The organism is Clostridioides sp. ZZV14-6345, from assembly GCF_020657775.1.
Taxonomy (GTDB): domain Bacteria; phylum Bacillota; class Clostridia; order Peptostreptococcales; family Peptostreptococcaceae; genus Clostridioides; species Clostridioides difficile_D.
Genome location: NZ_JAGWCX010000014.1, coordinates 1 through 57671, shown reverse-complemented (window position 1 = coordinate 57671; position 57671 = coordinate 1). Strand labels below are relative to the sequence as shown.

The 57671-nt window shown below is 28.9% G+C and carries 53 protein-coding genes and 1 other annotated feature (1 of these 54 running past the window's edge); of the genes, 48 read left to right on the top strand and 5 right to left on the bottom strand.

The genetic code is table 11. From position 1 onward, the window contains the following. The 14 genes from topA to KGF39_RS05535 form a co-directional block, all read left to right on the top strand. On the top strand, positions 1 to 1162 hold the 3' portion of the coding sequence (gene topA / locus KGF39_RS05600; RefSeq protein ID WP_227821511.1) for a type I DNA topoisomerase. Its footprint begins 926 nt before the window's first position; the window shows 1162 of its 2088 coding nt (coding positions 927–2088); its start codon lies beyond the left edge, outside the window; the stop codon is at positions 1160 to 1162. A gap of 164 nt (positions 1163 to 1326) precedes the next feature. Further along, positions 1327 to 2112 carry a GTP-sensing pleiotropic transcriptional regulator CodY gene (codY, locus tag KGF39_RS05595; RefSeq protein WP_227821510.1) on the top strand — a complete coding sequence of 262 codons (786 nt, stop codon included), beginning with the start codon at positions 1327 to 1329 and terminating at the stop codon, positions 2110 to 2112. Positions 2113 to 2219: 107 nt separating this feature from the next. Then, positions 2220 to 3485: a replication-associated recombination protein A gene (locus tag KGF39_RS05590; RefSeq protein WP_227821509.1), complete on the top strand. Its 1266-nt coding sequence runs from the start codon at positions 2220 to 2222 to the stop codon at positions 3483 to 3485. Positions 3486 to 3515: 30 nt separating this feature from the next. Next, positions 3516 to 4286 (top strand): GNAT family N-acetyltransferase, encoded by a 771-nt coding sequence (locus KGF39_RS05585; RefSeq protein ID WP_227821508.1) that lies wholly within the window; start codon positions 3516 to 3518, stop codon positions 4284 to 4286. Between the two features lie 108 nt (positions 4287 to 4394). Next, on the top strand, positions 4395 to 4841 hold the full coding sequence (locus KGF39_RS05580) for an RrF2 family transcriptional regulator (protein WP_003419409.1): 447 nt from the start codon (positions 4395 to 4397) through the stop codon (positions 4839 to 4841). A 17-nt stretch (positions 4842 to 4858) separates the two neighbouring features. Continuing rightward, a complete protein-coding gene (gene nifS / locus KGF39_RS05575) occupies positions 4859 to 6052 on the top strand; it encodes a cysteine desulfurase NifS (protein WP_227821507.1) in 1194 nt (397 codons plus the stop codon). 52 nt (positions 6053 to 6104) lie between these two features. Continuing rightward, the gene (gene nifU, locus KGF39_RS05570; RefSeq protein WP_054273279.1) at positions 6105 to 6545 is read left to right on the top strand and encodes a Fe-S cluster assembly scaffold protein NifU; all 441 of its coding nucleotides are present in this window, start codon (positions 6105 to 6107) and stop codon (positions 6543 to 6545) included. Positions 6546 to 6828: 283 nt separating this feature from the next. Next, positions 6829 to 7908 (top strand): tRNA 2-thiouridine(34) synthase MnmA, encoded by a 1080-nt coding sequence (gene mnmA / locus KGF39_RS05565; protein WP_227821506.1) that lies wholly within the window; start codon positions 6829 to 6831, stop codon positions 7906 to 7908. A gap of 142 nt (positions 7909 to 8050) precedes the next feature. After that, positions 8051 to 8290: a binding site (T-box leader), on the top strand. A 67-nt stretch (positions 8291 to 8357) separates the two neighbouring features. Beyond that, positions 8358 to 10997: an alanine--tRNA ligase gene (gene alaS, locus KGF39_RS05560; protein WP_227821505.1), complete on the top strand. Its 2640-nt coding sequence runs from the start codon at positions 8358 to 8360 to the stop codon at positions 10995 to 10997. A gap of 24 nt (positions 10998 to 11021) precedes the next feature. Continuing rightward, positions 11022 to 11279, top strand: a complete 258-nt coding sequence (locus KGF39_RS05555) for an IreB family regulatory phosphoprotein (RefSeq protein ID WP_054273282.1) — start codon at positions 11022 to 11024, stop codon at positions 11277 to 11279. A gap of 9 nt (positions 11280 to 11288) precedes the next feature. Continuing rightward, the gene (locus tag KGF39_RS05550) at positions 11289 to 13460 is read left to right on the top strand and encodes a hypothetical protein (RefSeq protein ID WP_227821504.1); all 2172 of its coding nucleotides are present in this window, start codon (positions 11289 to 11291) and stop codon (positions 13458 to 13460) included. A gap of 151 nt (positions 13461 to 13611) precedes the next feature. Continuing rightward, the gene (gene ruvX / locus KGF39_RS05545) at positions 13612 to 14037 is read left to right on the top strand and encodes a Holliday junction resolvase RuvX (protein WP_054273284.1); all 426 of its coding nucleotides are present in this window, start codon (positions 13612 to 13614) and stop codon (positions 14035 to 14037) included. 77 nt (positions 14038 to 14114) lie between these two features. After that, positions 14115 to 14402 (top strand): DUF1292 domain-containing protein, encoded by a 288-nt coding sequence (locus tag KGF39_RS05540; protein ID WP_009889069.1) that lies wholly within the window; start codon positions 14115 to 14117, stop codon positions 14400 to 14402. 283 nt (positions 14403 to 14685) lie between these two features. Then, complete coding sequence (locus KGF39_RS05535; protein WP_227821503.1) at positions 14686 to 15144, top strand: Fur family transcriptional regulator; 459 nt, start codon at positions 14686 to 14688, stop codon at positions 15142 to 15144. Between the two features lie 116 nt (positions 15145 to 15260). Here KGF39_RS05535 and KGF39_RS05530 read toward each other — a convergent pair whose 3' ends face one another. Further along, positions 15261 to 15998 (bottom strand): metal-dependent hydrolase, encoded by a 738-nt coding sequence (locus tag KGF39_RS05530; protein ID WP_054273286.1) that lies wholly within the window; start codon positions 15996 to 15998, stop codon positions 15261 to 15263. A 216-nt stretch (positions 15999 to 16214) separates the two neighbouring features. Between KGF39_RS05530 and KGF39_RS05525 the strand changes: the two genes are divergently transcribed. The 3 genes from KGF39_RS05525 (at position 16215) to KGF39_RS05515 (ending at position 19514) form a co-directional block, all read left to right on the top strand. Further along, positions 16215 to 17891 carry a ribonuclease J gene (locus KGF39_RS05525; RefSeq protein WP_227821519.1) on the top strand — a complete coding sequence of 559 codons (1677 nt, stop codon included), beginning with the start codon at positions 16215 to 16217 and terminating at the stop codon, positions 17889 to 17891. A 205-nt stretch (positions 17892 to 18096) separates the two neighbouring features. Further along, positions 18097 to 18297 carry a CD1290 family small acid-soluble spore protein gene (locus KGF39_RS05520; protein WP_021384062.1) on the top strand — a complete coding sequence of 67 codons (201 nt, stop codon included), beginning with the start codon at positions 18097 to 18099 and terminating at the stop codon, positions 18295 to 18297. Positions 18298 to 18350: 53 nt separating this feature from the next. Beyond that, positions 18351 to 19514, top strand: a complete 1164-nt coding sequence (locus tag KGF39_RS05515) for a D-alanyl-D-alanine carboxypeptidase family protein (protein WP_003419435.1) — start codon at positions 18351 to 18353, stop codon at positions 19512 to 19514. Between the two features lie 210 nt (positions 19515 to 19724). On the opposite strand, the gene KGF39_RS05510 is transcribed toward KGF39_RS05515, so the two are convergent. Together KGF39_RS05510 and KGF39_RS05505 are read right to left on the bottom strand one after the other, a co-directional pair. Then, positions 19725 to 20147, bottom strand: coding sequence for a DUF2000 domain-containing protein (locus tag KGF39_RS05510; protein ID WP_227821502.1), 423 nt, complete (start codon positions 20145 to 20147; stop codon positions 19725 to 19727). 20 nt (positions 20148 to 20167) lie between these two features. Beyond that, positions 20168 to 21004 (bottom strand): AraC family transcriptional regulator, encoded by an 837-nt coding sequence (locus KGF39_RS05505; protein ID WP_227821501.1) that lies wholly within the window; start codon positions 21002 to 21004, stop codon positions 20168 to 20170. 297 nt (positions 21005 to 21301) lie between these two features. Here KGF39_RS05505 and KGF39_RS05500 point away from each other — a divergent pair, with 297 nt between their 5' ends. From KGF39_RS05500 to KGF39_RS05460, 8 genes are all read left to right on the top strand, one after another. Next, complete coding sequence (locus tag KGF39_RS05500; RefSeq protein WP_227821500.1) at positions 21302 to 21898, top strand: site-2 protease family protein; 597 nt, start codon at positions 21302 to 21304, stop codon at positions 21896 to 21898. Positions 21899 to 21927: 29 nt separating this feature from the next. Next, entirely contained in the window at positions 21928 to 22647 is a 720-nt protein-coding gene (locus tag KGF39_RS05495) for a segregation/condensation protein A (RefSeq protein WP_227821499.1), read from the top strand. 1 nt (position 22648) lies between these two features. Then, positions 22649 to 23188 (top strand): SMC-Scp complex subunit ScpB, encoded by a 540-nt coding sequence (gene scpB / locus KGF39_RS05490; RefSeq protein WP_054273291.1) that lies wholly within the window; start codon positions 22649 to 22651, stop codon positions 23186 to 23188. Between the two features lie 162 nt (positions 23189 to 23350). Then, positions 23351 to 23980 (top strand): DUF2953 domain-containing protein, encoded by a 630-nt coding sequence (locus KGF39_RS05485; RefSeq protein ID WP_227821498.1) that lies wholly within the window; start codon positions 23351 to 23353, stop codon positions 23978 to 23980. After that, positions 23934 to 24356 (top strand): GerW family sporulation protein, encoded by a 423-nt coding sequence (gene ytfJ / locus KGF39_RS05480; RefSeq protein ID WP_227821497.1) that lies wholly within the window; start codon positions 23934 to 23936, stop codon positions 24354 to 24356. The genes KGF39_RS05485 and ytfJ overlap by 47 nt, the downstream gene beginning before the upstream one ends. 234 nt (positions 24357 to 24590) lie before the next feature. Next, positions 24591 to 25031, top strand: coding sequence for a MarR family winged helix-turn-helix transcriptional regulator (locus KGF39_RS05475; protein ID WP_054273294.1), 441 nt, complete (start codon positions 24591 to 24593; stop codon positions 25029 to 25031). A gap of 15 nt (positions 25032 to 25046) precedes the next feature. Further along, the gene (locus tag KGF39_RS05470; protein ID WP_227821496.1) at positions 25047 to 26498 is read left to right on the top strand and encodes a leucyl aminopeptidase; all 1452 of its coding nucleotides are present in this window, start codon (positions 25047 to 25049) and stop codon (positions 26496 to 26498) included. Positions 26499 to 27527: 1029 nt separating this feature from the next. Then, the gene (locus tag KGF39_RS05460; RefSeq protein WP_227821494.1) at positions 27528 to 27668 is read left to right on the top strand and encodes a hypothetical protein; all 141 of its coding nucleotides are present in this window, start codon (positions 27528 to 27530) and stop codon (positions 27666 to 27668) included. Positions 27669 to 27844: 176 nt separating this feature from the next. Here the strand turns inward: KGF39_RS05460 and KGF39_RS05455 are convergent, their stop codons facing one another. Further along, entirely contained in the window at positions 27845 to 28165 is a 321-nt protein-coding gene (locus KGF39_RS05455; RefSeq protein ID WP_009905401.1) for a MazG-like family protein, read from the bottom strand. 119 nt (positions 28166 to 28284) lie between these two features. Beyond that, positions 28285 to 29022 carry an NAD-dependent protein deacylase gene (locus KGF39_RS05450; RefSeq protein ID WP_227821493.1) on the bottom strand — a complete coding sequence of 246 codons (738 nt, stop codon included), beginning with the start codon at positions 29020 to 29022 and terminating at the stop codon, positions 28285 to 28287. A gap of 340 nt (positions 29023 to 29362) precedes the next feature. Between KGF39_RS05450 and acd the strand changes: the two genes are divergently transcribed. From acd to pgsA, 23 genes are all read left to right on the top strand, one after another. Next, positions 29363 to 31174, top strand: coding sequence for an N-acetylglucosaminidase (gene acd, locus KGF39_RS05445; RefSeq protein WP_227821492.1), 1812 nt, complete (start codon positions 29363 to 29365; stop codon positions 31172 to 31174). Positions 31175 to 31389: 215 nt separating this feature from the next. Then, positions 31390 to 35688, top strand: a complete 4299-nt coding sequence (locus tag KGF39_RS05440; protein ID WP_227821491.1) for a PolC-type DNA polymerase III — start codon at positions 31390 to 31392, stop codon at positions 35686 to 35688. 204 nt (positions 35689 to 35892) lie between these two features. After that, positions 35893 to 36354: a ribosome maturation factor RimP gene (rimP, locus tag KGF39_RS05435; RefSeq protein ID WP_054273301.1), complete on the top strand. Its 462-nt coding sequence runs from the start codon at positions 35893 to 35895 to the stop codon at positions 36352 to 36354. A 30-nt stretch (positions 36355 to 36384) separates the two neighbouring features. Beyond that, complete coding sequence (gene nusA / locus KGF39_RS05430) at positions 36385 to 37539, top strand: transcription termination factor NusA (protein WP_227821490.1); 1155 nt, start codon at positions 36385 to 36387, stop codon at positions 37537 to 37539. 6 nt (positions 37540 to 37545) lie between these two features. Beyond that, on the top strand, positions 37546 to 37827 hold the full coding sequence (gene rnpM, locus KGF39_RS05425) for an RNase P modulator RnpM (protein WP_003419469.1): 282 nt from the start codon (positions 37546 to 37548) through the stop codon (positions 37825 to 37827). Next, positions 37817 to 38128, top strand: coding sequence for a L7Ae/L30e/S12e/Gadd45 family ribosomal protein (locus KGF39_RS05420; RefSeq protein WP_054273303.1), 312 nt, complete (start codon positions 37817 to 37819; stop codon positions 38126 to 38128). The genes rnpM and KGF39_RS05420 overlap by 11 nt, the downstream gene beginning before the upstream one ends. 21 nt (positions 38129 to 38149) lie before the next feature. Next, entirely contained in the window at positions 38150 to 40090 is a 1941-nt protein-coding gene (gene infB, locus KGF39_RS05415) for a translation initiation factor IF-2 (protein WP_227821489.1), read from the top strand. 42 nt (positions 40091 to 40132) lie between these two features. Further along, a complete protein-coding gene (rbfA, locus tag KGF39_RS05410; RefSeq protein WP_227821488.1) occupies positions 40133 to 40513 on the top strand; it encodes a 30S ribosome-binding factor RbfA in 381 nt (126 codons plus the stop codon). Beyond that, entirely contained in the window at positions 40506 to 41477 is a 972-nt protein-coding gene (locus KGF39_RS05405; RefSeq protein WP_227821518.1) for a DHH family phosphoesterase, read from the top strand. Before rbfA ends, KGF39_RS05405 begins: the two co-directional genes overlap by 8 nt. 12 nt (positions 41478 to 41489) lie before the next feature. Beyond that, positions 41490 to 42395 carry a tRNA pseudouridine(55) synthase TruB gene (gene truB, locus KGF39_RS05400; RefSeq protein WP_054273306.1) on the top strand — a complete coding sequence of 302 codons (906 nt, stop codon included), beginning with the start codon at positions 41490 to 41492 and terminating at the stop codon, positions 42393 to 42395. A gap of 130 nt (positions 42396 to 42525) precedes the next feature. Continuing rightward, positions 42526 to 43455, top strand: coding sequence for a bifunctional riboflavin kinase/FAD synthetase (locus KGF39_RS05395; protein ID WP_227821487.1), 930 nt, complete (start codon positions 42526 to 42528; stop codon positions 43453 to 43455). 103 nt (positions 43456 to 43558) lie between these two features. Beyond that, positions 43559 to 43816 carry a 30S ribosomal protein S15 gene (gene rpsO, locus KGF39_RS05390; RefSeq protein ID WP_054273308.1) on the top strand — a complete coding sequence of 86 codons (258 nt, stop codon included), beginning with the start codon at positions 43559 to 43561 and terminating at the stop codon, positions 43814 to 43816. A 239-nt stretch (positions 43817 to 44055) separates the two neighbouring features. Further along, positions 44056 to 44901 carry a DegV family protein gene (locus KGF39_RS05385; protein ID WP_227821486.1) on the top strand — a complete coding sequence of 282 codons (846 nt, stop codon included), beginning with the start codon at positions 44056 to 44058 and terminating at the stop codon, positions 44899 to 44901. Between the two features lie 123 nt (positions 44902 to 45024). Further along, positions 45025 to 47136 (top strand): polyribonucleotide nucleotidyltransferase, encoded by a 2112-nt coding sequence (gene pnp, locus KGF39_RS05380; protein ID WP_227821485.1) that lies wholly within the window; start codon positions 45025 to 45027, stop codon positions 47134 to 47136. A gap of 265 nt (positions 47137 to 47401) precedes the next feature. Beyond that, on the top strand, positions 47402 to 48145 hold the full coding sequence (locus tag KGF39_RS05375) for a polysaccharide deacetylase family protein (protein WP_107595521.1): 744 nt from the start codon (positions 47402 to 47404) through the stop codon (positions 48143 to 48145). Between the two features lie 156 nt (positions 48146 to 48301). Further along, positions 48302 to 49549 carry a M16 family metallopeptidase gene (locus tag KGF39_RS05370; RefSeq protein ID WP_227821484.1) on the top strand — a complete coding sequence of 416 codons (1248 nt, stop codon included), beginning with the start codon at positions 48302 to 48304 and terminating at the stop codon, positions 49547 to 49549. 34 nt (positions 49550 to 49583) lie between these two features. Next, entirely contained in the window at positions 49584 to 49829 is a 246-nt protein-coding gene (locus tag KGF39_RS05365; RefSeq protein ID WP_003419503.1) for a YlmC/YmxH family sporulation protein, read from the top strand. 9 nt (positions 49830 to 49838) lie between these two features. Continuing rightward, the gene (dapG, locus tag KGF39_RS05360; RefSeq protein WP_227821483.1) at positions 49839 to 51062 is read left to right on the top strand and encodes an aspartate kinase; all 1224 of its coding nucleotides are present in this window, start codon (positions 49839 to 49841) and stop codon (positions 51060 to 51062) included. Positions 51063 to 51173: 111 nt separating this feature from the next. Further along, positions 51174 to 51908, top strand: coding sequence for an ATP-dependent Clp protease proteolytic subunit (locus KGF39_RS05355; RefSeq protein WP_227821482.1), 735 nt, complete (start codon positions 51174 to 51176; stop codon positions 51906 to 51908). A 122-nt stretch (positions 51909 to 52030) separates the two neighbouring features. After that, positions 52031 to 54442, top strand: a complete 2412-nt coding sequence (locus tag KGF39_RS05350; protein WP_227821481.1) for an FtsK/SpoIIIE family DNA translocase — start codon at positions 52031 to 52033, stop codon at positions 54440 to 54442. A 2-nt stretch (positions 54443 to 54444) separates the two neighbouring features. Then, the gene (gene mnmH / locus KGF39_RS05345) at positions 54445 to 55503 is read left to right on the top strand and encodes a tRNA 2-selenouridine(34) synthase MnmH (RefSeq protein WP_227821480.1); all 1059 of its coding nucleotides are present in this window, start codon (positions 54445 to 54447) and stop codon (positions 55501 to 55503) included. Continuing rightward, a complete protein-coding gene (gene rimO / locus KGF39_RS05340) occupies positions 55497 to 56831 on the top strand; it encodes a 30S ribosomal protein S12 methylthiotransferase RimO (RefSeq protein ID WP_227821479.1) in 1335 nt (444 codons plus the stop codon). The genes mnmH and rimO overlap by 7 nt, the downstream gene beginning before the upstream one ends. Continuing rightward, a complete protein-coding gene (gene pgsA, locus KGF39_RS05335; RefSeq protein WP_227821478.1) occupies positions 56818 to 57360 on the top strand; it encodes a CDP-diacylglycerol--glycerol-3-phosphate 3-phosphatidyltransferase in 543 nt (180 codons plus the stop codon). Before rimO ends, pgsA begins: the two co-directional genes overlap by 14 nt. Positions 57361 to 57671: the final 311 nt, after the last annotated feature.

Sequence of the window (57671 nt, the reverse complement as noted above, 5' to 3'; positions counted from 1 at the left end):
TGATGAAGCAAAAGAAAAAGCTAAAGATTATATAGTAAGTAATCTAGGAGAAAACTACTATAAAAACACTGGTGATAAAAAAGAAAAAAAAGAGGCTAAAAAGGTTCAAGATGCCCATGAGGCAATAAGACCAACTTCTGTTGATAGAACTCCTGATAGTATAAAAGCTTCATTGAGCAAAGACCAGTACAAGTTATACAATTTAATTTGGAGAAGATTTGTAGCTAGTCAAATGGAGGATTCAGTATTTGATATATTAAATGTAGAATGTAAAATAGGAGATATCGTATTTAAAGCAACTGGTTCAAAAATGAAATTTGATGGTTATACAAAAGTATACAACTTTTCAGAAAGAGAAGATAAAATTTTGCCAAGTATAGAAAAAGGGGATATATTAAATATAGAAAATATATTACCAGACCAACATTTTACACAACCACCAGCAAGATATACAGAAGCTAGTTTAGTAAAAACACTAGAGGAGCTAGGTATAGGTAGACCAAGTACGTATGCCCCAACAATAGCTACTATATTAAATAGAGAATATGTTGAAAAGCAAGGAACAAGTTTATGTCCAACCGAACTTGGAATAATAGTTACTGATATTTTAGAAAATAATTTTCATAAATTTATAGATGTAGATTTTACTGCTGATATGGAAAGTAAACTTGATGTTATAGAAGATGGAAATACAGATTGGAAGGAAATTGTATCTAAAGCATATGCACCGCTTAAAGAAGCCATTGAAGAAGCACTAGAAAATATAGAAAAAGTAAATATGGATGAAGAAACTGATGAAATATGTGAGAACTGTGGTTCTAATATGGTTATAAAATATGGTAGATTTGGAAAGTTCATGGCTTGTAAAAACTATCCTGATTGTAAAACAACTAGACCGATAATGAATAAAATTGGTGTTAAATGTCCAAAATGTGAAGAAGGAGATATTATACTTAGAAAATCTAAAAAAGGTAAAGCTTTTTATGGATGTTCTAATTATCCGAACTGTGACTTTGTAGCTTGGAATAAGCCAACAGGAGAGTTTTGTGAGAAGTGTGGTTCATATATGGTTGAAAAAGTGACTAAATCTGAAACAAAAACAGTATGTTCTAATAAAGAATGTAATAAAGAGCCAAAAGAGCATAATGACGGAAAAGAGTGAAAATTGAAAAAAATCACATAATTCTCTTGAAAAAGGTTCCAATCTATGATAATCTTTCAAGTGTAAACAACTAATAGAAAAATAAATTTTCATTAAAAGTGAGAATAATATTAGAAAATATAAAAGGTTATTAAAAGGCCTAAATTTCATGAGGAGATGATTAAATGGCAAGTGAAGTGTTACAAAAAACAAGGAAAATAAATAAAACATTACAAACAAGTGGTGGAAGTAGTGTCTCTTTTGATTTACTGGCCGGAGCATTAGGAGATGTTTTAAATTCTAATGTTTATGTAGTAAGTGCAAAAGGTAAAGTATTAGGTCTTCATTTAAATGATGCTCAAGACAGTTCAGTTATAGAAGATGAGTATACTAAACAAAAGAAATTTTCAGATGAATATACTCAAAATGTGTTAAAAATTAATGAAACATTAGAAAATTTAAATGGTGAGAAGATATTAGAAATCTTTCCTGAAGAACATGGAAGATTACAAAAATATACTACAGTAGTTCCAATTTTAGGAAGTGGTCAAAGATTAGGAACATTAGTACTTTCAAGATATTCAAACTCATTCAATGATGATGATTTAGTAATAGCTGAATATAGTGCAACTGTTGTTGGTCTTGAAATATTAAGAGCAATAGGCGAAGAATTAGAAGAAGAAATGAGAAAGAAAGCTGTAGTTCAAATGGCAATCGGCACTCTGTCCTACTCCGAGCTTGAAGCAGTTGAGCATATTTTTGCTGAATTAGATGGTAAAGAAGGTTTACTTGTAGCAAGTAAGATAGCTGATAGAGTTGGTATAACTAGATCAGTAATAGTAAATGCACTTAGAAAGTTTGAGAGTGCAGGTGTGATAGAATCAAGATCATTAGGTATGAAAGGTACTCATATAAGAATACTTAATGACAAGCTTACAGATGAATTAAAAAAATTAAAAAACAATCAATAGTCTATGTTATGTAGATTGAGATTAGAAAAGGTATCTATTTCAAATAGGTACCTTTTTTAGACGAATTATTGAAATAGTTATAGAGTATATTAAAAAGGAGTGATAAGATGCCTTTAGCAGATAAAATAAGACCAAAAATAATGAATGACGTAATAGGTCAAAGTCATATAATAGGTAATGGAAAAATATTGTCTAAGATATTACAATCTAATTTTTTGCCTAATATGATATTTTTTGGCCCTCCTGGTGTTGGTAAAACTACAGTGGCAGAAATAATAGCAGAAAGAAGTAATAAAAGTTTCTATAAAATAAATGCTACTAATTCATCTTTAGAAGATATAAAAAAGGTAATATCAGAACTTGGAAGTATAAATAACATAAATGGAGTTTTATTATATATAGATGAAATACAAAGCTTTAATAAAAAACAGCAACAATCAATATTAGAATTTATGGAAAATGGGAGTATAACCTTGATTGCTAGCACTACAGAAAATCCATATCATTATGTATATAAAGCTCTTTTAAGTAGGTCCACTGTATTTGAATTTAAACCTTTAGAAAAAATTGACATAGAAAAAGGATTAAAAAGGGCTGTTGAGGTATTAAATGAAGATAGTTATATGGATATTGAGTGCAATAAGGATGCTATTGAAGATATAGCTATTCTTTCTGATGGAGACATGAGAAGAGCTTTAAATACTTTGGAAATGGTGGTTTATTCAACTAAACCAAATAAAGATAATATAACTTATATAGATTCAGATGTAATAAAGGCATCTACATTTAATAAGATTATAAATTATGACAAAAATGGTGATAGTCACTATGACATTTTAAGTGCATTTCAAAAATCTATAAGAGGAAGTGACCCACAGGCATCTATACATTATCTAGCAAGACTTATAAAAGGTGGGGATTTGATAAGTATCTGTAGGAGACTTTTGGTAATAGCTAGTGAAGATATAGGACTCGCTTATCCAAATGCTATTGTGATTGTAAAGGCATGTGTAGATTCAGCTATGCAACTTGGATTTCCAGAAGCAAAAATACCATTAGCAGAAGCTACTATTCTTTTAGCTACATCTCCAAAATCTAATTCTGCATGTATAGCAATAATGAAAGCTATGGATGAATTGGATAAAGAGTTTGTTAAGGATATACCAAATAGCATAAAAGATGCTCATTATTCTGGTTCTAAAGAGATAGGTAGGGGTTGTGGATACAAATATCCTCATAATTTTAAAAATCATTATGTAAAGCAACAGTATTTACCAGATAGCATAAAAGATAGTATTTATTACATACCACAAGAAAATAAAACTGAGAGAAATATAAAAAAATATTTAGAATATATAGATAGTGATTTTTAAACTGAACTTTATGTATCGGGGGTAGATATTATGATTATAAAACTTAACTCAACTTATCATAGTAGAGTTATGAAATACTTAAAAAAAGAACCTGAGTACAATTTATTTATAATAGGGGATATTGAAAGGTATGGATATGGAAGTAATTTTTTAAATATATGGGCAGATATAGATGAACAAGGTGAAATGAAGGCAGTATTACTTAAGTATTTTGAATTCCTTATGTTTTATTCTGATGGAGAGTATGATGTGGAAGGTTTTTATAATCTACTTTGTAATACTAATTATGAAGAAATTTCTGGAAAAATATGTGCTGTAGATGCCTTAGCAAAGAGATTAGGACTTAATAATTTAAAGATAGTTGATTTTTGCAAACTTCAAACTAAAAAGTTTTTGATAGATAATAATTGTAAAGAAAAGGTTAAGAGAATTAGGCTTGGAAATCTAAAAAAAACAGTAAGGCTTTATGATTTGATAGATGAATTTCACAGTACAACTTTAGACAATTTAAAAAATGGATTAAGAACAGGTAGAGGATATTGTGTAGAGATTAATAAGCAAGTAGTGTCAATGGCAAAGAGTACTTCAGAAAATAAGACCCATGCAATGATAGTTGGAGTAGGAACACATCCTAAATATAGAGCTAGAGGACTTGCTACAAAGTGCCTAATTAAACTATGTTCAGAACTATTAAAAGAGAACAAAATACCTTGTTTGTTTTATGATAATGAAGAAGCTGGAAAGATATATAAAAAACTAGGATTTGAAAATATTGGAAAATGGGGAATTTATTCAAAATAAAAAATTAAAATTAATCTTGACAAAATTAGTAGGGTATAATAAAATTATCTTGAAAGTAATTCCTACTAAAACAGTATGAATTAGATTTCTATATAGAGGTGATAATATATGAAGTTGTCTACTAAAGGTAGATATGGATTAAAAGCAATGTTTGAATTGGCATTAAATCAAGATAATGGACCAGTATCATTAAAATTTATTGCTAAGAAGCAGAAAATATCAGATCAGTACTTAGAACAAATATTTTCATCTTTAAAAAAATCGGGTCTAGTAAAAAGTGTAAGAGGTGCTCAAGGGGGTTATTTACTTTCAAAGAATGCTGAAGATATAACAGTAGGAGATATACTTGTAGTATTAGAAGGGCCAGTTGCATTATCTGACTGTGTACTAGATGAAGATGTATGTGAAAACTCAAACATGTGTGTAACAAAAATAGTTTGGGAAAAGATGAAAAAGGGTATAGAAGATGTTATAGATTCGATTACTCTTAAAGATATGATAAATGACTATAACAAAAATAAATTAGAAAATGATATAACAAATATTAAAAAATAGATTTGGAGATGAATGTAATGGAAAAAAGAAGATTGTATATGGATTATTCTGCAACAACACCTATTAAAAAAGAAGTATTGGATGCAATGATGCCATACCTAACAGATTATTTTGGTAATGCATCTAGTTTTCACACATTCGGAAGAGAAGCAAAAGATGCTTTGGATAAAGCAAGAGAACAAGTAGCAGCCCTTATAAATGCTGAACCTAGTGAAATATATTTTACAGCAGGTGGTTCAGAAAGTGATAACTGGACACTAGAGGGTGTAGCTTATGCTAATAAAAATAAAGGTAATCATATAATAACTTCAAAAATAGAGCACCATGCAATACTTCATACATGTGAATACTTAGCAAAACATCATGGATTTGAAATAACTTATTTAGATGTTGACAGCGAAGGAAAAGTAGATTTAAAACAATTAGAAGATTCAATAAAAGATACTACTATACTTATAAGTATAATGTTTGCAAATAATGAAATAGGAACTATACAACCTGTTAAAGAAATATCTGAAATATCTAAAAAACATAAGATATTATTCCACACTGATGCAGTACAAGCTACAGGAAATATTCCAGTAGATGTTAAAGAATTAGGAATAGACTTAATGAGTATGTCTTCACATAAAATATATGGACCAAAAGGTGTAGGAGCTTTATACATAAGAAAAGGTGTAAGACTTCATAACTTTGTCCATGGTGGAGCACAAGAAAAAAGTAAAAGAGCTGGTACAGAAAATATACCTGCAATAGTTGGATATGGAAAAGCAGCAGAATTAGCTAAAGCAAATATGCAAAACCATGTAGAAACTTTAACTCGTCTTAGAAATAAGCTAATAGATGGTGTGTTAGAAAGAATACCTTATACAAGAATAAATGGTAGCTTAGAAAATAGATTGCCAGGAAATGCAAACTTTGCGTTCCAATTTATAGAAGGTGAAGGAATACTTTTATTATTAGATATGTTAGGAATTGCTGGTTCAAGTGGTTCTGCATGTACTTCTGGTTCATTAGACCCTTCACATGTACTTCTTGCAATAGGTTTACCACATGAAATAGCACATGGTTCATTAAGACTTACAGTTGGAGATTTTACAACAGATGATGATATAGATTATATATTGGAAAACTTACCAAAAGTTATAGAAAGACTTAGAAGTATGTCACCACTTTATGATGATGCAAAGAAACAAGGCTTAGTAAAATAGACAGAAAGATAAAGCGTAAAAAATAGACATAAATTGAGTAGGAGGAAAAATAATGCAATATAGTGATAAAGTTATGGAACATTTTATGAATCCAAGAAATATGGGAGAAATTGATAATGCAAGTGGTGTAGGTGAAGTTGGAAATCCTACATGTGGAGATATAATGAAGATATTTTTAGACATAGATGGAGATGTAATAAAGGATGTTAAGTTTAAGACATTTGGCTGTGGTTCAGCTATAGCAAGTTCTTCTATGGCAACTGAAATGATAAAAGGAAGAACTATAAAAGATGCACTAGAACTTACAAATAAAGCTGTTGCAGAAGCTTTAGATGGTTTACCACCAGTAAAGATGCACTGTTCAGTTTTAGCTGAACAAGCTGTAAAGGCAGCTCTTATAGATTACGCTCAAAAGAATAATATCCATATACCAGAACTAGATGGATATGTTATAGATGATGCTCATGACCATGATGTTCAAGAAGAAGAATAAAAATAAGTGGTTGTGTTGTTAGAAAGTTTAAAATGATTAAAAAGAAGTATTAATGAGATATAAAAAATAGCTGTTTGTAAAATAGCTATTTTTTATTGTTTAAATTAATAGTTTTAACTTGTTTTAGGAGTCAATTAGTTAACAAAATATATATTTATAATATTTAGATAATGAAAATAATTATTTTTTTAGAAAATAGAGCAAGCTATATTTTAAATAAATACAATGCTTGTTCTATATGATATAATAATAAGTAATGCAAAAGATGAGGTGAAATTTGTTTATGAATAAAAAAGTAATGATAGGTATGAGTGGAGGAGTTGATAGCTCTGTAGCTGCATATCTTTTAAAACAACAAGGGTATGATGTCATTGGTGTTACTATGAAATTGTGGCAAGATGATGACGATGTTGAAAATGAAGGTGGTTGTTGCTCTTTATCAGCAGTTGAAGATGCTAGAAGGGTAGCAAATAAAATAGGTATACCATTTTATGTTCTAAATTTTAGAGAAGTGTTTAAAGAAAAAGTAATAGATTATTTTATAGATGAATATTTAGAAGGAAAAACTCCTAATCCTTGTATAGCTTGTAATAAACATATAAAATTTGATGATTTTTATAAGAAAGCTAGACAAATAGGTTGTGATTATGTAGCCACAGGTCACTATGCAAAGATAGAAAAGGATGAAAGTACAGGAAGATATTTGCTAAAGAAATCTGTTACAGATAAAAAAGACCAAACTTATGCACTTTATAATCTTACACAAGAACAACTAGAGCATACTTTATTGCCAATCGGTGACTATGAAAAAGATAAGGTAAGAGAAATTGCTAAGGAAATGGGTATGGCAGTACACAATAAGCCTGATAGTCAAGAAATTTGTTTTGTTAAAGATAATGACTATGCAAATTATGTTAAAAAACATTCTAAAAAACGTATTGAAGAAGGTTTTTTTGTGGATACTAAAGGTAATATACTTGGAAAACACAAGGGTATACTATATTATACAATAGGTCAAAGAAAAGGGCTTGGAATTACTTTTGGTAAACCAATGTTTGTAATAGATATAAATCCAATAAATAATACTATAGTTCTTGGAGATAATGAAGAATTATTTAAAAAAGAACTTATTGCAAAAAATGTTAACTTTATATCAATAGATAAATTAGAAGAACCATTAAAAGTCCAAGCAAAAATAAGATATTCAGCAAAGCCATCACCAGCTACTATCCATAAAATAGGAGAAGATACTATTAAAATAGTTTTTGATGAAGCTCAAAGAGCTATTACTAAAGGTCAGTCTGTAGTAATGTATGATGGAGATGTTGTAGTAGGTGGAGGAATAATCGAGAAAAGTTTATAAAAACTTCTAAAAAATTAAAAAAATAAACAATAAAGTATATTAAGATAGAATAAAGTTTATAAAATAAATTTATTGTATATGAAAATATAGTATTGATTAATTTTGTAAAATTTAGTAATATAATTAGTATATTAATTAAAAAGCAAATACAGTGATAAGGAGTAGTAAAATATTTGATGTCTTATAGAGAGAGGGAATATGCTGGAACCCCTTAGAATATAATATTTGAAGCAGCCTTTTAGTAGCAATCTTGAACAATTTATCTTCTGTAAGGAGGATTTAAGTAGAGATTGACGGTAGTTACGTTATAGCTAAGGTTTTCCGAAGATATCATAATTTGTATGATAATTAGGGTGGTACCGCGATTGTCCTCGCCCCTATAAATTTATTTATAGGGACGAGGTTTTTTATTTAAACGAAAAAATAAAATTTATTAGGAGGAACATAATATGGAAAAGATGGGATTAAATGAAATAAGAAGTAAGTTTTTAGAGTTTTTTGAGTCAAAAGGTCATTATGTAGCAAATAGTTATTCTTTAGTACCAAACAATGATAAGAGTTTATTACTTATAAATTCAGGTATGGCACCTTTGAAAAACTATTTTTCAGGTGTAGAAGTACCTCCAAATGTAAGAATGTGTACATCTCAAAAATGTATAAGAACAGGAGATATAGAAAATGTAGGTATAACTGCAAGACATGCTACATTCTTCGAAATGATGGGTAACTTTTCATTTGGGGATTACTTTAAAAGAGAATCAATCAAATGGGGATGGGAATTTGTTACAGAATGGTTAAATATACCAGAAGATAAGATATGGGTAACTGTATATGAAGAAGATGATGATTCTTATGATATATGGGCAAAAGAAATGAATTTCCCAGAAGAAAGAATGGTTAGACTTGGTAAAGATGATAATTTCTGGGAGATAGGTATAGGTCCTTGTGGTCCTTGTTCAGAAATATACTTTGATAGAGGAGAAGAATATGGATGTGATAATCCAGACTGTAAACCAGGCTGTGATTGCGATAGGTATTTGGAATTCTGGAACCATGTATTTACTCAGTTTGATAGAGATGAAGAAGGAAATTATAGTCTATTAGAAAGTAAGAATATAGATACAGGTATGGGTCTTGAAAGAATGGGATGTATCATGCAAGGTGTAGATACTATCTTTGAAGTAGATACAATTAAGTCTATATTAGAAGCAGTTGAGAAGTTAACAGGAGTAAAATATGGAGAGAATCCAAAAAATGATATATCAATAAGAATAATAACTGACCATATAAGAGCTGTGACATTTTTAGTTAGTGATGGAGTACTTCCATCAAATGAAGGAAGAGGATATGTTCTTAGAAGACTTCTTAGACGTGCTGCTCGTCATGGTAAGTTATTAGGTGTAAAAGAATTATTTTTACAGAAGCTAATAGATGAAGTTATAAAAGTAAATGATAAAGCATATCCAGTTTTAGTTGAAAAAGAAAGCTATATTAAAAAAGTAGTTGGTATAGAAGAAGGAAAATTCAATGAAACTATAGACCAAGGAACAGAAATATTAAACTCTTATATAGAAGTATTAAAAAATGAAGGAAAAACTGTCCTAAGTGGTCAAGAAGCTTTTAAACTATATGATACTTATGGCTTCCCTATAGACTTAACTAAAGAAATCTTAGAAGAAGAACATATATCTGTAGATGAAGAAGCTTTTAATGAAGAGATGGAAAAACAAAAAGAAAGAGCTAGAAATGCTAGAGGAAATATGGATGGAGAAAGCTGGAAGGAAGACCCTCTATCAAAATTAGAATCTACAGTTGACAGTATATTTAATGGATATAGTGAAATTTATGGTGAAGGAACTGTTGAAGCTATAGTCAAAGATGATGAGTTAGTTCAAAGTGCAAAAGAAGGCGACAAGATATCTATAGTACTAGATAATACTACTTTCTATCCAGAAGGTGGAGGACAAGTTGGAGATTGTGGATTAATAACTAATGGAAACTTAGTTTTAGAGGTACTAAATACTAAAAAAGGTGCTAATAATAGTATAAAACACATAGGTATAATAAAATCAGGAATAATAAGCAATGGAGATAAAGTAAAGACACTAGTAGATAGAGAAACTAGAATAGCAGCTGCAAGAAATCACAGTGCTACACATTTACTTCACAAGGCATTAAAGGAAGTATTAGGAGACCATGTTAATCAAGCTGGTTCTTTAGTTACTCCAGAAAGACTTAGATTTGATATTACTCACTTTGAAGCTATATCAAATGAAGAATTAAAAGTAATAGAAGAAAAAGTAAATAATGTTATTTTATCATCTTTAGACATAAAATGTGATATTATGAATATAAAGGAAGCTAAAGAAAAAGGAGCTACAGCACTATTTGGTGAAAAATATGGTGATGAGGTAAGAGTAGTTTCTATGGGAGATTATTCTACAGAACTTTGTGGAGGAACTCACTTGACAAATACTTCTCAAGTAGGAATGTTCAAGATATTATCTGAAGGTGGAGTGGCAGCAGGTGTAAGAAGAATAGAAGCAATAACAGGAAAAGCTGTTTATGAATACCTAAAAGAAAGAGACGGAATTATCTCTGAAGTTTGTGTAAACTTAAAATCTAAAGAAGACAATTTAATTCAAAGAATAAGCTCTTTATTAGAAGAGAATAAAAATTTATCTAAAGAATTACATGATATGAAAGCTAAGATGAGTTTACAATCAGCTGATTCTATTTTTGATTCTAAAGTTGAAGTAAATGGGGTTAATTTGATAACTAATAAATTTGAAGGCATGGATATGGATACACTAAGAGAAACAGCAGATAATCTAAGAGATAAGCTTGGTTCTGGTGTAGTAGTACTTGCAAACGTAGTAGATGATAAAATTAACTTTGTAGTTACTGCCACTAAAGATGTATTAGATAAGGGAATACATTCAGGTAATATTGTTAGAGAAGTTGCAAAAATAGCTGGAGGAAAAGGTGGAGGAAGACCTAATATGGCACAAGCAGGAGCTAATGATGTGTCTAAGGTTGACCAAGCTTTAAGCTATGCAAGTGAGGTTATTAAGACACAAGTTAAATAACATTCACTCAAGGAGGTTTTTAATTTGGAAAAAGACTTAGACTACACTATGAAATTTGAAGGAATACCAGAAGATAAAATGAGTGTAGGAGACACCATTGATTTTGTATATAAAGCACTAGTTGAGAAAGGATATAACCCTATAAATCAAATTATAGGGTATCTCCTTTCTGGTGATTCTAGCTATATAACTAGTCATAAAAATGCAAGAGCTATAATTAAAAAATTTGAAAGAGATGAGATACTTGAAGAAGTAATCACGCACTATCTGAATAGAAAGTAGGTCAAATAAATGAGAAAAAAGATTATGTCATTGTTTGCAGTAGTCATTATGATTTTTGTATCAACTGCTAGCTATGGTTTTGCTGAAGAAAAAGGCAAGGTCATATTTATTGATATGAATAGGACCAATCTTGGAAGTATGATGAATATTCCAATCTTAAAAAATGAGATAGAAAAGAGAGGTTATGTAGCTCTCATGAATATAAGAGGGGATCAAGGTACTGATGATAGAAGGTCTTATGCAAGTATAGGGGCAGGAACAAGAGCTGATGTAACTACTGAAGACTATATCAATTTTCAAAAAGTAGACCAAGATACTGCTAAAGCTTTTGAAGCCGCAACAGGTCAAAAAGCCAAAAAAATAAATGATTTAAGTATTAATAGATCAATAAACGAAAATCTTGATTATGGAGAGTATGGAGCAAATTTAGGGTCATTAGGAAAAACTTTATCAGAAAATGGTTTAAAGACATCTGTAATTGGAAATGCCGATATAATTGAAAATAATCAATTAGTTAAAAATAGAAACTTATGCCTAGTGGCTATGGACCAATATGGGAGGATTGATTCAGGTAATATTGATGATATTAATAAAAAAGATTCTAAAATGCCATTTGGAATATCTACAGACTACGATAAGTTATTAGATGAAACTAAAAAATCTTATAAAAATAGTGATGCCATATTTGTAGAGCTTGGAGATACATATAGATTAGATATGTATAGATTGAATCTAAATGATAATACTTATGCTACAATGAAGAAAAATATTGTAAAAAATATAAATAAATATCTTGAACAAGTATTTTCTATGGTTGGAGAAAATGACACTGTTTATATATCAAGTGCATTTCCGAGCGACTTAGATTATAAAAATAAGAGAAGACTTTCTCCAATAATAAAATTTAGTGGAGAAGGGAAAGGTCTACTGGAATCTGCTACAACAAGAAAGGCTGGTATTGTTGCAAACTTAGATGTTGGAGTAGATATACTAGGCACATTTGGTCTTGAAAATAAAGAGATGGTAGGTAGAAGTTATACTTTAGTAAATAAAGAGGACAATGTTAGCTATCTAAAATCACTTTATGAAAGGATAGTGTCTATATCTTCAATAAGGTCAACTATTATAAATGGTTTTGTAGGCGTAATATCTGCTTCTTGGGTAATTGCCATGTTTGCAATTTTCTTTAGAAATTATATGCCACATAAAGAGCGTGTATTCAAAGTGCTTAAAGAGTTTATAAAATTAGGTATAATAATGCCACTATCATTTATGTTAGCTCCTTTGATGAATTTTAAAACTCCACTTTCAATATCTTTGGGAATATTTGCGACTACATTAATACTATACTTATTAGGTAGAAAATTATTTAAAGACAATGATATAAAGCACATGGGATTTTTTGCTACACTTACTATTTTAGTAATAGTTATAGACTCTGTATTTGGGACATACTTAATGCAAAATAACATAATGAGTTATGATGCTGTTATTGGAGCTAGATACTATGGTGTAGGAAATGAATATGAGGGTGTAACTATAGCAAGTGCAGTATTTGGTTTAGCAGTATTATTACATTACAAGAAAATTTCTAAATTGTATGTTGTAATTTTTTCTTTAACAATACTTATAACTAGCGCATATCCTTCAATGGGTGCAAATGTTGGTGGAGCTATATCAGAATGTGTAGCATATTTATTGTTTATAATGCTTATATATGATGTTAAATTAGATTTTAAGAAAGTTATATTATTAGCTATTTCGGCTGTCGTTGTCGTTTGTGCGTTTGCAGCTTTAGATATAGTTTCAGGTAGTGAATCTCATTTAGGTATGTTTGTACAGAGAATTTTCCTAAATGGACCAGGAGAGATATTACAAACATTTGGAAGAAAAATTCAAATGAATATACAACTAGCACAGACAAGTGTATGGGTAAATATTTTACTTGTAGGAATTGGAGTAATTGCAGTACTTATATTTAAACCATCTAGACACTTTAGGAAGATAATGAACAACTTCCCAATCTTATTTAAAGGGTTTATTGCATCTATGGTTGGTTGTATAATCACCCTTTTAGTTAATGATTCTGGAATAGTTGCTGCATCTACAGCATCTATATATATACTTATACCACTTATAATAATAAGTATAAATATGATAATATTTGAAAAAAATAACTAAAAAATTTTTTACTGTTAGTATACGATTTAAATAAAAAATGCAATATGATTATTAATGTAAACTGGATGCTTACATAAAAAATCATATTGCAATTTTTATGATTGATAATATGTATTTAATCTATGGAATATAAATAGATAAAGGAGGAACTATGTTAGATGGAAGAATAATGGGTCTTGATGTTGGTGATAAAACTATTGGAGTTGCTGTGAGTGATTTAATGGGATTAACTGCGCAAGGTCTAAAAACAATAAAAAGAGTAGGTAAGAAAAAAGATATTGAAGAAATAAAAGCTATAATAAAAGAAAAGCAAGTAAATAAAATTGTATCAGGATTACCAAAAAATATGAATGGAACTTTAGGTCCACAAGGAGAAAAAGTAATCAAGTTTTGTGAGCTAGTAAAAGAAGAAACAGGTCTTGATGTAGAGTTTTGGGATGAGAGACTTTCTACAGTAGCAGCAGAGAGGTCCTTATTAGAGGCAGATGTTAGTAGACAAAAAAGAAAAAAGGTTATAGATATGTTAGCAGCAGTAATAATTTTGCAAGGATATTTAGATTTTAAAATAAATTCATAAAAGAACTATAAAATTGAATACTTATGATATATAATATAAATAATAAAAATAAAAATAAATTTGAGGTGAATGACATTATGGAAGAAAATATAATAAATTTAATAGACGAAAATGGTGTTGAAAGCCAATTTGAAATAATATTAACATTAGAAGCAGAAGGAAAAGAATATGCAATATTAATGCCTTTAGATGATGAAGAAGCTGAAGAAGCTTTAATCTTTAGAATTGATGAGGATGAAGAAGGGGAAATCTTAATACCTTTAGAAAGTGATGAGGAATATGAAACTGTTGTAGCTGTATATACTGCTATAATGGAAGAAGAGGGCCTAAATTACGATGAAGATGAATCAAATGGTCTTAACTAGATAGGGAGTTAAGTTTGTATATAAAAAATCAGGTATTTATTATATTTGCTTTAATTAAGACTTATTAATTGTAAAAAGCATTTATAGTATATATCTGTTTTTTTGTTTTTTATTAAAAAAATCAAAAAATTTATGGATTTTGGTGAATAATATATCTTTTATGGGTATATATTTATATTATGAGAATAAATTAAATTTTTTCAAATGTCTTGACAAAAAATGAATTATCAATTACAATATTATTTAATAAAGATTATCAATTGAAAATAGTAAGGGTGATGTTATGGCAAATACAATGGATTTGTTAAAAGACAAGTTAAAAGAAACTGGTTTTAAGATTACGCCACAAAGAAGAGCAATAGTTGAAATATTGCTTAAACATGACCATTCACATCTAAGTAGTGAAGAAATCTATGATTTAGTTAGGGTTGACTGTCCTGAAATAGGTTTAGCTACTGTATATAGAACAATGCAGTTGTTGGATGAAATAGGATTAATATCAAAACTAAACTTAGACGATGGGTGTATAAGATATGAGATTAGTCTGCATAAAGAAGACTGTCATAATCATCATCATCTTATTTGTAAAAATTGTGGAAAGATAATGGAAGCTAAAGAAGACCTTTTAGACAATATAGAAAAAGAGATACAATTATTGTACAAATTTAAAATACTTGATCATGATGTTAAATTTTATGGACTATGTGACGAGTGTAATGGAGTAAGCGAATCAGAAGAGTAAACTTCTATTGCTTAATGTCGATGGAAGAATAGTATAGAACTTTTATATTCTATGCTATTCTTCCATTTTTTATTATGAATCCACTTTAAAGTATGAGTATATAGTTTTCAAAGTGTTTATAGTTTTAATATTGAAAATATAATTAATCCTATAAGTACAAAAATGAATGATTTTTCTATAAAATTACTAAACGGTCCACCAACAGTTAAAAATCCTAAAGAAATTTTCTTTTCGCTTAGTGGATAAAAAATTGGTATCCCTTGTTTTGTAAATAAATCTCCTAAAAACATATGACTTGCATAACCAAGTGTACCATAAAAAGATAAATTATTAATATTAGTGATTAATTCTATCTGTTTTAGTAAAAAATATATTATTATAGTTGCAAATATGCTATGAGAAAAGCTTCTGTGCTTTAACCAGGGAAAAATTGACAACATTAGACAAAAAATTGTAAAATATATTTCAACTTCTATGATGTATAAGCATATAGCTAATAGTATAAATATTAATGATAGAAAAACTTTTCTAAGAAATGTGTGGGTTAGTTTTGCCTCAATAATTATAATTGCAATAAATGTGATTATTGCACTTAAATAAAAATTATCATTTATATTTATTGAAATAAAGAAAATAATAATATTAATAGTATATATAAAAATTCTATATATATATTTGGATATATTGTTTTTTAGAATGAAATTTGAGACCATAGAATTAGATTTATCCAAATCGGGCAGTACAGCAAAAGTAGCTGAAACTAAAATATCAACTAAAGATATAGGAATTTTAAATATTAAAGATGTCTGGATGGCTGTTAAGATTCCTATTGCACAATGAGTTTTACCACGCATAAATCCTCCTAAAATATCCGATATTAAATCATATAATATTTAGAGGATATCAAAATAAAATAGGTTTGTCAAAATAATACGTTAAATGTATTTTAAATATAGCTTAAAATATGATACGAATTATGGTACAATAAGAATAACTGGTAGCGAGTGCGTGATTTGATATTATTTAGGATTGTAGAACGTGTTAAAAAATTAAATAGACAGAAGGAGATGATGCAATTGTTCAAAAAGAACACCAACAAGATAAAGGTAATGGCCTTGGGTGGACTTAACGAAGTTGGGAAAAATATGACTGTTGTTGAGTATAAAGATGAAATAATTGTTATAGATGCTGGACTTAGTTTTCCAGAAGATGAAATGTTAGGGGTAGATATAGTTATACCAGATATAACTTATTTAGTCAAAAATAGGGATAAAATAAAGGGTATATTCATTACACATGGACATGAAGACCATATAGGGGCTCTTCCATATATATTGAAGAAAATAAATGTGCCTGTGTATGGAGCGAGACTTAGTATAGGTCTTATACAAGTAAAACTTAAAGAACATAAGATGAATAACGTTAAGTTAAATGTCATAGGTCCAAGACAAGTTATAAAGCTTGATAACATGGAAGTAGAGTTTTTGAAAAATAACCATAGTATACCAGATGCTTACTCTATTGCAATACACACAGACCAAGGTATAATATACCATACAGGAGATTTTAAGATTGATTTAACTCCTATTGATGGAGATGTTATGGATATGCATAGAATCTGTGAGTTAAGCAAAAAAGGAGTTCTTTTAATGTTGGCTGATAGTACTAATGCAGAAAAGCCAGGATTTACTATGTCTGAAAAGACTGTTGGAGTAGGTCTTGACGAATTATTTGCAAAAGGAAATGGTAGAAGAATTATAGTTGCTACCTTTGCATCCAACATACACAGATTACAACAAATAATAAATACTGCTGAGAAGTTTAATAGAAAAGTTGCTATATCAGGTCGCTCAATGGTAAATGTAGTTGGAGTTGCAAAAGAATTAGGATATTTAGATATTTCTGATAATATGCTTGTAGATTTAAATGATATATGTAAATATGAAGACAGTGAATTAGTGATAATAACAACTGGTTCACAAGGTGAACCTATGTCAGCTCTTGCTAGAATGGCTTTTTCAGAGCACAAAAAAGTAGAAATAAAGAGTGGCGATTTAGTTATAATATCTGCTCATCCAATACCAGGAAATGAAAAATTAATATCAAGAGTAATCAATTTCTTATTTGAAAAAGGAGCAGAAGTAGTATACAGTGATATAGCTGATATACATGTTTCTGGACATGCCTGTCAAGAAGAATTAAAACTTATACATGCATTAGTTAGACCAAAGTTTTTTATGCCAGCTCATGGTGAATACAGAATGTTAAAAAGACATGCCGAAATAGCTGAACAGCTCGGTATGGACAAAGAAAATATTTTTGTTATGCAAACAGGAGATGTTTTAGAATTAGATAAAAACTCTGCTAAAGTAGCAAATCGTATACAAACAGGAAATATATTAGTTGATGGACTAGGAGTAGGCGATGTAGGTAACATAGTTTTAAGAGATAGAAAGCATTTATCAGAAGATGGTCTTATGATAGTTGTAGTAACTATTTCTAAGGATGAGGGTAAAGTTCTAGCAGGTCCAGATATAATTTCTAGAGGCTTTGTATATGTAAGAGAGTCAGAAGACTTAATGGATGGAGCAAAAGATATAATTAAGAATGTTCTAAATGAATGTGAAGAGAAAAATATTAAAGAGTGGGCTTATTTAAAGAATAATATCAAAGAAAACTTAAAAGAATATTTATATCAAAAAACTAAACGAAATCCAATGATACTTCCTATAATAATGGAAGTGTAATATAAAAAATCATAAAATTGAAAATTAGACCTCTTGTAATTTTTAAAATAATATCAAAAATCCAATTGATACTATCTTAAGAATTACAAGAGGTCTTTTTAATTTTTGACATTAAAAATATGTATATTACATAAAATACCAATTATAACAATCTTTTATTAGTAAAAACTACTTATATATAAATTTTACTAATAGGAGGTTTTTTATGGATAATATCTCAAGACAAAATGCTATAAAAGCGTTAAAACAAACAAAGATGGAAATAGCAGGAGAATATGGAATGAATTATGAAGATGCCTTTGAAATAATAGAAAATGCATCTAATAAAGGTGTTTTAGAAGGTTACTTTAAAAAACTTGAGAAGAAAAAAAATTTAGGTCAAGGTATATCTAGGCATTTAGAATAAAAAAAGTTAAATGTGAGAAAATAAGTTTAAATAAACTTTAAGAGGTGACATCGATGAAAAAATTAGCTAGTACTGCTTTGGCTATATTACTTGCATTTACTCCTTTGAGTTTTTCTTTTGCAAATAATAAAGAAAATGCTGATGCCAACCAACTAAATATATCTTCAAAATCAGCAATTTTGATGGATGTTGGTAGTGGACAAATTTTATATGAAAAGGATGCTCATAAAAAGCTTCCTCCTGCCAGTGTAACAAAGGTAATGACAATGTTACTTATTGTAGAAGCTTTAGATTCAGGCGATATTAAGCTTGATGATGAAGTTCAAGTAAGTGAAACTGCATCTAGTATGGGTGGTAGTCAGATATTCTTAGAGCCAGGAGAAACACAAAAGGTTGATACGTTATTAAAGGGTATAGCTGTTGCTTCTGCAAATGATGCTTGTGTTGCTATGGCTGAACATTTAGCTGGAAGTGTTGAAGGATTTGTTGATAGAATGAATGCTAAGGCAAAAGAGTTAAATATGAATGACACTCATTTTGCAAATACAAATGGACTTCCAGTTGCAAATCACTATACATCTGCTCATGATATAGCTCTAATGTCTAGAGAACTGTTAAAACATGAAATGATAAGTAAATACTTAACTACATGGATGGATAAGGTTGTAGTAGGGAAAAAACAAGTTACAGTAGGTCTTGCAAATACTAATAAACTTATAAAACACTATCAGGGAGCAACTGGTGTTAAAACTGGGTTTACTCAAGAAGCAAAATACTGTTTATCAGCATCTGCAAAGAGAGGTAATACTCATTTAGTTGCAGCAACTTTGGGAGCAGAGACTTCTCCAGAAAGATTTAATGATGCATCTAGCCTTTTAAACTATGGATTTGCTAATTATGAAAGTGTTAAGTTATGTAGTAAAGGAGATAATATAGCAACACTTACATTGGATAAGGCTGATGAAAACAAAGTTAAATTGGTTGCTAAGGAAGATTTAAATGCTCTTATTAAAAAAGGAAGCTCTAAAGAATTTGAAAAGAAAATTGAAATAGTAAAAAATCCTAAAATGCCAATTAAAAAGGGAACTGTTTTAGGAAAGATAAAGATATGTAAAGATAAAAAAGTAATAGGCGAAGTGGAATTGGTAAATACTAAAGATATAAATAAGGCAAGCTATCTACAAATGCTTCAAAGAATAATTGATAACATGATATAAATAATTACCAAATGAAACATAATTATAATACACAAAGATATAATTATAATACACATAAAAAATACCCTTATGTAATTATTTGCCATAGGGGTATTTTTATTTATCATATACAAGTATTTTATAATATTATGATTTTTATAGAAATATAGAAAAGTTTATGTATCTTAGAATATCATTTGATTTAATATCATATATAGGGTTGTTTAACAACTATCTAAGTAAAGGCATACTACCAGTAAGTTTATTTACTTTCTTTTTATTACCATAAATTGCTATTCCAAAATACTGTAACTCATCTTCTGGAACACTAGCAATCTTTTGTGTAAATTCTTCATAAAGATTGCAACTTTGTGCTACATCTGAAAAATCTACAACAGTTAAATCTTTAAATTCCAAAGTATATAATTTTTTACGTAAATCCTTTATTATTTCTTTGTTTCCTTTTAAAATAGGTACAGGGATGTCAATAATTCCTAAGTGACTATTACCTGTTTTGTCAACTACGTCTGGACCAACAGTTTCTGGGGCATGTTTTCCTAGTGTAATTCCCATTACAGCTGCTGTATTTGATATAATTCCCATTGGCAAATTTTCATCTATTACCATGACACATTTTGAATTTTTAGTTTCCATTTTTAATTCTCCTTTTTACCTTATTTAAAGTTATTTGAATCATCATTTATAAATATATTTTGATACTGCTTTGGTGTAAGGCCAATAAAATTTTTAAAAAAATTTGTAAAGTGACTTTGGTCTACAAATCCTGTCTGTATGGCAGCATCTATAGGTTCTACACCTTTTTCTAAAAGCTTCTTAGCTTTGTTTACTCGTATATTTTCCAGGTATCTATATGGTGTAATACCTTTTAATTTTGTAAAATTACGAAGTAGAGAGTACTTATTCATTCCTGCTATAGTGCTTAATTCATCAAGCACTATATGTTCAGCATAATTATTTTCTAGATAATCACATACCGATTGAATTTCTATATTTGTTTTTTCCAAGTTAAGCTGCAAATTTGGTTCTGTATGTTCTTCAATTAATTGTTCAATTAGGAAGAAAAAAAGTTCTTCTTTTTTAAAATCTAATTCTTCTTCCATGATTATATGATGTAGCTCTTGTAGTAGAGGGACTAGTTCACTGCGAAATATCACAGGTTGATTAAACTTTGGTAAATAATTTTCACCTGTAATCTCAAAGACAGTTTTTTTCATTATTTCTGGCTTAATATTGATACATCTGTAATCAAGTACTTTATTATCTATCTGTTCACAAGTATGACTATCAAAAGGGTTGAAAAGTAACAAATTCCCAGTACCTGTGGTATACTCTTTATTTTTACAAGACAAATATCTCTGACCTTTTTCTATAAAACCAATTACATAATGTTCATGAAAATGGTTTGGGAATTTTTGCATTATACCTTTAAATCTATATGCTTCAATTTTTAATTCCTTATCAAAACATACTGTGCGCTCTTCTTGTTTCACTTAATTAACCTCCTTTCATGTTATACAAAGTGTAACACATATTTTTTTGTACTTCTTGTATGATATTGACTAAAGGACAATGATGTCAATTCCTGTCAATATAATATTGCACTTACAGTAGGTGTAATTATTATATTTTTACAATGAATATGATATAATAATAAAAGTTATAAAATAAAAAGTGAATTTTAATTTTATGATTAGAGGTTAAAATTATTATAATATAAAATAATTTTGATTATAAGTTATTTAATTGTTATAATAGTATTAAAAATTTGATTTAGGAGATGTAAATTAATGTTAAGTATGAATATAGGAGAAATAGTAGCAAGTTTAGTTGGTATAGCTATGGCAATATCAATACATGAGTTTGGCCATGCTTATTCAGCTCACTTATTGGGAGATGATACAGCTAAAGCTTATGGTAGAATGACATTAAATCCTGTAAGACATGTTGACCCAATAGGTCTTTTGGCTATGTTTATTCTTAAAATAGGATGGGCAAAACCAGTACCAGTAAATCCAAATAACTTTAAAAACTATAAGATAGGAAATCTGATAGTTTCACTTGCAGGCGTTTTTTGTAATGTTTTGACTGCTATACTTTGTGTAATTATCAATAAATATGTGCATATGTATGCAATAAATACAATAGCTGAATATGTGTTTTTATATAGTATTGGATTTGCAGTTTTTAACTTACTTCCTATACCTCCACTTGATGGATGGGGTGTTATATCTACATTTGTACCATATAAATGGAATGAATATGTGTATAAATTTGAAAGTATGAGCTATATAATTTTATTAATTGCTTTATTTACTGGTATGTATAGAATAATATTAACACCAATATATGCAGTGTTACTAAAAATAGTATATTTATTTGTTTAATATAATAAACAGATTAAAGAGGGATTGATATGAAGTATAATATACAATTACAAGTCTATGAGGGGCCATTGGATTTACTGTATGATTTAATAACGAAACATAAAATAGATATAAAGGATATATCTATAATAGATATAACTAAGCAGTATCTAAATTATTTGAAAATGCTAGATAAAATGGATTTAGAGATAACTAGTGAATTTATAACTATGGCATCAAAACTTTTAGAGATAAAGTCCAAATATCTGCTTTATAAGCAAAAAGATGAAGAGGAAGACCCAAGAATAGAACTTATGGAAAAGTTAGAAGAATATAGAAAGTTTAAGGTGGCATCACAAGATATAAAAGAAAATATAACTTATGTCAATGAGAGATTTTATAGAAATAAAGAAGAAATAATTATTGATGACAATGTATATTTAGATGATATATCAATAGAAGCGATAAAAAATATACTTCCATACATATTTAAAGTTAAAACATCACAGATTGAAAATGTTAATGATGAGAAACTAGATAAAATAGTAAGGAAGAAAATCATATCTGTAGAAGAAAAAATATTATATATAAGAGATATTATAAAAGAGAAGATTGAAGTTACTTTTACAAATATTATAAAATCATATGAAAATGATGAAATAATTGCTACTTTTCTATCTATATTAGAACTTATAAAAGAAAAAGAAATAGTAGTAGTGCAAGATGTCTTTTTTGATGATATTTTAATAAGAAAAAGTTCGGAGTGTTAAAATGAAAAGAGAAGATATAAAGTATATTATAGAATCTGTTATGTTTGCATATGGAGAACCAATAAGTATAAAAGAATTAAACTACATAATAAATAAAGAACTTTCATCAAAAGAAATAGAAATTATGTTAAATTTACTTATTGAGGAGTATAGAGAACACAATAGAGGTATTCAAATAATCAAGTTAGAAAATAAGTATCAAATGTGTACAAATAAAGACTATGCAGAGTATATAAAGAAGATTATTGAACCAAAGAAAAAGAAAAGTTTGAGTCAAGCTACATTAGAAACTCTTACTATAATTGCTTACAAACAACCAATAACAAAGGTAGAAATAGAGGATATAAGAGGAGTAAAATGTGATAAGGTACTACAAACTTTATTTGAAAATGAACTTATAAGAGAAGCTGGTAGACTTAACAAGATAGGAAAACCAATAATTTATAAAACAACAGATGAATTTTTAAAGTTGTTAAATATAGAAAGTCTTGAAGAGTTACCACCTATAGAAAATTATCAAGAAGTAGCAACAAATGAATAAAAATATAAAAACCACAATAATTTAGTCTATAATTTTAAATTTTTAAAGATTTAAAATGCTCTAAGTTATTGTGTTTTTTTGTATAAGTGAAAAATGATAATTTTATTAAAATAAATATGGATAATTAAGTATAAATAGTAATTTTTTGATGATAATATAAACATGGAGTTTAATGAATTATTTAATTTTAAATATTTAATAATAGCTGTAATTTTTATAATAAGTGTAGTTATGCTGATTTTAATATCTCATATAAACATCTTAATAATAGCTGATATAAACAACAAAGATATTCGTTTAAAGCTTAATATAAAATACATGTTTAATTTAATAAATATAAATAGACAACTTTATCCAGCTGAAAATAGTAAAAATAATGATAAAAAAGAGGGGATGAAGGATAATATAGATTCAAGTATATTATTAGCTGATGACCTTTTAAGTGTTTATAGATTATTAAAAAAGATAAAAATACATGAACTTTATTCAAATATTAATTTTGGAACTGAAAATATTGGCTTAACATCTTCTGTGTATGTATTAATAAATACTTTGTATGGAAATTTATTTAATGTAATTAATGCAGAAAAAATGTATTTGAATGTAAATCCAGACTTTACAAAAAATTATTTTTTGGGAAATATAAGGATACATATAAGGCCAAGAATAAAAGATTTATTTAACATTATAATAATGACTAATAAAATTATGAATAAGAATAAAGGAAATAAGGAAGGTGATAGTAATGAGAGCAACAGGTTCGATACAGAGTCTTATGGAAACAACTCTTGAAACAATTAAAGGTTCTATAGATGCAAATACTATTATAGGAGACCCTATAAAAACAGATACTACAGTGGTTGTACCTATATCAAAGGTTACGATTGGATTTGGTATAGGGGGAGGAGAATACTCAAAAGGATATGATGAGAAAGAAATTGAATTAAAAAGTGAAAAAGCAGATACAAATTTTGCTGGTGGTAGTGCAGGGGCTATATCTGTACAACCAGTAGCATTTGTAATAGTTGAAAGTGGAGAGACTAGAATAATGAGTTTAGATAGCAATATTAATCTTGTAGATAATATATTATCTATAACTCCTAGGGTATTGGAAAAAATTCAAAATATGTCTCAAAGCAATAAAAATCAAGATAAAAATAATATGTAAGAATAAGATAAAATATTTCTAAATAAAAGTAGTGGGATTAGTGTAAATCCCACTACTTTATTGTGTAATTTAAACGTTTATATCTAATAAGATTTTAGTTTAAAACAATTTAAATAGATAATAAAGTTGATATATAGTATAATTATAAAAAGAAAAGAAGTATTATATTATAGATATATAAACGCATTTGAGATATAAGAGGAGTTATAAATCATTAGTTTTGAGGTGAATGTTATGAGCGATAAAGAGTTATCTATTTTGTTGTTAGAAAGTATGAATAACTTTCATAATTTAATAAAGATTATTAATAATGAAAGATATAAAAAAGATAAGGTACTTACAGAAAGACAGTTTTTTGCCTTAGTAAAAATAAGAAAGCATGATAAAATAGAGCTTAAAAATTTGAGTAGAGATTTACATGTATCTACTTCTAGCTTGTGTATACTGCTTAATAAATTGGTTGAGCAAGAGTATGTGTATAGGGAAGAAGATAGTAGAGATAGACGAAATACTTTTTATGGAATAACTAAAAATGGAGAAAAGATACTAGATGATGAAATATTAAAGTTTGTGTCTATAATAAGTGATAAAATGGATTGCTTAGATATAGATAATAAAGATAAATTATTTGCTTCTTTAGAAGAGTCCAAAAATATAATAGAACAATTATTTTAAAAAGGAGATGTTATTATGCAGATAAAATGTTCTAAAGAAATATTAAAAAGTTTAGAAAACGCTATAACAGTAGTGGCTGTATTTGAGGGAGAAGATGTTTCTACGACATTTGATGAGTTAAATATGATAAGTAAAAATTTTAATGGTAAAGAAAATAATATAGATACTGTAACATTAATTGAAAATGATAATTTAGTAAATGTTTGTTTTATTGGTTTTGGTAAGAAAGAGTTATTGAATAGAGAAAAAATCAGAATCATAGGTGGTAATTTATGTAAGAAGTTAAAAAATATATTAAAAAATAAAGTATGCAAGAGTAATGATATTAATATACTGAATCTTGATTTAAATAGTGATGAAATAGGCTCTTTTACAGAAGGTATATTACTTGGAAATTATGAGTTTGATAAGTATAAGACAAAAAGTAAGGATTTTGAAAAAAAAGAAGTTGATACTATAACTATATTTACTGAAAAGAATGTTGAGTGTCAAATCGAAAAGGCTAAAGTATTAGCTAATTCAACTATAATAGCTAGAAATCTAGTAAATGAACCATCAAACGTAATATATCCAAAAACATTAGCAATAGAAACAGTCAAACTTGGTGCAGAGTTTGGGTTCAATGTTGAGGTTTATGAAGAAGAAAAAATAAAGGCATTAGGCATGGAAGCTTTTTTTGCTGTTTCAAGAGGTTCGATTAATAAACCAAGATTCATAGTGATGAGATATTTTGGAGATAAAGAAAGTACAGATACATTAGGTCTAGTAGGTAAAGGATTGACTTATGATACAGGTGGATATTCTTTAAAATCAAATGCTTCTATGCTAGACATGAAGACAGACATGGCTGGTGCTGCAAGTGTTATAGGTGCTATGTGTGCTATATCTCAAAGCAAATTAAAGAAAAATGTTATAGCAGTAGTTGCTGCATGTGAGAATGCTTTATCAGGAGGTTCATACAAACCTGGGGATATAATTAATTCGATGGCAAGGAAAACTATCGAAGTTTTAAATACAGATGCAGAAGGTAGACTTACATTAGCTGATGCAATATATTACATTATAAATAATGAAAAAGTGACAAAGGTGGTTGATGTAGCAACATTAACTGGTGCTGCTTTAACATTGTTAGGTAATGTTGCAACTCCTATAGTAACAAATAATGATGACTTTTATTGTGAATTAGAAAAAGCTGCCACTTTATCTGGAGAAAGAGTGTGGAAGATGCCAATTTATGATGAATTTAAAGATATGATAAAAGGAGAAGAAGCAGACCTTAAAAATACTGGGGGTAAAAATGCTGGATGTATAACGGCAGGAGCTTTTATTGGTGAATTTGTTGGCAGTACTCCATGGATACACATGGATATAGCAGGGACAAGTACATCATCAAAAGCAATTGGATACAAAGCAAAGGGAGCTACAGGAGAACCTGTTAGAACATTGTATTATTTGGCAGAAATCTAAAATAACAATCAAAAAATATAATTTATAAAGCCACATGAATAATCTTAGATTACAAAAATTATTCATGTGGCTTTATTTGTAAATTTAAATAAATTATTTACTCTTTTTCTTTTTTTCAAGTATAAAAGTATCTCTATTAGATAAAAGAGCAGGTATGTACATAATACTAGTAACAAAAATGAATGAAAAAATAGCAGTTGTGCTATGACTTAAAAAACCATAATAATATTGTGCGTTAGTAAATGTGTTTAGTAAAAAAATGAATGAAAAATAAATGAAACAGATAGCTAAGTTATCTCTAAGTGCATATCTGTTAACTTTAAATTTTCTAACATCGACCATATATATATCTGCATAAATTATCAGGCACTTAGAGAAGATAAATATAAAGTATATTAAGCTAGGAAATTCATAACCCAAGTTTTTAGAAAAAATGAGTTCTCCAACTGAACAAACTAAACTCCAAGAAAAAAATATGTTAAAAAGATGATACTGTTTAAAAACCAGTATAGCTATACATAGATATATGCAGATATAATTAATTCCAATTGGTAAAGAGTTTAAAGTACTATAATTACCTGAAGAAATGATTAATAGTTGTTCTAAGGCCATAACTACTACCATTAGTGTACAAATTATCTTTTCAACTGTGTAACTATAAGGTAAAATGTTTTTGGTTAGTTTTGGACAATAGTATAGAAACAATCCAAATATAAAAAGACTTACAAATTGTTCACTAGAAAAAAGAAAAATTTTAAACATATAACATTCTCTCCTATAATAAATTTGATATGTATCTATATAAATATATTCATTCTCTCTCAATTTAATATATAAAAAATTCAATAAGAGTTTTATTTTATATAAGAATTTTAATAAATAAAACGCAATGTTATTTTGTAAGTGTAGTCTCATCATGTCAAAAAATAATTTTTTTTTATTTACTAGAGTTTTTGGGAATAATAATAACAAATATTAGAACTAATTAATAGTTTTTGTAAGTATTTGACAATAGAGAGGATGTAGCAAATGGGAATAATAGAGTCCGCATCAAAATTGGCTGAGATGGCTCATTTATTAGCAATTGAAAAGGGGATAACTGATATAGAAGCATGGGATGAAGCTGTGGAAGAATATAGCAAACTTTATGAAGAAAGAAGAAAGGAATAAAATAATTAAAAATAAAAATTTTATGGTAAGAAGTAACTTTATTTAGATAAGATTAATTTTTTATAAAAATATTAAAAATCACATAAATAAGAAAGATGGTATTTCATATGTACTTAGAAAGTCATTTTGAGATACCATCTTTAGATTTGTTTTGATAAATAGATAAGTAAGAAATTTTACTTATCTATATTTTTTATGTAGCCTCTTTTTTCTAATTTTTTTATATGTTCTTTTCGTATTTCATCAAGATTAATACCATATTGTTCTTCTAACTTAAACATCATTGTAACACATGTCTGCGCTACATCCATTAGTTCCTTAGCAGTTTTTTTTATAATATCAACTTCATCTAAGTCATTATTTTCTCCACTTAGATTTCTAAATTTACCTATACATTCAGCTAGTTCACCTTGTTCTTCACCCATTTTGATAAATGTAGATTCTAGTGTTGGGTCTAAATTATTAAGCTCTGGTAAGGATATAGTTTTTAGTTTCATAAAAGCTCCTTTCAAGTTATTCATATTTATACTAAAACATCATAACAAAAATAATACTAAAAAAAAACTTTAAATTCAACATAAAAACTCATATGTATAATAAAAATTGTGAAATAAATCTACATTTGTCTTAATACAGCGTCATATAAAACTTCTCCAATAGGCTTATTTATTACAAGAGAAGCTGACTTATCATAAACTGTGTTTGCTTTATTGATAAGAGCAATATACTTGCCTTTGTAATAATCTATAAAACTTGCTGCTGGGTATACAGCTAATGATGTACCACCTATAATTAGTAAATCAGCATTACTTATAGCAGAAATTGTTTTAGTAATGACATCACTATCAAGGGCTTCTTCATAAAGCACTACATCAGGTTTTACTATAGAACCACAGTTGTCACAGTAAGGAATATTACCACCTAGATTTAACATAGATTCTAAGTCAAAAAACTTACCACATTCAGTACAATAATTTCTGTGTACAGAACCATGAAGTTCTAAGACATTTTTACTCCCAGCCATTTGATGAAGTCCATCTATATTTTGAGTTATGACAGCTTTAAGTTTACCCATTTCTTCAAGCTTTGCTAAAGCCATGTGAGCATTGTTGGGTTTTGCATTAGGATATATCAATTTATCCTTATAAAATTCAAAAAATTCTTCTGGGTATCTAACAAAAAAAGTATGTGAAACTAATTGTTCAGCAGTAAATTGTTTATTGAGTTTTTGGCTAAATAGTCCAGTAGAACTTCTAAAATCTGGAATATTAGATTCGGTTGAAACACCTGCGCCACCAAAAAATACAATATTATTGTGATTGGCTATTAAGTCTTTTAAGTTATTTGCATCCATAGTTACACCTCCATATTATTATATATAAATTGTACTACATCTTGAGGTGTTTATGTTACTTTATTAGAACTGAGTATTTGTAAACTACTACATTAAAATTAATTTAGTATTTTCAATATTAATATTAATTTAATGATAGACAAAATTATAAGAGAAATAAAAGATTTTTATTTATTTATTTCAAATAAATATACAATTCAATCAGTTCAATAAAGAAAAAATAAAGTGAATATAAAGACAATGTATACATAATGTAAATAGACAATATTTACTAAAATAACAAGTTGTCGTATAATTATATTAAAATTGTTTTAATGTATAAGAAGGGCGGGGGAAGTACGTGAAGAAAAAAGCAGCTTTAGCAACATTAGCTATGTTACCCTTAAGTGTGGTAAATGCACATGCTAATGGAGATATAGGTATAGTGACTATAAATTATTTAAATGTAAGAAATGAACCAACTGCCGAAAGTAGTATAGCCTTTGTTGCTAAAAAAGATGATAAAGTTTTGATTAAAGACTCTTCTAATGGATGGTATAAAATAAAAGCCGAATCTGGACAAGAAGGTTGGGCTTCATCAAAATATATAGCAAAGTCAAATGGTGATTCTTTAAGAACGTCTACAAATAAAGAAAAACAAGTTATTTCAAATAGTTTGAATATGAGAAATGGAGCAGGTACAAGTTACAGAGTAATAACCGTACTAAAAAAAGGAAGTAAAGTAGAAGTAATATCAGAGAGTAATGGGTGGTCTAAAATCAAATATGATGGAAGATTAGGGTATGTAGCGAGTTCTTATTTAGGAGATGTTTCAAATTCAACTAATAAATCAAAGACTAAACAAGTAAATACAACTTCACTAAATGTAAGAAGTGGCCCAAATACAAGTTATGGTTTGTTAGGCAAGTTGCCAAAAGGAAGTAAAGTAGAAGTAATATCGGAAAGTAATGGATGGTCCAAAATAAAGTATAATGGAAAAGACGCATATGTATCTAGCATGTACTTATCAGATGTAAGCCAAAGTAATTCAGATGATTCTAATAAAAGCAATGACAAAAAAAATGCTGATAAGGTTGTAAATACAGCTTCTTTAAACGTAAGAAGTGGACCAGGTTCTACATATAGTAAGTTGGGAAAGGTTTATAAAGGAAGTAAGGTAACCGTACTATCAGAAAGTAGTGGATGGGCTAAGATTAATTTTAACAATAAAGAAGCCTTTGTAGTAGGAAATTATCTAACTACTTCAGCAGATACATCAAATAATAACTCTGATAGTAGTTCTAATAATAATGGTAATGATTCTTCATCATCAGGTCAAATAAATGGCATGTCAGGTATAAGTGGCGCTAAAATTGATTATAAATCTTTGAACTATACTTTGTCATCTCATATAAGTAAACAAGTTGAAAAAGCAGCAACAGGAGGAAATGTAGTAGCACCAGGTAATAGAAAAAGTACTCCAAGTCCTGAATTTAGTACTTTTTCAGCACAAAGAACAAGCTCATTTGTAAATGCAAGTACAAGTGATATAGAATACTATTTAAATCCTAAAAACTTTACAAATACTACTAAGGGTATGATGCAGTTTTTGAAGATTAACAGTTATAGAGGTGGTATTTCAGAATCAAGTCTGAACTCATATCTTAATGGTTTGTCTTCTAGTGTATTTAAAAACCAAGGAGCAGCATTTATAAATGCTGCTAAGAAGTATAATATAGATGTCGTATATCTAGTATCTCATGCTATGTGGGAAACTGCTTATGGCAAGTCAACACTTGCACAAGGTCAGACACTAACTTCTTATAAGGGTGAACCTCTTAGTAAACCAGTTAAAGTATACAATTTTTTTGGGATAGGAGCAATAGATAAAAGTGCGAATGTTTCAGGAGCAGAAGCAGCATATTCTAATGGATGGACTAGTGTAGAAGCTACAATAGATGGTTCTGCAAAGTGGATATCTCAAAACTATATAAATAGTTCTAAGTACAATCAAAATACTATTTACAAGATGAAGTGGAATTATGATTATACATGGCATCAATATGCAACTGACGTAAACTGGGCTAATGGGATTTCTGGAATTATGGAGAATTTAATTGGTCTTTATGGTGGAGGAAGCAGTTTAGTTTTTGAGGTTCCTCAATACAAGTAATATATAAATAAAAAATACAGACTATGGGTAGTTTTCATTTTGTTTAAATTATCTATAGTCTTTTTGTATATAATTTACCAATTATAAATTTAATATTAACAAAATTTTTATGTTATAATAATGATTCTAAGTAAATATAAGTGAGTAATTAGATAGAAATAGATAAAAAGTGGTAATAATATATATAAAGATAATTTTGAGAAAGGAGGATATAAATGGAAAGTATTAAGGAATATTTAGATAAGTTGGAAATTAATAATAGTGGTCTTGGAAAGCAACTTAAAGATGTTTACATAAATAGAGTAGTTTATTTTAAAGAAGACAAAATAGTTTATTTTTATCTTACATCTAAAGACATTGTTTCTCATGAGCTTTTAGATAAATTTAAAGAAGAATTGATGTATAAACTCGATTATTTTAAAGATATCAGAATGAAGATAAGGTTTACTGGTTTTGAAAGGAAATCCAACAAAGATGTTATAAAAAAATATTGGAACAATATATTGTATATATTAAAATATCTTTGCCCATCTATTGCAGGGTGGTATAAACAAGTAGAATTTCTTTGTTTAGATGAAGAATTAAAAATAAAACTTCCGAAGGGTATATTTTATGAGCGATTAATGAAAAAAAATGTAATCTATGTACTCAAAACTGTACTTAGTGAAGAGTTAGGATTAGATTTAAATATAACGATAGAAAAAGCTGTGGATGAAAAGGTAAATAAAGAGAGACTTATAAGAATCAATGATAGAGAAATGGAAGAAAAAATTAGAGCTTTAGAAATTGGGAAAGTTAGTAAGTGTGAAGAAAGTGAAGAAGAAAGTTATGTCATTAAATCTGAAGTAGATGAAAATTTAATCTATGGAGATAATGCAAATGCTATGATTGAAAATATAGTTGAATTAAATGCATCTTCTGGAACAGTTGCAGTTGTTGGGGATATATTTGATGTTGAAACTAAAGAACTTAAAAATGGGAAAATACTTATGATAGCATCAATTACAGATTATACTAGTTCAATAAGCTGTAAACTATTTTTAACAGATACAAATAAAGATGGAGTACTTGAAAATGTCAAAAAAGGAGCTTACTTAAAAATAAAAGGTGACATAGTTTATGATACATATCAAAGAGAAATTAGTATGATGATTAGTGGGATAAGAAAAGAAAGTAGACCAGAGAGAGAGGATAAGTCAGAGGAAAAAAGGGTAGAACTACATGCACATACTCAAATGTCTTCTATGGATGCTATTTGCTCTGTTAAAAATCTTGTAGAGCGTGCAGCTAAATGGGGTCACCCTGCTATTGCTATAACAGACCATGGTGTTGTACAAGGCTTTCCAGATGCTATGAATGCAGGTAAGTCAAACAACATAAAAATACTTTATGGAGTAGAAGGATACTTGGTTGAAGATGATTCTTTTATTATAGAGGATGCAAATGATAAAGAACTTTCACAAACATTTGTTGTATTTGATATAGAAACGACTGGATTTTCCAATACAAATGATAAAATAACTGAGATTGGTGCTGTAAAAATAGAAGATTTTAAAATTATAGATAGATTTAGCGAATTGATAAACCCTGAAAAAGATATTTCATATAAGATACAGGAATTAACAGGAATAACTAACGAGTTAATTAAAGACAAGCCAACTATTGAAGAAGTTCTTCCTAAGTTTATGGAATTTGTTGGGGATAGTGTATTAGTAGCACATAATGCAGAGTTTGATACAGGGTTTATATCACAAAAATGCAGAGAACAAGGTTTATTATATAATAATAAAAAAGTAGATACGCTTATGTTGGCAAGAGTAATGTTACCAAATTTAAAAAGACATAGATTAAATATTGTTGCTAAAGAACTTGGTATCCCTCTTTTAAATCACCATAGAGCAGTAGATGATGCTGAAGCTACAGCACTCATATTTAATAAATTTTTACAAATGCTTACAGAGAAAGGTGCGAAAACTTTAAGTGATGTAAACAATATACTTGGAAAAATTGATTATACAAAGCTTAGTACAAACCATATAACCTTGATAGCAAAGAATTCTGTAGGTATAAAAAATCTGTATAAAATAATTTCAGATGCACATGTAAATCATTTTTTTAGAGCCCCAAGAATCCTTAGAAGTGTATTAAATGAATATAAAGAAGGGTTAATAATTGGTTCGGCATGTGAAGCAGGAGTGGTTTTTCAAGCTGTAAAGAAAAATGTGTCTGATGAGGAAATGAAAAAAATAATAGATTTATACGATTATATTGAAGTAATGCCTATAGATAATAATAGATTTATGATTGATAAGGGAGAAGTTAAGGACGAGGAAGAGTTAAGAGAATTGAATAGAAAGCTAATTGATACAGCTAAAAAATTTAATAAAATTCCAGTAGCTACTGGGGATGTTCACTTTTTAGATAAACATGAAGCTGTGTTAAGAAAAGTTCTTAAGTATTCTCAGGGGTTTAAAGTAGATGAAGAAGAAACTTATTTACACTTTAGAACAACAGATGAAATGTTAGAAGAGTTTAGTTATCTTGGTGAAGAATTAGCATATGAAGTTGTAGTTGAAAATAGCAACTTGATTGCTGATATGGTTGAAGATATAAAACCTATACCAGATGACACTTATCCTCCAATTATAGAGGGTTCAGATGTAGAACTAAGAGAAATGTGTTACAAAAAAGCCAAACGAATATATGGAGACCCAATACCAGAAATAGTTCAAAAAAGACTGGATAGAGAATTAAATTCAATAATAAGCAATGGATATGCAGTTATGTATATTATAGCCCAAAAACTAGTTGCAAAATCTCTATCAGATGGATATTTAGTTGGGTCAAGAGGTTCAGTTGGTTCATCTTTTGCAGCTACAATGAGTGATATAACAGAAGTTAACCCTCTTCCGGCACACTATATATGTGAAAATGAAGATTGTAAATATTCATTCTTTTATGAAATAGGTGAATGGGGTTCAGGTGTTGATTTACCAGATAAAGATTGCCCAAAATGTGGAAGAAAGCTTGCTAAGAATGGTCATGATATTCCATTTGAGGTATTTCTAGGTTTTGAAGGTGATAAAGAGCCAGATATAGACCTAAATTTCTCCGGAAATTATCAACCAATAATTCATAAATATACAGAAGAATTGTTTGGAGAAGGATATGTATACAGGGCTGGTACTATAGGTACTGTAGCAGAAAAAACAGCTTTTGGATATGCAAGAAAGTATGTAGAAGAAAACAACATAAGTGTGCCAAATGCAGAAGTACTCAGACTTTCAAATGGTTGTACAGGAGTTAAAAGGACTTCTGGACAGCATCCCGGTGGAGTTATGGTTATACCAGACTATAAAGATGTATATGATTTTACACCTATTCAATATCCAGCAAATGATACTTCTTGTGGTGTAATAACCACTCACTTTGACTATCACTCAATAAGTGGTAGAATACTTAAATTAGACATACTTGGACACGACGGTCCTACCATCATAAGAATGCTTGAAGATATTACTGGAATTAATATAACAGAAATTACATTGGATGATAAGGAAACTATGTCTTTATTTACATCTACAGAAGCATTAGGAGTTACTCCAGAAGAGATAAATTGTCCTATAGGTTGTCTTGCTGTACCTGAATTTGGAACTAAGTTTGTACGACAAATGCTACTTGACACCAAGCCTACTACATTTGCAGAGCTTGTACGTATATCTGGTCTTTCTCATGGTACAGATGTTTGGGTAAACAATGCACAAGACTTAGTTAGAGAAGACATAGTTGGATTAAAAGATGTTATATCGACACGAGATGACATCATGAACTATTTAATATTTAAAGGATTACCTCCAAAAATGAGTTTTACAATAATGGAAAGTGTAAGAAAAGGTAAAGGTTTAAAACCAGAACACATTGAAGAAATGAAAAAAAACAATGTTCCAGAATGGTATATAGGCTCATGTAAAAAGATTAAGTATATGTTCCCAAAAGCACATGCAGTTGCTTATGTTATGACATCATTTAGAATTGCATATTGTAAAGTTCACTATCCAGAGGCATTTTATGCTACTTATTTTACTACAAAAGTTGAGGATTTTGATGCAGATTTAATTGTTAAGGGATTGGATGCTATAAAATCAAAAATAAACGAAATTGAGTCGCTGGGAAATGATGCAACTACAAAAGAAAAAGGTATGTTAACTGTATTAGAAGTTGCTCTTGAAATGTATGCTAGAGGAATAAAATTGTTACCAGTTGATATATATAAATCAGATGCGACTGAGTTTATAGTTGTAGGAGAAAAAACATTACTTCCACCAATGGCAGCAATACAAGGTCTTGGAGGAAATGCTGCTATAAACATCCAAAATGAAAGAAAAAATGGTGAATTTATATCAAAGGAAGATTTGAGAAAGAGAACAAAAATATCAAAAACGGTAATAGAAACTCTTACTAATCATGGTTCACTTGAGAATATGAGTGAGAAAAATCAATTGTCACTGTTTTAAGTTAGTTTAAAAAGTTGCAAATAAAAGAATTTTATGATATCATAGTATAGAAAATAGTATACTTTGCAGAAACTAAGAGTGAGACAGCTGTTCTCACTCTTTTATTTTAAATATATTATTAAAAAACTAGTTTTAGTTTTATTAAATGTATTTTGTTTAAGATTATAGGAACTGGTTATTTACAATTGAATAGGAGGAAATTTAATGAAAAAAAATTTAGAAGCTACAATCGAAGAGATTGTAACTAAAATAACGGATGAACATGGATTTGAAATGGTTGATGTTGAATATGTAAAAGAAGCAGGAGAATACTACTTAAGAGTATACATAGATAAAGAAGAAGGAATATCTTTAAACGAATGTGAATTAGTTAGTAGAGAATTAAGCCCAATACTTGATGAAAAAGACCCTATAAAAGAGAATTACTTTTTAGAGGTATCCTCTCCAGGACTTGATAGAGCATTAAAAAAAGACAGAGATTTTGTGAGATACCAAGGTAGAGATGTAGATTTGAAATTATATAAACCATTAAATGGATGTAAACAATTTGAAGGTGAACTTGTAGGACTAACAGAAGATAATAATATAAAAATCCTTGTAAATGGTAAAGAAATGGAATTTAATAGAAAAGATGTTGCTATTGTCAGATTAGCAATAAAGTTTTAGTGGTATATTAAATAGGGAGGATATAAAAAAATGAATCATGAATTTATGGAAGCATTAGATGAATTAGTAGTTGATAGAGGTATAGACAAAGAGATACTTATAGATACTATAGAACAAGCTCTTTTAACTGCATACAAGAAAAACTTTGGTTCAGCACAAAATGTTAGAGTTGAGTTTGATAGAGACAAGGGAGATATAAAAGTATTTTCTCAAAGAGTTGTTGTTGATGAATCAGATTTATATGATACTTTCTTAGAAATAGAGTTAGCGGATGCTAGAGAGATAAATCCTAATTATGAATTAGGTGATATTATAGAACATGAAGTTACTCCTAAAAACTTTGGAAGAATTGCAGCTCAGACAGCAAAACAAGTAGTTGTTCAAAGAATAAGAGAAGCTGAGAGAGAAATAGTGTATAATGAATTTATAGAAAAAGAAAATGAAATAGTTACAGGAGAGGTTGCTAGAGCAAATAAAAATGTTGTTTATGTAAACCTTGGAAGAATAGAAGGTGTAATGACTCAAAGTGAGCAAATACCATTTGAGAATTATAAAGCAGGTCAAAAGATAAAATTCTATATACTTGAAGTTAAAAAGACTAACAAAGGACCTCAAATAGTTGTATCAAGAAGTCATCCAGGTCTAGTAAAGAGATTGTTTGAAGAAGAAGTTCCTGAAATATATGAAGGAATAGTTCAAATAAAATCTGTAGCAAGAGAAGCTGGGTCAAGAACTAAAATGGCAGTAAGATCTATAGATGAAAAAATAGACCCAATTGGAGCTTGTGTTGGACCAAAAGGACTTAGAGTAAAAAATATAGTGGATGAACTTGGTGATGAAAAAATAGATATAATAAAATACAGTGAAAATCCAGCAGAGTTTATATCAGCAGCACTTAGCCCATCAAAAGTTGTTAGAGTAGATATAAATGAAGATGAAAAGTCTGCTTTAGTAATCGTTCCAGATTATCAGCTATCACTTGCTATAGGCAAGGAAGGACAAAATGCAAGACTTGCAGCAAAATTGACTAACTGGAAAATAGATATTAAGAGCGAATCTCAAGCAGAACAAGAAATGTTAACTCTTGAAAATTTCAAAAAAATAGAAGAAGAGGATGTTGAAGCTGAATTTGTCAACCAAGAAGAGTTAGATACTTCAGATGATAATTTTAGTGAAGAAGAGTAAGGAGGGATGATTTTGAAAAAAGTAAAAAAAGTACCTCAAAGAAAATGCATAGCGTGTCAAGATAGAGACTCTAAAAAAGAGCTCATAAGAATAGTTAAAAATAAAGAAGGAAAAATATTTTTAGACCCAACAGGAAGAGCAAATGGAAGAGGAGCATATGTATGTAAAAGCTCTGAATGTCTAAAAAAAGCTATAAAAAGTAAAGCATTAAATAAAGCTTTTAAGATAGATGTTCCTGATGAAGTCTATGATAATCTACTTATGGAGTTAGAAGAATATGAAAAATAATAAAGAAAAAGTACTTTCATTCTTAGGACTCGCAACTCGTGCAGGGAAAATAGTGTCTGGTGATGATTCAACTTTGCTTGACCTTAAAAAAGGAAAAGTAAGTTTGATTTTGATAGCAGAAGATGCGTCAAATAATACTAAAAAACTTTTTAAAGATAAATCAACTTTTAGAAATATTCCATATCTATTTTTTTCAACAAAAGAGGAAATAGGATTTGCAATAGGAAAATCTCCAAGGGCAGTTGTAGGAATAAAAGATGAAAATTTTTCTAAAAAGATAATTGAATTAATAGAAATTTAAAATAAAATAGGGGGTGATCTTGTGTCAAAAACAAGAGTATACCAAATAGCAGAAGAATTAAATATATCAAATGAAGAGCTTATAAATAAGTTAGCTGAATTAGATATAAATGTAACTGACAAGGATTCAGTATTAGAAGGTGAAGAGTTAGAATTAGCACTTGAAATGTTAGGTGAAGATTCATCTCAAGAAAATGGAAATGTTATAGAAATAGATGGACAGTTGACAGTACAAGTATTAGCAACGAGATTAGATAAATCTCCATCAGAAATAATTATGAAGCTTATGAAAATGGGAACTATGGCAACAATAAATCAAGAGATAAGTTTTGAGATTGCTGCTTTAGCTGCCAAAGACTATGGATTTGAATTAACAGTAGCTGAAAGTGATGATACAGAAGCTTTAGAAATAGAAGCTTTAATGGAAATTGAAGAAGATAAAGAAGAGGATTTAAAACCTAGACCACCAGTTGTTACAGTTATGGGACATGTTGACCATGGTAAGACATCTTTACTAGATGCAATAAGAAAAACTGATGTAATTTCAGGTGAAGCTGGAGGAATAACTCAGCATATAGGTGCTTCAGAAGTTAAAATCAATGGACAAAAAATAGTATTTTTAGATACTCCAGGACATGAGGCTTTTACATCAATGAGAGCAAGAGGAGCACAAGTTACAGATATAGCAATACTAGTAGTTGCAGCAGATGATGGTATAATGCCTCAAACAGTGGAAGCTATAAACCATGCTAAAGCAGCAGGTGTGCCTTTAATAGTTGCTATCAATAAAATAGATAAGCCAGGTGCAAATCCAGATAAAGTTAAACAAGAATTAGCAGACCAAGGACTATTGGTTGAAGATTGGGGCGGAGAAGTAATAGCAGTTCCAGTATCAGCTAAGAAAAAAGAGGGAATAGATACACTTTTAGAAATGGTATTATTGGTTGCTGAAATGGAAGAATTGAGAGCAAATCCAAATAAAAGAGCAGTAGGAACTGTTATAGAAGCTGAGCTTGATAAAGGAAGAGGGCCAGTTGCAACAGTACTTGTTCAAGGTGGTACTTTAACAGTAGGTGATCCAATCGTTGCAGGTGTTGCATGTGGTAAAGTTAGAGCAATGATAAATGCAAAAGGTAAAAGAGTAAAAACAGCAGGTCCATCTACAGCAGTTGAGATATTAGGTTTATCAGAAGTTCCACAAGGTGGAGACCAATTTGTAGAAGTTCCAACTGATAAAATTGCTAGAAGTGTAGCAGCAAGAAGACAGCAAATAGTTAGAGATGAAATGTTAAAATCAACTCAAAGATTATCACTAGATGCTTTGTTTAGTCAAATGAGCGAAGGTTCTATAAAAGACCTTAATATAGTTATAAAAGCAGATGTACAAGGTTCAGTACAAGCAGTTAAACAATCTTTAGAAAAATTATCAAATGAAGAAGTACAAGTTAAAGTAATACATGGAGGTGTTGGAGCTGTAACTGAATCAGACATATTACTTGCAGCAGCCTCTAATGCAATAATAATAGGATTCAATGTAAGACCAGTTCCAGGTGCAGAATCTTTAGGAGAAAAAGAAAATGTTGACATAAGAACATATACTATAATATACAAGGCCATAGAAGATATACAAGCTGCTATGACTGGTATGTTAGACCCTGAATATGTTGATGAAGAAACAGGAAAAGCTGAAATAAGAGAAATATATAAAATATCTGGTGTTGGAACAGTAGCTGGATGTTACGTGACTAATGGCAAGATATTTAGAAACTGTAAAGTAAGATTAGTTAGAGATAGTATAATAATACATGAAGGTGAACTTGCAGCACTTAAGAGATTTAAAGATGATGTAAAAGAAGTTAATTCTGGATACGAATGTGGTATGAGCTTTGTAAATTATAATGATATAAAAGAAGGTGACATAGTAGAAGCTTATATAACTAAAGAAGTAGAAAGAAAATTATAAATTCGTATCAAAGAAAATCAGTTAGTAAAGAAGGTCGATGGTATGGCATCATATAATAGAACAAGAAGAATAGCAGAAGAAATAAGAAAAGTAGTAAGTACTATGATTATAAATGGAGTAAAAGACCCTAGAATAACATCTATGGTAAGCGTAACTGATGTAGAAGTTACAAATGACTTAAGATATGCTTATGTATATGTGAGTATTTTAGGTGGAGATGAAGAATCTACACTAACAGGACTTAAAAGTGCTGGAGGGTATATAAGAAGAGAAGTAGGAAAAAATATAAAACTTAGATATATTCCTGAAATAATCTTTAAAATTGATGATTCAATAGAAAAAGGAATGTATATGGATAGCCTTATAAAAAGAGTTAATAAAACAAATACTCAACAAAATGAGGATAAAAATTATGATGAATAATATGGATAGTATTATAAATTATATTTATGAGGGTGACTATTTTATAGTTACCTCTCATATTAGTCCAGATGGAGATAACATTGGTTCTACACTTTCAATGTATTATACATTAAAAAAATTAGGAAAAAATGTATATTATGTACTTGATGATGAAGTTCCATTAAATCTAAAATTTTTGGTTGAAGGTGTAAAAATCTATAAATCTAATGAATTTGATATAAATAAGTATTCTATAATAGCACTTGATTGTGGAGATAAAATGAGAATATGTGTGAGTGATGAAATCAAAAATAATGCATCAAAATTAATCTGTATTGACCATCATGCTAGTAATGATTCATATGGTGATTTAAATTATGTAGATATTGATGCATCTTCTACATGTGAATTAGTTTATAATTTATTGGTTAGATTCCAGAAAATAAAAGATATTAAGATTATAAATGAAGATATAGCAACATGTTTATATACAGGTCTTGTAACTGATACTGGAAACTTTTCGTATTCAAATGTACATGCAAGTAGCTTTGAAATGGCAAAAAATTTACTTGTTTTAGGTGCACAAAAAAATACTATAATACAAAATATATATCAAAGCAATTCTTCTGATTATTATAAATTATTAGGAGAAGCTCTAAAGGGTTTGGAGATATTTGATTCAAAGGTATCTAGTATAGTTTTAACTCAAGACATGATGAATAGAAATAATATTGGCTTTAATGATGTTGATGGAATAACAACATATACAAGAGACATAAAAGGTATAGAAGTTGGAATTTTATTTAAAGAGAAAAAACAAAATGAAATTAAAGTGAGTTTTAGGTCAAAAAATTATGTTGATGTAAGTGAAATAGCCAAGTTATTTGGTGGTGGTGGTCATATAAGGGCTGCTGGATGTACTATTAAAGATAGTGTTGATAATGCAAAAAAAATGGTACTAGAGGCAGTGTTAAAATCAATTTAAGGTGACAGTAAAATGAATAAGATTATAAGTATATTGAAACCTACAGGTATGACATCTCATGATGTTGTAAGTAGAGTGAGAAAGATTTTAAATATAAAGAAAGTAGGTCATACAGGTACTCTTGACCCAGATGCGTCAGGTGTTTTGCCAATCTGTATAGGGAAAGCTACAAAAGTATGTGAAGTTATTTTAAATAAAGATAAATCGTATATATGTGAGCTTACTTTAGGAATAAGTACAGACACTTATGATGCCTCAGGTGAAATTTTAAAAAAGGTTGATGATTTTAAATTCAGTAATGAAGAGATAGAGAGAGCTTTTGATACACAAAGAGGAGAAATAAATCAACTTCCTCCAATTTATTCAGCTTTAAAAGTAAATGGAAAGAGAATGTGTGATTTAGTAAGAAGTGGTAGACAATCTGAAATTACTTTAAAAACAAGAAGGGTAAATATAAAAGACATAAAAATACTCAGTATAAAGGGTAACAAAGTAATGTTTTATGTTGAGTGTTCTAAAGGAACTTATGTTAGAAGTATTTGCCATGATATAGGAGAATATTTAGGTTGTGGAGCACATATGTCATTTTTGAATAGAACATCTTCTGGTAAATTTAACTTAGAGAATTCAATAACATTAGAAGAATTAGAATTATTTCATGAAAATAAAACTTTAGATAAATACTTATATGATATAGATTATGTACTTGATTCGTTTAATTATATTGTATTAAATCCTAGCGCTATAAAATATTATAGTAATGGTGGTTCAATAGAAGATAAAAGATTTTTGAAAAATAATTTTGATAAAGATGATGAATTTGTAAGAGTATATAGTACAGATAACTTCTTAGGATTAGGAAAGTTATCAAAACATAATAATACAATAAGTGTTAAAAGTGATAAGATGTTCATATAACTAATGTATTTAAAAAAACAACAAAAGAGATAGTACTATAATAACTTCTATAGTCTATCTCTTTTACTTATGCTATAATAGTTTGTGAATAAGTTAAGAGTAAATTATATTTTAGCGGGGAACATTTATTATGGTGATTATAAAATCTATAGAAGAAATAGCAAACATAAAAGAAAGTGTCATTACCATAGGAAATTTTGATGGTGTACATAAAGGCCATCAAGTTCTTATAAAAAAAACAGTTGAATATGCAAAAAAAGAAAATATACAGAGTATTGTATTTACATTTGCAAATCATCCTGTAAATTACTTTAGACCAAACTCAACAAAAAATATTATAAGTAATGATGATAAGATAAAATTATTAGAAGATTTGGGAATAGATACAGTTGTAATCATACCATTTGATGAGTATATGACTAAAATACCTGCAAAGGATTTCGTAGATGAGATACTAGTAAAAAAATTAAAAGCTAAAAAGATAGTAATTGGACATGATTTTACATTTGCAAGAGCAAAAGAAGGTAATGTTAATCTATTAAAAAGCTTAGAACATGAATTTGGTTTTGAAGTAGAAGTAATAAGACCAATCAAAATAAATGATGTAAGAGTGAGTAGTACTTATATTAGAAGTTTAGTATCCCAAGGTGATATGACTAATGTCAAAGAGTATTTAGGTCGTAATTACAAGTTAGAAGGCTGTGTTATACATTCTAAACACCTTGGAAGAACTATGGGATTCCCAACAGCGAATATTGACCTTAAGAATAATATGCTCGTTCCAAAGAGAGGTATTTATGCTTCTATTGTACATATTGGAGATGAGACTTATTTTGGTGCTACAAATGTGGGTTACAACCCAACAGTTAATGGAAAATCTTTATCTATTGAAACAAATATTTTAGAGTTTGACAGAGGCATTTATGGTGAAAATATAATTGTTGAATTTTTGGAAAGAATAAGGGATGAGAGAAAGTTTAATTCGATAGATGACTTAAAAAATCAATTGTCTCATGACACAAATTATGTATATGAAAACTATGTTTGCAAAAATAAGTAATGTATGATAAAATGATTAAGGAAAATAACCATTACTCGGCATTTGAATACTCCAATCAATGCTTAGTAATAGGCGTTTCTAAAAAAATACGGAGGTAATCTAAATGATAAACAAATCAGAAATAATAAAAGAATATGGAAGAGTTGAAGGAGATACTGGTTCTCCAGAAGTACAAATAGCTTTATTAACAGCTAGAATAAATGAGTTAAATGGACATTTAAAAACTCATAAGAAAGACCACCATTCAAGAAGAGGATTATTAAAAATGGTTGGTAGAAGAAGAAACTTATTAGCTTACTTAAAAGAAAAAGATCTTGAAGGATATAGAGCATTAATAGCTAAGTTAGGATTAAGAAAGTAATTTCATTCTTTATAAAAAAGCAGGTATACACTATACCTGCTTTTTTATAGTTAATTCATTATAAAATAAAATGGTTAATAATAAAAGTAGTTTATATATTATAAAAAATTATAAAATGAATAATATTGGGTAAGAATATTAAAATAGTATATAAATACATAATTAATTTAAAAGGAAAGACAGGATAAATATAGAAATTTTATAACAGTATAATCAGTTGGAATAAGGAGGATATTATTTTGAAAATAAAGTTAGTATGTGATAGTTTATGTGATATTCCAGATGAAATATCGGAAAAAGATTATATAGAAATAGTTCCACTTACAGTTGTTTTTAATTACAAAGAATATATAGAAGGAGTAGATATAAAGAAAGAAGAGTTTTATAAAAAAGTAAAAGAAATTAAGCAAATACCTAAAACTTCACAAGCTACATATATGGAGTTTAAAGAAGTATTTGATAAGTTTACAGAAGAGGGGTATCATATAATCTGTCTAACAGGAGCATCAAATGCATCAGGAACCTTTCAAAGTGCTATGATAGCTAAAAATGATGTAGATGAAAATGAGAAAATACATATATTTGATACTAGAAATTTATCTCTTGGTAGTGGACAATATGTTATAAAGGCATGTGAACTTCTTGAAGAAGGATTGGGATTTGAAGAAATCATAGATGAGTTAGAAAATACTCGTAGTAGTGTAAGATTACTTTTTGCACCTTATACACTTGATTTTTTAAAGCAAAGTGGAAGAGTCCCAGTTGCAACTGCTTTGATAGGAAATATGTTGAATATAAAACCTATATTTTTCTTTGATAATGGGGAAGCTAAGTTGGTAAATAAGGTTAGAGGAACAAAGAATATAGCAAGTAAATTGGTTGATATAATTTTAGAAATGAATGAAGGAACTTTAGAAGGAAAAATCGTCACAATAGGTTGTGGGGATAATTTACATGATTGTGAAATATTAAAAGATGAAGTAAATAAGAGAATAAAGGCAAGAAGAGTATTATTTACTCGAGGAGGAGTTTCTATTTGCTCTCATACAGGGCCAGATATATTGGCTATAAGTTGTTCTAATTAGTAGTAATATAAGGTTTTTGCATATATATGTGAAGATAATTTTATATTGTTAATTTATAGTATTTTTGATAATATAGTAAATAGAGTGATATACGTGTTTTTAATAAGAGGAGGACAAGCATTAATGTTTGAACATAAAATATTTAAAATGGATTTTGCAGGAAGAGAACTTTCTGTAGAAATAGGCAAGATTTGTGAAATGGCTAATGGTAGTTGTATAGTTAGATACAGCGATAGTATGGTAATGGTAAATACAACGAAGTCTGCCAAACCTAGAGATGGAATAGACTTTTTCCCATTAAGTGTGGATTATGAAGAAAAATTATATTCTGTAGGTAAGATACCTGGAGGGTTTTTAAAGAGAGAAGGGAAGCCTTCAGAAAAAGCTATACTTACATCAAGATTGATAGATAGACCAATAAGACCTTTATTCCCAAAAGGATTTAGAAATGATGTTCAGGTAGTTGCAACAGTTTTATCAGTAGACCAAGATTGCACACCAGATATAGTAGCAATGATAGGTTCTTCAATAGCCCTTTCTATATCAGACATACCATTTAATGGACCAACAGGTTCAGTATGTGTTGGACTTGTAGATGGCGCATTTGTTGTAAATCCAAACGCAGAGCAAAGAGAAAAAAGTTCAATGCATCTAGTTGTTTCGGGTACAAAGGAAGCCATAATGATGGTTGAAGCTGGAGCAGATGAAGTTCCAGATGATATAATGCTTGATGCTATTTTATTTGCTCATCAAGAAATAAAAAAAGTAGTGGAGTTTATAGAAGGTATAGTTGCAGAAGTTGGAAAAGAAAAAATGGCTGTTGAATTATACCATGCGGGAGAAGAAATAAATCAATTAGTTCGTGAATTTGCAACTGACAAGATGAAAAAAGCAGTTCAGACTTTTGAAAAGTTAGAGAGAATGGAAAATATGGACAGAGTTAAAGAAGAAACTTTAGCTCACTTTGAAGAGACTCTAGAAGATTTTGAAGAGTTTATTGGTGATATAGAAGAAGTATTACAAGATATAATAAAAGAAGAGGTAAGAAAGCTTATAGTACATGAAAATGTAAGACCAGATAATAGAAAACTTGAAGAAATAAGACCTATATGGTGTGAAACTGGTATGATACCTAGAGCTCATGGCTCAGCTATATTTACTAGAGGGCAAACTCAAGTACTTAACGTGGCTACTTTAGGTGCTTTAGGAGATGTTCAAAAATTAGATGGATTAGATGAAGAAGAAAACAAGAGATATATGCATCATTATAATTTCCCTGCATATAGTGTTGGAGAAGCTAGACCATCAAGAGGACCAGGAAGAAGAGAAATAGGACATGGTGCTTTAGCAGAAAGAGCTTTATTACCAGTAATACCATCTCAAGAAGAATTCCCTTATGCTATTAGATTAGTTTCTGAAGTATTAAGTTCAAATGGTTCTACATCTCAAGCAAGTGTATGTGGTTCAACATTATCTTTACTTGATGCAGGTGTACCTATAAAAGATATGGTTGCAGGTATTGCAATGGGACTTATAAAGCATGATGGTAAAGTTGCAGTGCTTTCAGATATACAAGGTATGGAAGACCATTTAGGAGATATGGACTTTAAAGTTGCTGGTACAGAATATGGTATAACAGCAATACAAATGGATATAAAAATAGATGGTATAGATAAAGAAATTTTACAACGTGCTTTAAAACAAGCTAAGGAAGGTAGAATCCATATATTAGGAGAGATGAGAAAAACTATATCTCAACCAAAATCAGAACTTTCACCATATGCACCTAAGATTGTTAAAATGCAAATAAATCCTGACAAGATAAAGGATGTAATAGGACCTGGTGGAAAGATAATAACTAAGATAATAGATGAAACTGGAGTTAAGATAGATATTGAACAAACTGGAGAAGTATTTGTATCAGGTATTGAGATTGATATGATTAAGAAAGCTCAAGAACTTATAAATAACATAGTAGTTGAACCAGAAGTAGGGAAAACTTATAAAGGTAAAGTAAGTAGAATAATGAACTTTGGAGCATTTATTGAGATACTTCCAGGAAAAGAAGGATTACTTCACATATCTCATATAGGTCACGAAAGAGTTGCTAAAGTTGAAGATGTATTGAATATAGGAGATGAAGTTGAAGTTAAAGTTACAGAAATTGATGAAAAAGGAAGAGTTAATTTATCAAGAAAAGCTCTTTTGCCAAAACCAGAGCATAAAAATAAATAATTTATTATATAATTAAAAGCAAAGCCTTAGGACTTTGCTTTTTTGATACAAAAAAGTAGATAACCCTAAAAGCTTAGCAGTAGATAACTTAAAGTTATTTTTCTTGGATGTTTTATTCTTATAAAGAATCTATTTAAAATTTAATTGATAGAAAGCTTTATTGGATATGCAGAGAATCATTTAAGTTATATTTAGTGCATAAACAGAGCTTATTTTTAATAGTATTAAATAAGAAACAATTTGTACATAATTAGGGGGAGTTTTAATGATAATGATGGTACTTAATAAGAGTAAGCTTAAAAAAATCGTAGTACTAATTTTAGTAATATTATTAGGATTATCAGGAGGGGTAATGGTATTAAAGTTATTTAATAATAAGCCAGTATTTAATTTATTTAATGGTGTAGATTTGCCATATGAAAGAGGTACTAAGGATAAAAGTGGATACGTTGCGTTAACTTGTAACATAGACCTTGGATGGGAAACAGAGTACGTAGAATCCATTTTAGAAACACTTAAAAAAGAAAATGTAAAGATTACATTTAATGTAACTGGTAAATGGGCAGAAAAGAATAAGGACGAATTATTAAAGATAAAAAAACAAGGACATGAAATAGGTAATCATGGATACAAACATTTAGATTACTCAACACTATCATATGAAGATAACTATGAACAAATAGAGACATCTAAAAAAATAATTGAAGAAATTATAGGTGAAAAAACTAAATTTTTTCAAGCACCAGCAGGTTCTTTTGGTCCAGAAACAGTAAAAGCCGCTAAAGCATTAGGATATACTTCTATCAAATGGGATGCCGATACTATAGACTGGAAATACAAAGACCAGCCAGAAGTAATCATTGATAGAATGAAGAAAAAAGATATTAAAGATAGTAGTATAATTTTAATGCATCCAACAAGTGCAACTACAAAATGTATAGATGATATTATAGCAATTGTAAAGGAAAAGGGACTAAAACCAGGAAAACTTAGTGATGTATTTAAGTAGACAAAGTATAAATATTTGATTAAGATTGTATAAGTTGTAGTTGAATTAATTAAAGGACTGACTTATAATGTAATACATATAAAAATAAATATAATTAAAACATAGTGTTTTCAATAATCCAATATGAAACAAAGAATAAATTGTTAGGAGAATGTAATGTATAAGACAAAAATACTGGAAAATGGGCTTACAATAATTGGTGAAGAAATACCATATCTAAAGTCAATAACATTAGGTATTTGGATAAATGCAGGTTCTAGGATAGAAGAAGCACAGGTGAGTGGAACTTCTCATTTTATAGAGCATATGATGTTTAAAGGAACCAAAAACAAAACATCAAAAGAGATTGCTAGCTCAATAGACAATTTAGGTGGGCAAATAAATGCATTTACAAGTAAGGAATGTACATGTTATTATGTAAAACTAATAGATGAGCATATAGATATAGGAATTGATGTATTAAGCGATATGATACTAAATTCTAAATTTGATAAAAATGATATAGATAAGGAAAGACTTATAATATTGGAAGAACTTAAGATGTATGAAGACTCTCCAGATGACTTATCTTATGATTTATTGGTAGAAAATATATATGCTAATGATGGATTAGGAATGAATATAATTGGGACAAAAGAATCTCTATACAGTATAACTAGGGAATCTATGTTAGAATACTTAAACAAGTATTATATTCCAAATAACGCTGTTATTTCTATAGCTGGAAACTTTAAATTTGATGATATGGTAGAAAAAATTAAATCAAAATTTGGACACTGGGAAAAGAAAAATTTGAGTGTAGACATAAACGAGGCTAAGTTTAATCCTTGCTTTATATCAAAAAATAAAGATATTGAACAAGTAAACCTAGCTATGTGTCTAAAAGGTATTCCTTTTGAAAATGATGAAGAAGTCTACTCAATGGCAGTGGTAAATAATATTTTCGGTGGAAGTATAAGCTCAAGGCTTTTTCAGAAAATAAGGGAGGAAAAAGGTTTAGTATATTCAATATACTCATCACAGACATTATATAGAAAATGTGGTGAATTAGGTATATTTGCAAGTATGAGTACAGAAAATTTACAAGATGTGTATAATTTAATAAAGAAAGAAATTGAAAATATAAGAAAAAACTATCTTACAGAAAAAGAAATATCTGAAAGTAAGGAACAGTTAAAGGGCAATTATATATTGGATTTAGAAAGTACTAGCAGTAGAATGATGTCTACTGGTAAATCTATGTTACTTAGTAAAAACGTAAAAACTACAGATGAAATACTTGAATGTATAAATAATGTTGATATTAATTCAGTAAAGAAGGTTGTTGACAAGGTATTCAATATCGAAAATATTGGTACATGTATAGTTGGAAGAGACGTAGAAAAGATTCTACATCTGGAATAGTATCTTAAAAAGTAAATCTCTGGAGGTATAAAATATGAATTTATCTGAAATAGCAGGTAAGGAAATAGTTAACTTGGTCACAGGAGAAAGACTGGGGGTCATTGGAGAATGTGACCTTATACTAGATGAAACTACAGGCGGTATATTAGCGCTTTTAATTCCAAAAGAAAAAGGCTTTTTTGCCAGAAGAAAAGATAAGTCATTTTTAGAAGTACCATGGAGAAATGTAAAAAAAATAGGTAATGACATGATAATTATAGAATATGAGGGATATATTTAGGAGGAAAAAATGAGTATTTTAGTGCAGAAGTTTGGTGGGACATCAGTAGAATCATATGAAAAAATGAATGAAGTATGTAAGATAGTAAAAGCATACAAAAATAATGATGAAGAATTACAATTAGTATTAGTAGTTTCAGCAATGGGTAGAAAAGGAGCTCCATATGCTACAGATACACTTATAAATTTATGTAATGCAGTAAATGATGAGCCAAGTAAAAGAGAACTTGACTTAATAATGTCTTGTGGGGAAATAATATCAGGAACAATTCTTGCTAATTTATTGAATTCACAGGGTATAGAATCTGTTTTCTTTACTGGTCAACAAGCAGGTATAATTACAAGTGATGAATATTCTAATGCCAAAATAAAGTATATAAATCCTAAAAAAGTAAAAAGAGCTTTAGATGATGGTAAAGTTGTAATTATAGCTGGATTCCAGGGTGTAACAGATGATGGAGAAATAACTACTCTTGGAAGAGGAGGAAGTGATACATCAGCAGTTGCTATTGGTAAAGCTTTAGAATGTGAAACAGTGGAAATTTACACTGATGTAGATGGTATAATGACTGCAGACCCTAGAGTAGAACCAAACGCTAAAGTATTGAGTTTTATAGATTATGAGGAAGTATTCCAAATGGCTGACAAAGGTGCAAAGGTAATACATCCAAGAGCTGTACAATTAGCTAAAAGTGGAAATATAACTTTAGCCATAAAAAATACAACGAACCCAACTTTTGAAGGTACAAAAATAGGCTCTTTATGTAGTCATTTAGAAGAAAATATAGAATATGAGCAAGAAAAAGACTTTAAAGTTGCTGTTGCAAATAAAGATAATGTGGCTCAAGTTAAGATTAAATCAGCAGAGGAAGTATTTACAGAAGTATTAAATGAAATAGAAAATAAACTTATAACTATAGATATGATAAATTTCTTCATATCAGAAAAAGCGTTTGTTGTAGAAGATTCTGATATAAAAGTATTAAAAGAAATACTAGATAAATTTGAATTGGATTATGAAGTAAATAGAGATTGTGCTAAGGTAACACTGATATGTTCAAGAATTGCTGATGAAATGTCTGGTATCATGTCAAAGGTAGTTAGAGGCTTATCAAAAGAAGGAGTATCTCTTTTACAAACATCAGATTCAAATATGACTATATCTTGTTTAGTTAGTGAAGAAGATATGAATACAGCAGTACATGCTATACATCAACAATTTTATGTAAAATAAGCACTATAATACAATTATTTTTATTCAAATTTGATAATTTCATATATATCTTAATATATTTGATTTATTTGGTAAAACTAAGTTAAATATAATTTTGATAGGAGTTTGTTTATGAAAGATTACAGAGAAGATAATGAAAGATTTGATAAAGAGAATTGTAATGAAGAATCTAGTTGTGAAGAAAGAGAATGTATAAAGCAATTTGGTACTAATGAAATGCCACCTCAACCTCCTAAAGATATTCAATGTATAACTATAATTGGAGAAATTGAGGGACATTTTATAGGAAATCCTCAAAAAAAAGCTACAAAGTATGAGCATATAATTCCAATGTTATATTCAATTGAGGAAAGTAATGATGTTAAAGGAGTACTGGTTGTTTTAAACACTGTTGGAGGAGATATTGAAGCAGGTCTAGCTATTGCAGAACTTTTAAACAGTACATCTAAGAAAGTAGTTACTCTTGTTCTAGGAGGAAGCCATAGTATAGGAGTTCCTCTTGCTACAGCAGGAGATTACTCATTCATAGCACCAACAGCAACCATGATTATACATCCTGTGAGAACTACTGGTCTTGTGATTGGTATAAATGAGACCTTTGAATATTTTAAAAAGATGCAAGATAGAATAATTCAATTTATAACAAGAACATCAAATATCAAAAAAGATGTACTTGAGAAACTTATGCATGAAAAAGACGAGCTTGTAAGTGATGTTGGTAGTGTATTAATAGGAAAAGAAGCTGTAGATTATGGTCTTATAGATGAAGTCGGAGGACTAAAGGAAGCTCTTAAAAAATTAAAAGAACTTATAAAAGAATCTGAGGACGAAAAAAATAATGATTAAAATTTGTTTAAATAATAAAATTTATGATATAATGATGTAATAAAGTAGGAGTGTTAGTGTTAAGGCATTAGCACTTTTTGCTGTGAAGGGGTAAAACTTGCTAAAAATAAGGAGTGATATTAATGGCCACGAAAAAGAAGAAAAAAAAGAAGGTGAATACCTTAAGTTTTAATGCAGAATATCATAATTTAATAACAATATTTGTAGGTGTATTTTTATTATATAGTTTAAACTCTAATTCTATGGGATGGGTACCTGTGTTAATGCAAAATCTTTTTAAAGGACTATTTGGAGGGCTTTCTATAGCAATACCATTTATAGTAATTATAACAGGACTTCTAGGTTTTTTTGATGGAAATGAATATATATATAGGCTAAGAAAAACTAAACTATACTACATAATTATTTTATTTATCTTTGTATTTTATGGATTATTAAATGCAGGAACTATTCCTGTAGATAGCCCACTAAAAGGTAATATGTTTGATGATGTTATGAAATTGGGTGTAAGTGGACAAGGTAGTGGTTTGATAGCAACAACTATTGCGTATTACATGAGTAAAATATTTGGAATAGCAGGTGGATGGTTAATAAGTATCTTTGCCCTTATACTTTCTATAATGTTTATATTTAATATTTCTATAAAAGATTTGATATCAAATGCAAAATCAAAACCTAAAGCATCAAAAGATAGTAATTTAACATTTAAAGATAAAATTGCAAATATGAAGAAATCTGCAATAGATATGATGACTGATGAAGTAGATGACACTACTATAAACAAAAAAACAGGATTCTTTAAAGGATTGATATCAAAAGGTAGTAATAATGAAGATGAAGAAGATGAATATTTTGAAGAGGAAAATGGTGATGGTGTTGATGATAAGACTATTAAAATAGTTGGATTTAATAAGGCAGAAGATGAATACTTAGAAATATTAGAAGGAACTCAAAGTATGCCAGAGCTAGATGTTTTAAAAGAATTACAAAAAGCTACAAATGAAAGTCCAGTTGTAGATACTAAACCAGAAAAAAAAGTTGATATAAGTAAATCTAATTACAATATAGAAAAAACTCAACCTATGAGTATTATAGCAGAGCCAGTTAATGAAGATTATTCAAACTATAAAAAGCCTAGCATTGAGCTTTTAAACAAAGTAAATAAGAAGTCTGATGAAAATGGTAAAAAGAAAGTATTAAAAAATGCTTCTCTTTTAGAAAAGACACTATCAGATTTTGGAGTGGAAGCAAAAATTAATCAAGTTACAGTTGGACCTACTATAACAAGATATGAGATACAACCAAGTCCAGGAGTAAAAGTAAGTAAAATTGTAAATTTAACTGATGACATAGCTTTAAGTCTAGCAGCTAAAAGTATAAGAATTGAAGCACCAATTCCTGGGAAAAGTGCAATTGGAATAGAAGTTCCAAATGAAGAGGCTCAAATGGTTGGAGTAAGAGAAGTTCTAGAAAGTGATGAATTTAATAATTTTAATTCTCCTCTTGCAATGGGACTTGGAAAAGATGTAGCAGGTAAAATTATAATTGGAGATATAGGTAAGATGCCACACTTACTTATAGCTGGTTCTACAGGTTCAGGAAAGAGTGTGTGCGTAAATACTTTGATAAGTAGTATATTATATAAGGCAAACCCTGATGAAGTAAAATTATTATTAATAGACCCAAAAGTAGTTGAACTTGCAAATTATAATGGAATACCACATTTATTAATACCAGTAGTTACTGACCCTAAAAAAGCTGCAAATGCTTTAAATTGGGCAGTTACAGAGATGAATAGAAGATATAAGCTATTTGCAGATGCTCAAGTAAAAGATGTAACAAGTTATAATGAGAAAGCAGAAGAAAAATTACCTAAAATAGTAATAATAATAGATGAGTTAGCAGACTTAATGATGGCAAGTGCAAATGATGTGGAAGACTATATTTGTAGACTAGCTCAAATGGCAAGAGCTGCTGGAATGCACTTAATTGTAGCAACTCAAAGACCATCTGTTGACGTTATAACAGGGGTCATAAAGGCCAATATACCATCTAGAATAGCATTTGCTGTATCATCTCAAACAGATTCAAGAACAATCCTTGATATGGGTGGCGCAGAGAAGCTTCTAGGTAAAGGAGATATGTTATTCTACCCACTTGGTGCAGCAAAGCCAGTTAGACTTCAAGGTGCATTCATATCAGAGAGCGAATCGGAAAAAGTAATTGATTTCGTAAAAAGTCAGGTTAAAGATGGAATAAAATATGAAGAAGACATAATTGAAACTATATCTAAGGTTAATACTTCAAAGAGTAGCGATGAGGATGAATTCTTGAGTGAAGCAATAGAATTTGTTGTGGAGAGTGGTCAAGCATCTGCCTCTATGTTACAGAGAAGATTTAAAATAGGATTCAATAGAGCAGCTAGACTTATAGACTCTATGGAAGAAAGAGGCATAATTGGAGCAAGTGAGGGAAGTAAACCAAGAAAGGTATTAATAAGCAAACAGGATTTGCAGAATTTAGAAGGTGAATAGAATTGTCAGTTATAAAAATAGAAAAAGCACTTAAGCTAGATAAAGTAATATTCGTAGATGTAAGAACAGAAGGGGAATATGAAGAGGACCATATATTGAATTCAATCAATATGCCTCTTTTTAAAAATAATGAGCATAATGAAGTTGGAACAATTTATAAAATGCAGGGAAAACATGAGGCAATACAAAAGGGTTTTGACTATGTATCGTATAAATTAAAAGATATATATTTAGAAGCAGCAGAGCTTTCAGCAAATTATGATAATATTGTCATATATTGTGCAAGAGGTGGGATGAGAAGTGGAAGTATAGTAAATTTATTATCATCATTAGGTGTAAATGTATATCAACTTGAAGGTGGATATAAGGCTTATAGAAATTTTGTTTTAGAGTATTTAAGGAATATAATGGATACAAAAAACTTTGTATCTGTTCATGGATTGACTGGAACAGGAAAGACTGATTTACTACATTTATTAGAAAGAAAAGGAATAGATGTATTGGATTTAGAGGGGATAGCTAGAAACAGTGGTTCTACTTTTGGTTTTATAACATTTGATAAAAAACCACCATCTCAAAAGAACTTTGAAACGAAATTATTTGAAAGTATATTTTTCTCAAAAGAGAATTATATATTTGTTGAGAGTGAAAGTAAACGAGTTGGAAGTGTTATAGTTCCAAATGAGATTTTTGAGGCAATGACACGAGAAGGTTATCACATATTGTTAAATTGTGATATTGAAAATAGAGTTAATAGACTTTGTAGAGATTACATTTATGATAAAGATGAAGATAATATATTGGTCTTAAAAGAATGTATAAATAAATTTAGAAAAAGATTGGGTCATAAAGTAGTAGATGATTATATTGATTTATTAGAATTAGGTAAATATAAAGAACTTGTAAGAAGGTATCTTTTAGAATACTATGACCCATTGTATATGCATTCAGTGGAGAAATATAAGTACAATAAGATTATAAATTTTAATGATACACAAAAGGCTTTGGAAGATGTTATAGATTTATATGAGAGCATATTGGAAGGAGATAGGAAATGTTAAAGATAGCATTAGAATCATTAGGATGCTCAAAAAATTTAGTGGATGCAGAAATAATGATGGGAATTTTAAATAAAAAAGGCTATAAATTAATTGGAGATTTTGAAGAAGCTGATGTAATTATAGTAAATACATGTGGTTTTATAGAGTCAGCTAAACAAGAATCTATTGATACAATAATAGACTTTGCAGAATTAAAACAAACTGGCAACTTAAAATTGTTGATAGTAACAGGGTGTCTAGCACAAAGATATTCTGAAGAATTAAAAGCTGAAATTCCTGAAATAGATGCTATAGTAGGTACAGGAAGTTATCAAAATATAGATGAAATACTAAAAGAGCTAAGTGAAAAACATCAAATTGTAAGTCTTGATGATATAGAATTTGTATTCAATGAAGATTTACCGAGATATGTATCTACACCTAGCTATATGGCATATTTAAAAATTGGAGAAGGATGCTCTAATAATTGTACTTACTGTATAATACCAAAATTAAGAGGTAAATATAGAAGTAGAAAATTTGAAGATATAATTAAAGAGGCTAATAAATTAGCTGAATCTGGAGTAAGAGAACTTGTAGTTATAGCACAAGATACTACAAAGTATGGTTTTGATTTATATGGAAAAGAAAGGCTATCAGAGCTTTTAGAAGAACTTGCAAAGATAGATGGATTTAAGTGGATAAGAGTTATGTATTCATATCCAGAATCTATAACAGAAGAATTGGTACAAGTTATAAAGAAATATGATAATATATGTAGTTACTTTGATATGCCAATACAACATGCAAGTAACAATATTTTAAAATTAATGAATAGAAAAACTACTAAAGAAGATATCTTAGATAAAATTAATCTTATAAGAAGCAATATACCAGATGCAATACTTAGAACTACGATAATAGTGGGATTTCCAGGTGAAACAGAAGATGATTTTAGACAACTTGTGGACTTTGTTAAAGAAGTTAAGTTTGATAGACTTGGTGCATTTGCATATTCAAGAGAAGAAGATACACCAGCAGATAGATTGCCAAATCATATAGATGAAGAAGTAAAAATACAGAGAAGAGATACTTTAATGATGATTCAACAAAAAATATCTGAAGAGCTCAATGATAAAAAAATAGGAAAAACATATGAGGTGCTAATAGAAGAGCAGATAGAAGATAATGTGTATACGGGAAGAACACAAGGCGATGCAGAAGAAATTGACAGTATAGTATATGTGAAAAGCGTAGACAATCTTGAAGTAGGAGAATTTGTAAGTGTTCAAATAAATAATGCAATGGAATACGATTTAATGGGAGATGTTTTATATGAACTTGCCTAACAAATTAACTTTGTTTAGAATATTTTTAATACCAGTATTTGTTTTAATTATGTTACTCAATGTACCAAATAAGTTTTTAATAGCTTGTATTATTTTTATAATAGCTTCAATTACGGATGCTTTAGATGGAAAAATAGCTAGAAAATACAACTTAGTTACTGACTTTGGAAAGTTTATGGACCCATTAGCAGATAAGCTATTGGTTATTTCAGCACTTACATGTATGATAGAAGACCATCTTATAAGTAGTTGGATGGTAATTATAATTGTAGCTAGAGAGCTTACAGTTAGCATATTAAGAGCTATAGCAGCGGCAGATGGGAAAGTAATTGCAGCTGGCAACAGTGGAAAACTTAAAACGATAACTCAAATGGTATCGATAGTGTTTTTATTGTTAGGTGCTCAGTTTGAAAATGGATTAATATTAAACATAGGTGGAATTCTTATTCTTATAGCTACACTACTTACTTTATATTCTGGGTGGGAATACTTATATAAAAATAAAGAGCTTTTTATGTCTTCTAAGTAAATAGTTATGCTTTAATAAATAAAAATTAATGATTAATAAATAAAAAATAACAACTTGAAATTTTAAAAATATAAAAAAGGGTATACTATTATAGTATACCTCTTTTCATTTTAAGAATATTTTCTTTTGTGTATATAATTATTAATAATGGTTTATAAATAAAATGTAATGAATAAAAATATAATCATTAGTAGCGTTTTTAAATTGACTAGGTTTGATTTATGTTATATAATTAATATATAACAGGAGAACAAATGTTTGTAGATAAATGAAGGGATGGTATAGAGATGAGTGTAGATCAAGAAAAATTA

Excerpts from the sequence above, each read along its gene's own strand:
- KGF39_RS05440 (WP_227821491.1), top strand. The coding sequence starts at position 31,390 with ATGGAAAGTATTAAGGAATATTTAGATAAGTTGGAAATTAATAATAGT.
- rpsO (WP_054273308.1), top strand. The coding sequence starts at position 43,559 with ATGATAAACAAATCAGAAATAATAAAAGAATATGGAAGAGTTGAAGGA.
- KGF39_RS05470 (WP_227821496.1), top strand. The coding sequence starts at position 25,047 with ATGCAGATAAAATGTTCTAAAGAAATATTAAAAAGTTTAGAAAACGCT.
- KGF39_RS05535 (WP_227821503.1), top strand. The coding sequence starts at position 14,686 with ATGGCAAATACAATGGATTTGTTAAAAGACAAGTTAAAAGAAACTGGT.
- mnmA (WP_227821506.1), top strand. The coding sequence starts at position 6,829 with ATGAATAAAAAAGTAATGATAGGTATGAGTGGAGGAGTTGATAGCTCT.
- ytfJ (WP_227821497.1), top strand. The coding sequence starts at position 23,934 with ATGAGAGCAACAGGTTCGATACAGAGTCTTATGGAAACAACTCTTGAA.
- KGF39_RS05370 (WP_227821484.1), top strand. The coding sequence starts at position 48,302 with ATGTATAAGACAAAAATACTGGAAAATGGGCTTACAATAATTGGTGAA.
- KGF39_RS05500 (WP_227821500.1), top strand. The coding sequence starts at position 21,302 with ATGTTAAGTATGAATATAGGAGAAATAGTAGCAAGTTTAGTTGGTATA.
- KGF39_RS05510 (WP_227821502.1), bottom strand. The coding sequence starts at position 20,147 with ATGGAAACTAAAAATTCAAAATGTGTCATGGTAATAGATGAAAATTTG.
- KGF39_RS05520 (WP_021384062.1), top strand. The coding sequence starts at position 18,097 with ATGGATAATATCTCAAGACAAAATGCTATAAAAGCGTTAAAACAAACA.
- KGF39_RS05475 (WP_054273294.1), top strand. The coding sequence starts at position 24,591 with ATGAGCGATAAAGAGTTATCTATTTTGTTGTTAGAAAGTATGAATAAC.
- KGF39_RS05485 (WP_227821498.1), top strand. The coding sequence starts at position 23,351 with ATGGAGTTTAATGAATTATTTAATTTTAAATATTTAATAATAGCTGTA.
- rimO (WP_227821479.1), top strand. The coding sequence starts at position 55,497 with ATGTTAAAGATAGCATTAGAATCATTAGGATGCTCAAAAAATTTAGTG.
- KGF39_RS05405 (WP_227821518.1), top strand. The coding sequence starts at position 40,506 with ATGAATAATATGGATAGTATTATAAATTATATTTATGAGGGTGACTAT.
- KGF39_RS05350 (WP_227821481.1), top strand. The coding sequence starts at position 52,031 with ATGGCCACGAAAAAGAAGAAAAAAAAGAAGGTGAATACCTTAAGTTTT.
- rnpM (WP_003419469.1), top strand. The coding sequence starts at position 37,546 with ATGATTTTGAAAAAAGTAAAAAAAGTACCTCAAAGAAAATGCATAGCG.
- nifU (WP_054273279.1), top strand. The coding sequence starts at position 6,105 with ATGCAATATAGTGATAAAGTTATGGAACATTTTATGAATCCAAGAAAT.
- KGF39_RS05530 (WP_054273286.1), bottom strand. The coding sequence starts at position 15,998 with ATGCGTGGTAAAACTCATTGTGCAATAGGAATCTTAACAGCCATCCAG.
- ruvX (WP_054273284.1), top strand. The coding sequence starts at position 13,612 with ATGTTAGATGGAAGAATAATGGGTCTTGATGTTGGTGATAAAACTATT.
- KGF39_RS05355 (WP_227821482.1), top strand. The coding sequence starts at position 51,174 with ATGAAAGATTACAGAGAAGATAATGAAAGATTTGATAAAGAGAATTGT.
- KGF39_RS05450 (WP_227821493.1), bottom strand. The coding sequence starts at position 29,022 with ATGGATGCAAATAACTTAAAAGACTTAATAGCCAATCACAATAATATT.
- KGF39_RS05365 (WP_003419503.1), top strand. The coding sequence starts at position 49,584 with ATGAATTTATCTGAAATAGCAGGTAAGGAAATAGTTAACTTGGTCACA.
- KGF39_RS05590 (WP_227821509.1), top strand. The coding sequence starts at position 2,220 with ATGCCTTTAGCAGATAAAATAAGACCAAAAATAATGAATGACGTAATA.
- rbfA (WP_227821488.1), top strand. The coding sequence starts at position 40,133 with ATGGCATCATATAATAGAACAAGAAGAATAGCAGAAGAAATAAGAAAA.
- KGF39_RS05455 (WP_009905401.1), bottom strand. The coding sequence starts at position 28,165 with ATGAAACTAAAAACTATATCCTTACCAGAGCTTAATAATTTAGACCCA.
- nusA (WP_227821490.1), top strand. The coding sequence starts at position 36,385 with ATGAATCATGAATTTATGGAAGCATTAGATGAATTAGTAGTTGATAGA.
- KGF39_RS05395 (WP_227821487.1), top strand. The coding sequence starts at position 42,526 with ATGGTGATTATAAAATCTATAGAAGAAATAGCAAACATAAAAGAAAGT.
- KGF39_RS05515 (WP_003419435.1), top strand. The coding sequence starts at position 18,351 with ATGAAAAAATTAGCTAGTACTGCTTTGGCTATATTACTTGCATTTACT.
- KGF39_RS05580 (WP_003419409.1), top strand. The coding sequence starts at position 4,395 with ATGAAGTTGTCTACTAAAGGTAGATATGGATTAAAAGCAATGTTTGAA.
- KGF39_RS05420 (WP_054273303.1), top strand. The coding sequence starts at position 37,817 with ATGAAAAATAATAAAGAAAAAGTACTTTCATTCTTAGGACTCGCAACT.
- dapG (WP_227821483.1), top strand. The coding sequence starts at position 49,839 with ATGAGTATTTTAGTGCAGAAGTTTGGTGGGACATCAGTAGAATCATAT.
- KGF39_RS05495 (WP_227821499.1), top strand. The coding sequence starts at position 21,928 with ATGAAGTATAATATACAATTACAAGTCTATGAGGGGCCATTGGATTTA.
- truB (WP_054273306.1), top strand. The coding sequence starts at position 41,490 with ATGAATAAGATTATAAGTATATTGAAACCTACAGGTATGACATCTCAT.
- KGF39_RS05540 (WP_009889069.1), top strand. The coding sequence starts at position 14,115 with ATGGAAGAAAATATAATAAATTTAATAGACGAAAATGGTGTTGAAAGC.
- pgsA (WP_227821478.1), top strand. The coding sequence starts at position 56,818 with ATGAACTTGCCTAACAAATTAACTTTGTTTAGAATATTTTTAATACCA.
- scpB (WP_054273291.1), top strand. The coding sequence starts at position 22,649 with ATGAAAAGAGAAGATATAAAGTATATTATAGAATCTGTTATGTTTGCA.
- pnp (WP_227821485.1), top strand. The coding sequence starts at position 45,025 with ATGTTTGAACATAAAATATTTAAAATGGATTTTGCAGGAAGAGAACTT.
- KGF39_RS05550 (WP_227821504.1), top strand. The coding sequence starts at position 11,289 with ATGAGAAAAAAGATTATGTCATTGTTTGCAGTAGTCATTATGATTTTT.
- rimP (WP_054273301.1), top strand. The coding sequence starts at position 35,893 with ATGAAAAAAAATTTAGAAGCTACAATCGAAGAGATTGTAACTAAAATA.
- nifS (WP_227821507.1), top strand. The coding sequence starts at position 4,859 with ATGGAAAAAAGAAGATTGTATATGGATTATTCTGCAACAACACCTATT.
- KGF39_RS05460 (WP_227821494.1), top strand. The coding sequence starts at position 27,528 with ATGGGAATAATAGAGTCCGCATCAAAATTGGCTGAGATGGCTCATTTA.
- codY (WP_227821510.1), top strand. The coding sequence starts at position 1,327 with ATGGCAAGTGAAGTGTTACAAAAAACAAGGAAAATAAATAAAACATTA.
- alaS (WP_227821505.1), top strand. The coding sequence starts at position 8,358 with ATGGAAAAGATGGGATTAAATGAAATAAGAAGTAAGTTTTTAGAGTTT.
- KGF39_RS05525 (WP_227821519.1), top strand. The coding sequence starts at position 16,215 with ATGCAATTGTTCAAAAAGAACACCAACAAGATAAAGGTAATGGCCTTG.
- KGF39_RS05585 (WP_227821508.1), top strand. The coding sequence starts at position 3,516 with ATGATTATAAAACTTAACTCAACTTATCATAGTAGAGTTATGAAATAC.
- KGF39_RS05375 (WP_107595521.1), top strand. The coding sequence starts at position 47,402 with ATGATAATGATGGTACTTAATAAGAGTAAGCTTAAAAAAATCGTAGTA.